The organism is Kribbella sp. NBC_00382 (assembly GCF_036067295.1).
In the GTDB taxonomy this organism is placed as follows: Bacteria; Actinomycetota; Actinomycetes; order Propionibacteriales; family Kribbellaceae; genus Kribbella.
The window spans coordinates 3268805-3326475 of the sequence record NZ_CP107954.1; the positions used below are offsets into that span (position 1 = coordinate 3268805).

The following is a 57671-nucleotide window of genomic DNA, read 5'->3' on the forward strand; positions in this document are numbered from 1 at the left end:
ATCCCGAAGTCACTCAACGCCGGCTGACCGCTGGACCGCTCAAGCACGTTGGCCGGCGTCACCCCACCATGAACCAGCCCGGCATTGTGCGCATCGGCCAGCACAGAAGCGAGTATCTGTCCCAGAACCACGACATCACCGATCGGCAGCGGCCTGCCGGCGACCAACTCCACCAACGACTGCGGACAGAACTCCATCCGCAACCCGGTCCGCCCGTCAGGCAACTCCTCCAGCGCGTCCACCCGCAGAATCGACGCCACCGACCGAAGGCCGGCAAGCTTCGCCTGCTCCACCTCGACCCCGTTGTAGGTCCGCCGATCCAACGGCTGCGGATAGACCTTCAGCACCGCCGTCCGCCCACCAGCCACCGGGGCCACCAGGAAAACCGACGCAACCGGTCCCTCGGCCCGCAGAACCAACCCACTCACAGGTATCTCCGCCATCACACTCATCTTCGCACCCGACCGGCCCAGGTCATCGCGGATCCGCTACATCGACATAGGCGCAGCCGTGCGCGACCAGATACCGGAGATCGCCGAGCACGCTGGTCAGAGCATCGGCAGGCTCTGCGTCACCGGCGATCGAGGCGCGCACCTGACACATGTGCCACAACGTCGGCGCCACCGAACCCCACTGCCACAGCTCGTAGCTACTGGGATCGAGCATCGCCGCGGCGCCGAGTCCGGGCAGGCCGACGGCGTACTGATCCGGATTCTCCGGGCTGTTGCCGAGTCCGACGAACTGCACATCGAGCCGGTAGGCCTTCGCGAACGCCTCCGATGCCGACGCCAGTAGGCCGTCAGTCGCTAGTGCTTCGGCGTGTCTGGCCGGCTCGCTGATCCCGGCATCGAGGGCGGCGGCGACCAGATCGTCGGCGGACCACGAGCCTTTACCGAGCTGTGGGGTGCCGTGGCTCAGCACCCAGGTTCCGAAGGCGTCCTCGGACAGCCGGTGCTGCTGCCAGCCGATCCGGATCGCGTGCAGGGGAAGACCGTCGTCGTCAGGTCGCAGGCCGGCATAGTGGCCAACAGGAAAGAGGGTTGAGGCGGCCATCAGTTGGACCGCCGATCGAGGTACGCGGCCCGGCTGGAGAGCAAACCGTGGACCTCGCGGAGGATGCCGGCCAGCACCGCCCGCGGTTGGGTCTCCTCGACCGACTCGATCCCGGCATTGCGGGCCACTTCCGCCGCATCGTGGCAGCCGGCCCACAGTTGCGGGGCGAGGTGCGCCCAGGACCAGACGTCGTAGACGGCCGTCGACACCTGGACGAGCGGCTGGTTGAGCAGGCCGATGTTTTGCAGCCAGGGCTGGTCCGGGTCGGGTCCGAGCCCGATCAGGAGCGGAACGAGCTGGTGCCGCTGGGCGAACTCGATCGCCGCGTCGCCGTCCGGATCGAGGGCGGCCAGTAGCCGGTCGGTCAGCAGTTGGTCGACGATCTTGCCGGCCACGTCCGGATCCAGCCCGAACCGTTCAGCGGTCCGTACCACCGAGGCGCGAGTGGGCCGGTCCTGGTCATCGATGCCGTGGGCAAGCAACCAGACGGTGAACTCGGTCCTGGTCAGCTCCGCGACCTCGATCCCGGCCCGCACCTGCTGATGGTGGCCGGCACCGCCGTCGGCGTACCGGGCTCCGAGATCATGACCGATCGGCAGCAGCAGTGGCTCCGCAGTCATCACGTGCACCTCCTCCGTCCTCGGGCCCGAGCGTAGGCGCGGTCAACGCGTCCGCAGGGCCGGCGGCAGGAAAAGGCCAGCCCGCCCCGGAGGCGCGGCGGACAACGGACAGTGGGGGTGCCTCAGTGGGCCGAAGAAGCAAGAAAAGAAGGGCGCCATGAACATCACCGGTCTTCTCCGCGTCACCATCGCCACCCCCCAACGCCGGCTGGACCTGGCCTTGCCTGAGCACTCGTCGGTCGCCGAGGTGCTGCCCGGCGTACTGACCAAAGCCGGGGAGCATCTCGCCGACGAAGGCGCTCCCGGCGGCGGGTGGGTGTTGCGCAGAGCCGACGGGGCTGAGCTCGTCCTCGGCCGGAGCCTCAGCTCGCACCGGATCCGCGACGGGGAGATCCTGCACCTCGTCCCGCGCCGGCTGGAATGGCCCGAGCTCGAGTACGACGACCTGGTCGACGCGGTCGCCTCCGGCTCCGGCCGGCTCGGCGCTGCCTGGTCGCCCTGGCACACCAGGATGTCCGGTCTGATCTCCGCGGCGATCGCCCTGCTGGTCGTCATCGTCACGATCCTGCGCCTGGGCACGCCCTGGCAGACCCCTGCGGGCTGGCTGCTGCTCACGTCGTTGCTGCTGGTAGCAGGCGCGGTCACCTTGGCCAGAGTGGTCGGCGACTCCGGAGCCGGTGTGATGGTCGGAGGGATCGGCCTGCCGTGCGCAGGGCTCGGAGGCGGCCTCCTGCTGGCCGGTGCGGCGAGCTGGCCCGCGGTTGGCGCGCCACAGGTCCTCGCCGCGAGCGCCGCTCTGATGCTGGCCGGCGCGGCCTGCTACCTCGGTGTCGTGGACGGCGCGGTCCTGTTCATCGGTGCGATCAGCGTCGGGGTCCTGGGCGTGGCCGGCGGCTGGATCGGTACTTCGGAGGCTCTCGACGGTGCTGACGTCGCTGCGATCCTCGGCGCTGCCCTGCTGGGGTTCTCGCCGTTGTTCGCCTCCCTCGCGCTCCGATTGGGACGGCTGCCGATGCCGATCCTGCCCCGGACGACCGCCGACCTGGTCCGGGACGATCCATTGCCGCCACGCAAACAAGTGTACGGCGCTGTGGTCCGCGCCGACGGTCTGCTGACGGGGATGCTGGTCGGGCTGATGGTCGTACTGTCGACCTGCCAGGTCCTGCTGGTGCTGGCCGAGACGCGGTCGGCGACGATCCTGGTCTGCCTGCTGAGCGCCGGAGCATTCCTCCGCACCCGGCTGTACCCGATCGTGAAGCAACGGTTGCTGCTGCTGATTCCTGCCCTCGTCGGCGGAGCCGGTCTTGTCCTCGGTCCGCTGAGCCGGCAGCTCGCCGATCCGGTCGCGGTGATCGCCCCGGCCGTGCTGGTACTGGCCGCGCTCGCGGTCTTCTTCGGCCTGCGGTACAGCATCCGCCGGCCGAGCCCGTACCTGAGCAGGTACGCCGAGATCGTGGAGATCATGGTGACGCTCGCGGTGATCCCGGTGGCGGCAGCGGTGCTCGGCCTGTACGGCGCTGTGCGGGGCTGGGGAGGCTGAGATGGCGACCAGGAAGGACCAGCTCCAGGCGCACCAGTTCTCCATCCAGCGGATGACGTCTGCGCTGGTGACCCGGGAGACCGACCCGGAGCAGCCACCGTTCAAGCGACCGCTGGCCGCCGCCTTCTGGAGCGCGGCGATCCTCGTCCTCGCACTGGTGGTGGCCGGTGTCTACGGCCTGGTCGTCCCGGGCGGGAGCAAGGCCTGGAGCGGCGGCGACGTGGTCGTGGTCGAGAAGGAGACCGGGACCCGGTTCGTCTACGTCGACGGCCATCTGCACCCGGTCACCAACTACACTTCCGCATTGCTTGCCCTAGGCAAATATGGCGCAGTCCGGCGGGTGTCGCGGCGGTCGCTGGCGGACGTACCGCGGGGATCACTGATCGGCATCAAGGACGCCCCCGACGCGCTGCCGGACCGCAAGCGGCTGCTCACCGGTGGCTGGACCTTGTGTTCCGAGCCGGCCCTCGACGCCAGCGGGGCGGCCACCAGCGAGTCCGTCCTGATGGTTGGTTCGCAGCCCACCCAGGACCAGTCGATGCTGGACGCCGCGATGCTGGTGGAGGTGATGGAGACCGGCGACCAGTACCTGATCTGGAAGGGCTACCGGCACCGGATCCAGAAGTCCGACACCACCACGGTCGGCCTGGCGCTTGGTTCGGAACCCTGGGCCCGGGTCGGCTCGGCCTTCGTCGCCTCGCTGCCGGACGGGGACCCGATCGCGCCGATCGCCACGGCCGGCGTGGGCAAGCCGTCGTCCGCGATCCCGGACCGGTCCGGCACCCGGATCGGACAGCTGTTCGTCGTGGCCACCTCGAGCGGCGCCCAGCAGTACTACCTCGCGCTCAAGGACAAGCTCCGGCCGATCACCGCGTTGCAGTACGACATCCAGCGCGCGTACCGCCCGATCACCGCGGCGTACGGCGGCAAGGCGCCGGTCGCGCTCCCGCTCGGCCTGCTGTCGTTGGGTCGCGCCGAACCACCGTCGACCCGGGCTGACGAGGGCCAGACGCCGCGGACCCGGCCCAAATTCGTTGCCCCACGCAACGGCCAGGGGACGGTCTGCGCGACCTACCAGCCCGATGACCGGGTCCCCACGGTCACCATCGACGCCACGATGCCGCCGCGCGACCAGGCGACCATGACCGTCAAACGAGGAAAACTCGGTACCGCGCTGGCCGACCGCATCCTGGTAGAACCGGGCGCCGCCGCGATCGTCGAGGCGATGCCGTCGGACCAGGCGCAGGCAGGCACCGTCTCCATCATCACCGACCTGGGCCGCGCCTACTCGCTGTCCGATCCGGCTCTGCTCGAAACCCTGGGCTACGACGGCGTCGAACCAGTCCGAATCCCCGCCCAGCTAGTAGCCCGGATCCCCCAAGGCACCGGCCTGGACCCCTCAGCCGCCATCCAACCCGTCGCCTGACCCCGCGTCCCCATCCAACCCGTCGCCTGCCCGCGTCCCCATCTCGCTGGTTAACCCCCGAGTTTGTGGGTTGCCACCCCGGAACCCGAGGTGACAACCCACAAACTGAGGGGTTAACCCCTCAGATGAGAACAGGCCCTGGCTGGGTAGCCGGGGATGAGAACGCGCCCTGGCTGGGTAGCCGGGGATGAGAACGGGCCCCTGGCTGGGGAGCCGGGGATGGGGACGGGCCCCTGGCTGGTAGCCAGGGGCCCGTTGGTGGTGGGGGGCGGTCAGGTGGCTAGGCGGCCGGTTCGCTTCTTGGTTTCGGCGGCTTCGGCCTCCTCGACCTTCCACAGCTCCTCGTCGAGAAGCTGGATGGTGTCGGCCTTCTCCCGCTCGTCCTTCCGGCGCCGGCTCGCCGCCGGAACCATCGGGAACCCACCGGGTAACGACTTACCGGCCTTGCCCCGCAGCCCGATCGGAACGCCCGGCGTCTCGTCGTCCTGCGACTTGCGCTTGCGGTTCACCGGCCGGATCGCACCGGCACCCGGCTTGCCACCACGCCCGCCACCGCCGGCAGCGCCCGCACCCGGCGGCATCATCGGCGGAGGCATGCCACCCGAGCCCGCGGGCGACGTACCCGAAGGCGATCCGGCAAGCCCGGTCGGTGCCGCTGGAGCCTGTCCGGTCGACGGCTGAGTGGGTGCCGAGACCTGCTGCACAGCCCGCGCGATCTGCTGGTCCCCACGGAGTGCGGGATCCCCGATCTTGGACAGGTCGGGCAGACCCCGGCCCTTGCCGAGTCCGCCACCACCGAGGCTGCCGAGACCGCCACCGCCCTTGCCGCCCCCGCCGAGGGACGGCAGGTTGCCCTTCGATCCAGGACCGATGCCCAGCGGCCCGGTCGGCGGGATCAGCGGCGGCGGACCACCGACCGGTGCGGTCGGGTACGGACCTGGGTGGGTCTGCAACGGCGGCAGGTTCAGGCTGGGATTCGGCGGCGCCGTCAACGGCGGCAGGCCAGCCAGCCCGGTACCCGGACCATTGGGGTCCCCGGGCAGCGGCGGCAAGCCTCCCTGCCCCAGATCACCCTGCCCCAGATCGCCGGCTGCCCCGGGATCACCCGCTCCGGCGCCGGTGTCACCCGCACCAGCCTGATCCCCACCGGCGCCGGCCTGATCCCCACCGGCACCAGCCTCGTCGCCCGCTCCTGCCTCGGCTCCACCTGGATCACCACCCGGCTGAGCACCACCTGGCTGAGCACCACCCGGTTGAGCGCCACCGGGAGCAGCGCCACCGGGATTGGCACCACCGGGCGAGGGAGCGTTGTTGCCCGGCCCGACCCATCTCAGCTGCTGCGCCTGGGCAGTGATCTCAGGGCCGTACTGTTCGTACATCGTGCCGAGCAGGTGGAGCGCGTTGCCCATCGGCAACACGAACGGAATGATCTGCGGGACGTACTGGTTCGCGATCTCGTCGGCGCTCATGTTGGCGCCCTCCATGTTGGCGGTGTTCGACCCGTACTGCCGGGCGAAGGCGATCTGGCGGAGCGCCTCCGTCTTGGCCTTGGCCACCTGCACACCGGTCCCCGCGACGTAGTCGCTGAGCCCTTTCAGTTTGTTCGTCACGCCGGATGCTCCGGCCATCTGATCGCTGCCGTCGGTCAGGGACTTCGCCGAGCCCTCGGTCTTGGTGGTGAACACCGAGGCGTCGGACATCTGCTTGTTCCACGACTGTGTCAGGTCGGTCGCGTTCCGGCGCAGGTCCTGGGCCGCGCCGGTCACCGCGGTACTCGCGTCCGTCCAGACCTTCTGGACCGATTCGAGCACTCCGATCATGGCCTTTTCCTGCTCGGCGACAGCGCCGAGAAGGTTGACCGCGGTCTCCAGTTGGTCGAGCGTCGTCGCGCTACTGACACTGAACTTGGCGTTGTAGTCGGTGGCCATCAGTGTCCTCCTGCCGGCGGTACGTCCCACAACGTGAAGACCGGGTTGGTGGGGACCGCGTGGTCGCTGGGCTTCAGCAAGGCGTTCATCCTGGCCGTGGTCACCGCGAGCAGGTGACCGTACTTGTCGCTGATCGATGCGACGGCGGTCTGGTATCCGTGGAAACCCTGCGACGTCTGGGTCAGGTACTGCGCCAAGGTGTCGCGCGCCTGCCGCTCCTGGGTCATGAACACCTTGCTTTCGTCCGTGCCACCCTGCGGGGCGGCCGCGGGCGCCGTGCTCGCAACCCGTCCCATCGCGCCGTCGAACCCCTCGACGAGCGATTTCATCGAATCGTCGAAATGGTTGAACGCTTCGGTGGCCTTGATGTCGACTAGTCCGTCCATCGATCCCTCCTTGTCCGTGGTGCGGGCGGTCCCGCACCTGTTCTTGGTGTTCAGTCGGCCGGCGGGTGGGTCAGCTGGATCAGCTGGGTGCTGCCCTGCCGGTTGATCAGGAAGCCTCGGCCCGGCGGCAGCGGCTGGGCCCGCAGCCCACCGAGCAGCAGGCCCTCGTCCCGGCTGCCGGACAGCAGCAGGCCGGGCGAACCGACATCGCGGATCTTCGCCAGTACCGGCTCGAACAGCCCGCGCATCGCACCACCGGTCCGCCGGGCCGCGTAGACCCGCAGGCCGATGTCCGCTGCCTGCGGGATGTACGGCAGCAGCGGCATCAACGGGTGGCCTTCGCCGGAGGCGACCATGTCGTAGTCGTCGATCAGGACGAAGATGTCCGGGCCCTGCCACCACGAGCGGTCCCGCAGTTGCTGCGGGGTGACGTCCGGTCCAGGAATGCGCTGATCGAGGATCTGGACCAGCCGGTTGATCAGGTCCGCGGAGACCTGGTGCCCGGTGCCGTAGCCGAGCAGGTGTTCGCCTTCGACCGAGCCGAGCAGACTGCGCCGGTGATCGATGACCAGCACACAGGCTTGTTCGGGTGTGTACGTCTCGACGATCCGCCGGTGCAGCGTGCGCAGGAAGCTGGTCTTCCCGGAGACCGCGTCACCGAGCAGGATGAAGGTCGGGTTGGCCACCGGATCGAGCAGAACCGGCTCGAGGCTGCGCTCGGCAACACCCACGGCCAGCCCGGCTTCCGCGGAGCTCGCGCCGTTGCAGGCTTCGTACGGTACGTCGGACGGCAGCAAGCGGACCTCGGGTGCGGCGACATCGGGCCAGGCGGCGACGACCTTCTGGACCAGGTCGGCGAGCCCGACGGTGACTCGCTCCTCGCCGGCCGGCTCGGACAGCCGGGGAGCAGCGATCAGGAAGTGATGCCGGCCGGCGGAGATACCGCGTCCCGGAGCCCGCTCCGGAACCAGCGCGGCCGCCCGCCGGTCGACCATCGAGTCGATCGGGTCGCCGATCCGCAGTTCGAGTTTGGTCGCGCACAGGTCGCGGATGTTGGTCCGCAGATCGAACCAGCGAGCCACGCTGATCATCAGGTGCACGCCGTAGGCCAGGCCCCGGGTCGCGATGTCGGCGAGCAGTTGCTCGAGGTCGTCGAAGTCGTTGCGGATCGTGGCCCAGCCGTCGATGACCAGGAACACGTCGCCGTACGGCAGGTCGGCGAGCTCACCGCTGCGCCGGCGTTCGCGATACGTCTCCATGCTGTCGATCCGGAGCTTGGCGAACGTCTTCTCCCGCTCGGCGATGATGCCCAGTACTTCGATGACGCTGCGACGGACCGCGTTGACGTCCTGCCGTCCGGCCACCCCACCGACGTGCGGCAGGTCCTGGACGCCGCTCAGCACGCCGCCACCGAAGTCGAGGCAGTAGAACTGCACGTCGCGGGGCGAGTGCGTCAGGGCGAGCCCGGCGATGATCGAGACCAGTGCTGTGCTCTTACCGCTCTGCACCGCGCCGGCGACCGCGACGTGTCCACCGCCCGCGGAGAGGTCGAGCAGCAACGGATCGCGACGCTGTTCGAGCGGCCGGTCCACGATGCCGGCCACCGTCATCAGCCGGCCGGGCCGGAAGCCGGGCACCAGTGGGCTGTTCGGAGTACCGGGGAGCACGGAACCGAGGGCCGGAGCCTTGTCCAGCGGGGGCAACCAGATCTGGTGCGCGGCGGTTCCCTTGCCCTCGAACCGGTCGACCAGGACGTCCATCAGGCTCTCGCCGATCGCCTCGTCGAACACGCCATCGGGGTCGGCCGGTGACTCGTCGACCTCGTCCTCGACCGCTGCGGCGACGTAGGCGCTGGAGTAGTCGAGCAGCTCCAGCGTCTGCTCATCGGTCAGCGGCAGCATGCCGGGGACCGGCCGGCGATGAACCCCGGAGACATACGCCGAACGGAAGCGATCCATCTGCTCGGTACCGACCCGCAGGAACCCGTGACCAGGGGCCCGCGGCAGGTGGAACGCGTCGTTGACCCCGAGCACGGTCCGGCTGTCGATGTCGGAGAACGTCCGCAGCCCGATGCGGTACGACAGGTGGGTCTCCAGGCCGCGCAACCGGCCTTCCTCCAGCCGCTGGCTGGCCAGCAGCAGGTGGACGCCGAGCGACCGTCCCACCCGGCCGATCTGGACGAACATGTCGATGAAGTCCGGCCGGGCGGTCAGCAGTTCGCTGAACTCGTCACAGATCACCAGCAGCGTCGGTACTTCCTCCAGCGGCGCCCCGGCCGCCCTGGCCTTCTCGTAGTCGCGCAGGGAAGAGAAGTTGCCTGCGGCCCGTAAAAGCTCCTGCCGGCGGAGCAGCTCGCCGTTGATCGCGTCGGCCATCCGGTCGACCAGGTGCAGTTCCTCGGCCAGGTTGGTGATCACCGCGCTGGTGTGCGGGAGCTTGTCCAGCCGGGTGAAGGTCGCGCCACCCTTGAAGTCGACCAGCGCGAAGTTCAGCGACCGCGGCGGATGCGTGATCGCCAGCGCCAGTACGAGGGTCCGCAGCAACTCGCTCTTGCCGGAGCCGGTGGCGCCGATCAGCAGGCCGTGCGGGCCCATCCCTTCCTGCGCGGACTCCTTCAGGTCGAGCTCGATCGGCTGTCCGTCGGCCCGCAGACCGAACTTGACCCGGAGCCGGTCGCGACTCGGCCGTGGCAACCAGGTGTCCTCGGGATCGAAGTCGAAGGGATCACCGAGATCGAGCAGCTCGGCCAGCCCAAGGTCGGCGCTCAGCGGCTGCTCGCCGTGGGCTCCGGCCGTCAACCGGAGCGGGGCGAGCTGGCGAGCCAGGCCCTCGGCGGAGACCAGGTCCAGGGTGTCCGCTTCGCCGATGGTCTCGGTGCCGTCCATCGTCTCGGCATCCATGCCGCCGTCGGCTCCGACGTACAGGCTGATCGCGCTCGGGTCGAGCGCACGGGGTGGCGGGAAGGTCAGGTCCAGGATCGTCACGCCCTCCAGCCCGGCGCCGGCCAGCAGGTGATCGGATCCGTCGACGTCACCGCCGTCGAGGACGACCACCAGGTGTGGCCCGCGGACCGCGCTCGCGGTGTCGGGATCGAAGCGCGGGCGGTTGGCGATCAGGTCGTCGAGCATCGCCTCGATCGCGGTGATCGAGGGCGCGATCAGGCGCAGTGGTCCGAGCGCGTCGGTCCGTTCGGGGTGCAGGGCGTGCGGGAGCCATTTCACCCAGTCCCAGTCGGCGCGGCGATCCGGTCCGGCGCAGACGGCGATCCGCAAGTTGTCCGGCGCGTGCAGCGCCGCCAGTTGAGCGATCATTGCCCGCGTCAACGACTGCGAACGGCCCTCGTCGCCGGGCAGGTAGATCCGGGCGAACCCGGTGACGGCGATCGCCAACGGGAGGTTGGACACCGCGGCGTACGTCGAGACGAAACGGCGCAACGCCAACGCGGAAAGGGGTTCCAGCCGTTCCAGCGGTTGTGTGTCCGGCGGTACGACCGCCGTCATCGGGCCTTGCCGGCCGATCCCGATCCGGGTGACGCCGAAGTCGGGGTCGTCGCCGCGGCGCTCCCAGAGCCGGTAGCTGCCCGCCAGTGCCCACAGCGAGGTGGGATCGGGATGCAGGTAGTGCAGAGTCTCCCGCTGCTGGTCGATCGCGCGGCCGAGCCGCAGGCGTTGCTGCGCGAGGTGCCGCAGGTAGGTACGCCGGGCCTGTCCCATCTCGACCTTGCCGGCGCCGTTGCCGCGGTTGAACATCGCCATCACGATCATCCCGATCATGGCCAGCCCGAACAGACCGAAGATCACGTACCGCAGGCTGCTGGCGATGCTGCCCGAGAACATCAGCATCATCGCGCCCATCATCGCCACCATCGGCAGCACCATCAGCATCTGCGCCCACTGCCGGCCGCCGGCCTCCGGTACCTCGGGCGGCGCCTCCAGCAACAGCTCACCGCCGGGCAGTTCGGGCGCGGGCCGCCGGGTCGGGCGCCGGACCACCACTGTTGCCATCGTCAACCTCCACAGGAGAGTTCGCTCCTGTGGATCATCACGCGCCTTCCGCGCCGCCGACCGGGGGTGGCAGGAAGGTGTCGCCGGGTCCGGCAAGGCGACCGGGCTCCCTACCTTGGCGAACAGGTATCACCAGCGAGAAGGGAGTAGGGGATGAGCGACTTCATCCAGGGTTTCACCGAGAACATCGCGCACCACGCCAACGTGACCGCGATGTACGGCCAGGACCTGACGTCCAACGCCAGCCGGACGGCGGCGGAGATCGGCAGCCTGAACGGCTCGTGGCGCGGCCCTGGCTACAACGCGGCCTCGGCGGTCGGTGACAACTGGCAGAGCGGGGTGCGCCCGCACCACGAGCGGGTCCATAACCGGTCGACCAGCGTCGGCCAGATCGGCAGCCACTACGAGGGGCACATCGCCAACGACGTCCAGATGATGAACGGCCTCAGCGGGCCGCTCACCGCCTGACTCGACCTCAGAAAGGAGCAAGGCCCATGCCAGAGCTTTTCCAGCAGATCAGCGGTATGGCGGACTCCGCGTCCGTCATGGCCAACATCTCCAACGAGCGGCAGCTGGCCGCGCAGGACCACCTGCGGGCCAGCCAGGTGTTGCACAACGACGCCTGGATGGACAACGTCGGCGCGGATGCCGTCTCGCAGATCCACCAAGAGGTCACCGGCACCCTCGGTGCGGCTGACCATCAGCACCGGCAGTCGAACGCGTGGAACCAGTGCGGCGCTGACGCCAGCAGCACGCTCGCGACCTGCCAGGGCATCGCCAACGGGATGTGAACTCCGGCTGACGAACCCAACAGGTGACAGAACCCCGGATCGGCCAACCGGTCCGGGGTTCGGTTCGTGTGGTCAGTCCACCTGGGCGAACAGACGTTCCGGGGGCAACTCCGCCGGACTCGCCTCGTGATGCCGGTGGATCAGCGACCTGCCGGCCTGCCAGCGGCGCCGGTGGCCGCCAACCAGCAGCGTCGTGAACAAGATGATGAGTGCTGTACCGCCGACAGCCAGGCCGGTCATCCAGCGCGCGTCGAGCCCTGCCGCGCGCCACCAGGCGCCGTGGTCGAGCAACTGCTGATCGACAGGCGCGGCCTGCATCGCGGGCAGTTTTCTGGCCGCGGCCCCGATCATTCCTTCGGTGACGGCACGGTAGGGGTCGACGATTCCCGCCCCGTACTCCGCGCTGCCGGCGCCGCCCCGGGCCGGTGTCGCCGTGGCCTGCAGTCGCTGGATCACTTGTGCAGCAGTCATTTTCGGGTATGCCGCCCGTACCAGCGCAGCGCTGCCGGCCACGAAGGGTGCGGCGAAACTGGTGCCATCGGAGTAGGCGTGCCCGGTCCGCCGGGTGGTGGTGAGGACGCCTGCGCCGGGAGCGACCAGATCGACGTACGGGCCGAGCTGTGAAGCGCCGAGCCGTTTGCCGGCGATGTCGATCGCGCCGACGCCGAGGACTCCGGGGTACTGGGCGGGGTACGACGGCAGGATGCCGCTGGTGTTGGTCTGCTGGTTGCCGGCGGCAGCGACGACCACCACGTCCTTGGCGACCGCGTAGGCGATCGCGGCTCGTACCGGCGCCTGGTCCTGGTTGCCGGACATCGACAGATTGATCACCCGGGCACCCGAGTCCACGGCGAAACGGATGCCTTTGGCAAGGATCTGCGGAGGGATGACCTCGGTCTGCCCGTTGTCGCTGGTCTCTCGCTCGCTCACCCGAACCGGCAGGATCCGGGCTCCCGGCGCGATGCCCTGGAAGCCGATGCCGGTCGCGCGGTCGGCCGCGATGATTCCGGCCACGCCGGTACCGTGCGAGACGCAGTCGTAGTTGCCCGGCAGGGTGCCGACCAGGTAGAAGTCGCGGCCGCGCAGGACCTTGCCCGGTCGTCGCAGCTGCGGCTGGTCGGCGTCGACCCCGGAGTCGACCACGGCGACGGTGACCCCGGCGCCGGTGCTGAACGGCCAGGCCCGCTGGGGTTTCAGGAGTTCCTGGGCCCAGGGCAACGATCGCTCGACCGGCCGGCCGGGGTCCGGATTCGTACAGGCTCCCTTCGGCGGTGCGGCCGAGGCGGTGGTCGCCGACGGTCCCAGGGCGAGCGCGACGGCCGACATCAACAGGGCCGGGGTACGCCATCTCGACAGGTCTCTCACGCTTTCGAGCGTCGTCGATCCTGACCGTCCTCCGAGGGGTATGGCCGGAAGCGGTCAGCGTGGTCCGGGGGCTGTGCCCCGCGGGGATAGTGGCGACAGTTCAGCGATCGAGGAGGCGACCATGGACCCCCGCAACGTTCGGCCCGGTACGGCGTACTCGCTGGAGGGGCAGCTCGAGCAGGCCGACCGCGAGGTACGCCGGTTCCGTTCGCTGAGCGAGGACACGACCGGCTCGGCGCAGTCGCCGGACGGGCTGATCGAGGCGACCGTCGGGATGTACGGCGACGTCCGCGAGCTCGTCATCGATCCCCGGGTCTATCGCAACCCGGACGCCGAGGCGCTCGCCGGCCAGATCCGCGACGTGATCAACGAGGCCGGCCAGGACGCGCAGCAGACCGCGGCCGGCCAGCTCCCGGCGTTGTTCCCCGGTGGTACGGACGATCCGGGCGGGCTCGCCTTCGAGCCGTTCCTGGCCGCAATCACCGAGGCACGGAAGGCGGGCCGGTCATGAACCACGGACCGATCAACTTCGGCGGCGTCGGCGACATCGACATGTTCCCGGACGAAACCGGCGCGCAGATGCGCCGGCTGTTCGACGCGGGCAAGATCTTCGGGGACGCCCTGCCCGCTGGGAACGCGGCGATCGACAAGGGGGAGCAGGAGGCCAATACCGGCTTCGACACCTTGTCGGTCGACTTCCGGGCCAACTACAAGGCCTATGAGACCGAGCTCGACAAGCTGTCGCCGACCATCCAGCCGATGGTGGAGCACCTGGGTTCCTCGGGCGCCACGATCGTCGGGGAGTACATCCAGCACGCCGAGGCCGACGCCGCGCGGATGCGATCGCTGGAGTGAGCATTCCGGAGCCGGACACGCCGTTGTGGCTGGCGTTCCGGCAGTACTGGGACGAGAACATCTGGAACCCGGTCGACTCGGCCGTCGTCTGGCAGATGGGCGTGGGGTGGCAGAACCTCGGCAAGGAGCTGGGCCGGGCACTCGACCAGGCGGAGAACGCGAACCAGTCGCTGCCGGCGGTCTGGCGGGACACGACCGGCGCGGTCTTCAACCGGAACACCGCGCAGACCCTCGCCGATCTCCGCACCGCGATCAAGGTCTACGAGGAGATGGCCGAGCTGTGCTTCACGTTCTCCCGGGAGACGGCGAACGTGCGGAACGCGATCATCTCGGAGCTGATCCTCAACGCGGCCTTCTTCGCCGCGACGTTGCTGATGCCGGCCGCCGTGGCGGCCTTCTGGCAGATCCGGATCTTCGCGGGGATGGCGACCAGGCTGTCTGGGGTGATCCGGGCCGCCGCTGCGGCGGTGTCCCGGCCGGTGGTGGCGACCGTTCCGCAGGGCCTGCTGCGGGCGGCGGGGTTCGTCGGCAAACAGGTCGGTGAGGTGCTCAAGGAGGCGGCCGACGAGGTCGCGGCCGGCCTGATCCAGGACGGGCTCAACAACCTCCAGGGATACCAGAGCGGAATCGACATCGACCAGATGAAGGTCAACGCCATTGCCGGTGGCGGTGGATACGGCGTGGGCCGCATCCTCAGCCCGGTCGGCCGGCTCGGATCGGCGCCCGCGAACCGGCTGGCGGACGCGCTGCGGCTGGGCGAGCGCAGCCGGGGCAGGCAGTTCCTCAACGAGTTCGGGCACGGGTACGTCGTGAACGGACTCAGTTCGCCGATCGTCGGTACGGTCGCGGACGACATCGTGCACGGCAAGGAGCTGACCTGGGGCCAGCTCGGCAGCGCCATCGTCAACCAAGCGCCGATGGCCGGCGCGTTGGCGGGCGGACGGATCGCGGCGGTTCATGGCGGAGGTGCTCTCGGGCACGCCGCCTCCGTCAAGATCCAGAGCTGGGGCGGTAACCCACTGCCGTCGTCGACGCCTGCTGCTGCCGTCGGTCCCGGAAACCCACCGCCACCGTCGACAGCGAGCCCGGACACCGGCCAGAACGCCCACCCGCCGACGAGCCAGCCCGGCAACCAACCAGACTCCGGCGGCCAGGCGGCGCAGAACAACCAGGGCACTCAGCAAGGCGCGACCCCGCACGACTCACCGGCGCAGGACGTCACCGGTAATGATCAACAAAGTCTGGCCGGCGCGGAAGGACTGGGCCGACCGCCGGTCGGAACCGCTGGTGCTCCCTCGGGCCACCAACAAGTCCAGGCGGGCGAGGCCACGCACCCGAACCAGTCCGGCAACCAGACCGACACCGCGACCCCGACCACCACGACAACTCCGGCCGCCACACCTAGTACCAGCGCCCCCGCCCCGACATCGAGCACACCAGCCCCGGCTGCGACGACTACCAGCACAGCTGCCCCGACCACGACCAGCAGCACCCCCGCCACCACGGGTAGTCCCACCGCTGCCAACACGACGAGTACTGCTGCGGCCAACACGACGGGTACCGCCGCGGCCAACACGACAACTGCGGCCGCTGCCAACACGACCAGCGCCCCCTCCTCCAACACGACTAGCACTGCCGCTGCGAACACGAGCAGCACCGCCGCTGCCAACACGTCGACCACCGGCGGCAGTACGCAGACGGCCAACAGTTCGACGACCTCCAGCCAGCAGCCGACGTCGCGAAGCTCCGCTCACACCGATCAGACGGCGTCAGTCGAGGACCCCACCGACACTGCCGAGCAGCCGACCGAACCGGCACCTCCGGCCGACACCGCCGAGCCCGATTCGTCAACAAAAACAGGCGAAGCCACCGACCCTACCGCAGCCGAACCAGCCGCAGCCCTGGCGGCACCAGCTGCCACAGCAGCAGCGGCACCCGATCCCACCGACACCACACCCGCGCCACGCACACCAACTCCCCAACACACCCGCACCAGCTCTGGTACCCGATCCAACAACAGCTCGACTACCGGTACCAGCACAGGCTCCGGCACCGACAGCACCGACAGCACCGACAGCACCGACAGCACCGACAGCACCGAGCGGGCCGACGAGGCTCCGCCGGCGGAGCAGGCTGGGACGGATGGACCGCAGGGGCCGGTGGAGCCGCCGGCGGTGGAAGGTTCTGAGCCGGGGGCGGAAGGGAACCCGTGGTTCGACTCGTCCGTTGAGTTCGGGCCGGCCGAGACGGATGCGCCCGGGACCTTCGACGCGTCTCTGGTTCTGGAGCACGGTCCCAACAGGGGCGTTCTGGCGGTCGGCACGGATGGGCGCGTTCGCCGGATCACAGCCCGTCTCCGGGCGGACTTCAAGAAGGGCCGCAACAACGCCGGCCGACGCAATCGCAAGGCCACCACCACGGCGTACGGCATCGAGGGTGACAGCGCCGGGCACTATCTCGCCAAGCGGTTCTTCGACAACGACGATCTCCGCAACCTGTTCGCGCAGGAGGAGACGTTCAACAATGTCGCGTACGAGAATCTGGAGGAGGAGTGGGGGCGGTGGATCGCCCAGGGCTATGAGGTGGAGGTCGAGATCCTCCCCGGTCCCGGCAAGTTGCGCCCCGACTGGATCACCGTCAACTTCAGAGTGATTGACACCAGCGTCACCGGCGAGGAGCGGGTCGTCCTGGCGAACGCCCGGACCTTCGACAACGCTGCCGGGCAGTCGTACCACGGAGCTCACGTGGCCGGGACGCTCCATGCCCTGGAGGAGGCCGGCACCACCCGCATCGGCAACAACGAGGTCACCCGGGTGGTCGGTGACGACGGTGTCGTGGACGTGGTCATCACCACCTTGCGCCAGGACGGCCCGCGGATCAACGGTGAGATGGCCGCCGTCGGCCGCGCCTGGGCAAAACGCAACGGCGCCCCAGTGGATGCCGACGGCAACGTTTTCGGCCACCGCCTACTCGGCCCAGGTGGCGTCGCCCTGATGGTGCCACCCGATGTAATCGTCGACCCCGCCGGCTTCGCCCGCCTCGAACAGGAGTGGCTCGCCCAACTCAAAGCCGGCAACGAGGTAACCATCACCGCCCGCCGCGTACCCACCCCCGGCCAAACCCTCGACACCCTCCACCTCTCCATCACCACCACCCCCCACTCCGACCCCAGCGCCCCCGCCCCCAACACCCCCCACCCCCAAGACCCCACCCCCCAACCTCCAACCCCCACACCCCGCCCGAACCCCTCCTCGTCGACCCACCAGAACCCCACGTCGCCGACCGAACCGGCTCCATCGCCCGCGGCAGACCAGGAGCCGACTCCGCCGACCGAACCGGCTCCATCGCCCACGACCGACCAGGAGCCGGCGGCGGAGTATGGGTGGTTTGACGGTGGGGGGCCGGTGGTTCGGGAGGGGGGTTACGTCGGTGGGGAGGAGCTGGCGTGGACGCAGTGGTACTCCAGTGGTGATCCGGCCAGCGACGATCCGGCGATGCGGCCGGGACAGAACCCGGATCTGCAGCTCGGGCCGAACTGGGTTCGGTGGGTTTATGAGAATCTGACCGGCCTGCCGCGGGGCGCCGAGGCGATTCTGCATGCCGACTTCGGTGAGGGCGCGAGGAACCACGACGACGTACAAGCCCGACGGACGGCACGCGAGCGAGGCGACACCGGCGACCACGGGGGTCATGCGATCGCCTGGCGGTTCTTCCAGCGCGTGATCGGGATGATGAATCACTTCCCGCAGGCCGGATCGTTCAACACCGGCGCGTTCTCCGGCCTGGAGAACGAGATCGGCGACTGGATCGACGCCGGTTGGCGGGTCGACCTGCGGATCATCTTCCCGCCGTACACCGATGCCGCCCACCCAGAACGTCCGGCCTCGGTCACCGTCGTCTACACCGTCAGCGACCCCTCCAACACCGACATCGTCGTATGGGCCGCCGGCCGCACCTGGCAGAACATCGCCGAACCGCACGCCGCCGAGCTCCCCGGCCCCGGCCTGCCCAAGAACCCGCTGCCACCCGGCCGCCCCAGCGGATCCCAGAAGCGGACCAGTTCGCAGTACCAGCGATTCCCGCTGCAGCGGATCCAGGACTTCGCCCCCGACCGCTCGAACCTCTTCGAACCACCCACCGACGACACCCCACCCACCGACGACACCCCACCCACCGACCACACCCCACCCACCGACCACACCCCGCCCACCGACGACACCCCGCCGACCGACGACACCCCGCCCACCGACCCACCCAGTCCTCCGGCCCTGACTCCCCATCCGGGTCCGCGGCCGACCAGCCCGGTACTTCCGCCAGCCGGCCGAACGGTCGACGACAGCGACGGTTCGCAAAACCCTGCCCCGGACCGGGTGGAGATCGACGGCGGTACTGACGGGCGCATCGTCCGACGCTGGGGTGGGAATCAGGTCGAGGTGCGGCCGGACGGTACGACAGTCGCCGAGCTCACCGAAGTACACCGTGCACCGGATGGCTCGCACTTGGGGAAGCTCGCGCAGAGCCTCCGGCGGATCCTGATGCCCGACGGTTCATTGCCCGGATGGGCCTTATTCGCTGATGCGTCGACGGCAGCGATCTTTCCTGCAGGCGTACCTGTCCCATGGCTCGCAGTCGGGCAGCTGGAGGCGCGGCTGGTCGACCTGATCCAGAGCGGCCACCAGATCCGGATCACCTTCGCGGGCAACCCGGCCACAACGTTGCTTGAGGCAAGCATCGAGGTCGCCGACAGCGTCACCGGTGAGTCCGCGACCTACCGCCAGGCACCGATCTCCGAGCTGGCGGACCGAGTCCGCCCGCACGTCGCCCGGACCGCCGAGGTCCAGCGCCCGAGCCGCCCGGCCACCGGCAATCGAGTGACCCGACCGGCGGGACCACCCGAGGTAGGGCCGTCGACAGCGGCGGACCTGACCCCCGAGGACGCCTCCGCCGACCCGACCGCACCGCAGGACCCGACCGACCCCGACGGCCCGACCGATCCGACTGACCCGATCGACCCGACTGACCCGACTGACCCGACTGACCCGACCGGCTCGACCGGCGCGACCGAGCTGCCCCGCCCGACCGGCCCGACTGATCCGACCGGCTCGACCGGCTCGACTGATCCGACCGCCTCGACCGCCTCGACCGCCTCGACCGGCTCGACTGATCCGACCGCCTCGACCGGCTCGACTGATCCGACCGGCTCGACCGGTCCGACTGATCCGACCGGCGCGACCGAGCTGCCCCGCCCGACCGGCCCGACCGAGCCGCCCGGCCCGACCGAGGCGCCCAGGCCTTCAGGGCTGGTTGGGCGGCGGGAGGGGTTTCTGCCGGGGTGGGTTCTGGTCAGTGAGCTGTCTGGTCGGGTGTTGCCCACGCTGGTCGGGGACGTCACCGGGGCTCGTCGGATCGTTGATCGAGGCAACGGTGTGTACGAGGTCGAGACTGTCGACGGCGACACCTTCCGGTTGGTCAAGCGGGTTGGGGTGCTCGCTCCCGGCGTGCAGCTGGAGTACACGATCTTGCTCGGTGACGACTCCGTCGTCGAGGTCACCTTGTCGGATCGGTTGCTGCTGGACGAAGTTGGCCCGCTGCTGGCCCGCGTACTGGCCGAGACCCGCGCCGAGATCCACTTCGGCGAGATCGCGGGCGAGAAGGTGTTCCGTCCCGATGGGGATCCGGCGCATGACGCAGTACTGCGCTCCGAGGACCGGGGTGATCGAGCCGAGCTGTACTACCGCGCCGACGCGCACGATCAGGCGCCCTGGACGGAGCCCGGTCGCCGTGCCGCGGTCCGGGCCGAGCTGGCGAAGCTGATCAGCGCGATGGGCGTGAGCGACTCCCAGCCGAACACCGACCTCCTCCGCGCCCTACTCGCCGACACCGACACCGACACCAGCACCAGCGCCGGCACCACCGACACCAGCGCCGGCACCACCGACACCAGCGCCGGCACCACCGACACCAGCACCCGCACCACCGACACCGGCACCGACGTCAGTACCGGCATCGACGTCAGTACCGGCACCGGCACCGGGATCAGCACTGGCGCGGGCACCGGTACCGGAGTGGCTGTCGTCGAGCGCTTTCAGGATCGGGTGCCGCTGAACGACGACCGGGTTGGGCGGCGGGTTTACCTGGTTAAGGCGATCAAGTCGTCGGCGTGGTCGGCGGTTGTGCTCGGTGCTACCGCGACGGTGGTGACCGGCAATCCGCTGGTCGGCGCAGGCATCGCCGTACCGACGATCGTGAACTCGCTGGTCGGTGCGTTGACCGAGCGGTACCTCGACGCGCAGAAGGAGGCCGCCAAGAAGCCCGCGTACGACGCCGATCGTGCGCTCCGCGACCGGGACTACCCCGGATTCAAGGTGTTCCTGGACGGCGAACAGATCCCGCCGGTACTCCGGGGGAAGCCGCCGCGTGCCACTCGGCAACTCGACTACCTGACCCGCCACGCGATCCCGACGCTGGCGACTGCCGCCGTCGCCGGGGCGCTCACGCTGTTCGGCGTACCGGCGATGTCGACCGCTCTCGTGGTGGCCAGCTCCGCACTGGCGAAGGTGCTCGCCGAACGGATCGTGGACAAGAAGAAGTTCGACTTCCGGCTTGCCCGGGTGGATGCGAGTGTGCGGAGCAAGCTCGCCGATCCGGCGGCGTTCCAGAACCAGTTGATCGATGAGCTGATGGCGCTCAGGTCGCGGGTGGACCGGGCGTTGTCCCGGCTGGTCGGGTTCGAGACGGGCCGACCGGGAGCCGGCGTCATGCCGTTCGACGTGAGCCACACGCCGGGGACTCCACCGCTGACGATGCATCTGCTCGCTCAATCGATCGACGGGGTGTCGGCGGCCGCTCGCCGGATCGCCTTCGGCAACACCAGCGGGACCGATGTCGATCCGACGGAGTTGGCCAGACACGTCAGCCTCGAGATCGAGTCACTGCTCTACGCGATCGGTCCCGGCCTGTTCACCGTCTTCGGCGGAGCGTTCGGCGACCGGTTCGCGATGAATCGCGAGGAGGCCGCGAGCGACGCGCAGAAGAACTGGGATCACGCGGAGCGCGAGGCGATGCAGGCGACGGCGGTCGCCGATGCACTGAGGGAGCGCTTCGGTGAGATCGAACGGCTCGTGCGGGAGATAGAGCAAGCGGCGGGCGTACCGGTGCAGGACGCCCGGCAGGCGGACCGTGCCGGGCTCGGAGGGGCGATCGACGAGGACGGCAACCCGGCGCGGCTCCCGGTGCCGACGGCTCTCCCCGCCGCCCCGCGGCCGCCTGGTCAGTCGCCGCGGTCCGTCTATGTGGGCCAGATCGCGGCGTCTGCGATCGCCGGCGCGCTCGGCGTGGTCACCCTCGACCTCGTCTTCGCCCTGCCCGAGCTCGGCGTCAAGCTCACGTTGGCCGGGGTGTTCGCCGGACTGACCGGTACGCCGTTCGCGCGCTACGCGTTCCGGCGGGCCGAGCTGGATCGCAAGGACGACCTCGCCGACGTACTGGCCAAGCAGGCAGCCGATCGTCGTCAACTGGTCGAGCAGGTGGCGGTCGCGAAGTACGCGCTCGAACAGGTGCGGATCCGGGCCCGCCGGCTCCTGGAACTCAGCTCGCCGGCGGCGCCCGTCCAGCGGGTCGTGACCGAGGCGACGTTCACCGATCATGTCCGGGCGGCGGTTCGGCAAGCCCAGCTGGAGAACCTGCCGAACCCAACGCTGTCAGAGAACGATCTCGACGTACTCCGTGAGCGCACCCGCGCGCTGGAGCGGATCGATCGGCTGGCGGCTGACCTGGATCGCTCGGAGGCGATCGGCGCTTCCGAGGACGTGCTCACGACGGACCGGTCCCGGTTGCAGCACGCGATCGAGCTCAACAACCGGATCGCTGAGCATGCCGGTCAGGGAATGCCGGCCCTCGACTCGGTGGATCCGGGCCTTGGGCAACGGGTTGTCGGCGGACGTACCGACCAGCTCCGGGCGGCGGTCGACGATGCTCTTCGGCTGCTGCTCGCAGAGCCGGTTGGGAAGAAGCTCCTGCTGGAGAGACTCGTCGCGCTGGAGCTGCTGAGCCGGGCGGCGGACGCCGTCGATCACCACGTCCTGCACGGTACGACCGCCTCGCAGTCGCTGGTCATCGAAACGCTCGAGGATCAGCTGGAGTCGGTACACGACCTCTGGCGGCAGGCGGGTGCTCCTGATGGGCTCGTACTTCCGGCTCTCAGCACACCACCTGGTCTTAGTCGGGTAGGTGGCCAAGCCGTCGTCCAGTTCACGACACCGGGCTCGCTGTCCTCGAATCATTTGCCTGGTGCAACATTGTTCCCGGCCGCGGTCGTTCCCGACCAGGCGGCGCTGAGCCGGCTCGAGGAGATCTGGTCCGATCTGACCGCGCGCGGCTACGACGTCACGGTGACAATTCACCGAGTCGCCCGCCCCGGACCGGCGACAGATCCCTATCGCTTCGCCGTCGACATCACCGACCCGATGATCCCCTCGGACACCGACCACTACGGCCCAGCCTCCGCACCAGACCTGCTGCCAAACCTAGAGCCCCTCGCGACAACCGGCCGCCACCACGCCCCACCCCAGCCCCCAACCCTCAACCCCACTGAGTCCCCGACGCCGACCCCGACCCCGACGACGCCGACGCCAACCGCGACGACGCCGTCCCCGACCTTGCCGTCCCCGACCGCGCCGACCTCCACCGCGGCGACCTCCAGCGCGCCGGCGACGCCGACGGTGCCGCCATCGGCGGTCGGGTCAGCCCCGGTCGGGGCGGCGGCTGTGGGGGAGGCGCTGGGCGCTGCTGCGATCGAGGTGATTCCAGGGGCGCTGCCGTTGCAGGACGGCGGATTCCGGGTCAGCTTGCCCGGCGGGCGCCAGGTTGTTATCCCCGGCGCGGTGATGGAGGACTTGGCCGAGCGGCTCGCTGCGGTGGATCCGGCGGTACTGCGCGCAGAGGCGACCCGCCAACTCGCCGAAGAACTCGTCAAGCTCACCAGCCCCACCACCCAGTCCCCAGCAACTCCCGAAGCCGTACTCCGCGCTACCGCCCGTCGCCTGGCCGCTGAAGAGCTGGCTCGCCAGGCCAAGCAGCTGGACACCACCTCACCAACCCCACCCACCCCGACCCACAACTCCAGCACGCGCCCCGCCACCGACACTGACTCCAGGACGCGTCCTGCTACCGACGCTGACTCGAGCAGGCGTCCGGCTAGCGACACTGACTCCAGGACGCGTCCTGCTACCGACGCTGACTCGAGCAGGCGTCCGGCTAACGACGCTGACTCCAGCTCGCGTCCGGCTACCGACGCTGACTCCAGCACGCTTCCCGCTACCGGCATTGACTCCGGTACACCGCCGAGCGCAGACGGAGGTGGGACGGTGCATGCGCCGGAGGTGCGGGGGACCCGGTTTGTCGTGGGTGGGCGGGTGGAAGGGGAGAGCGGGCTGTCTGCCGCGCAGCTGACCGGCGCGGTTCTTGAGACTCGTGGTGAGGACTTTGGTGGCGGGGTTTCGGTGCGGGTGGTCGGCGGGCTTGTGGTGGTCGAGACGGATGGGTTGGAGGCGCAACACTTCCGGGTTGGTCGCGGGCGGGTGCGGGCGAGACGAGTGGCCGCGACGACGCTCGGGCGAGGTACGGCTGCGGAGCCGCATGTGGTTCGGTTCGCGCCCGGGCTGGCGACGGATCAGTTGCCGCGAGCGTGGGTACACGAGATCAGCCATACCCTGCAGGACTTGAAGGCGACGCCGTCCGGGGGCGTGCGGCGGTTCCTGAATCAGCTCACCGGACGGAGTGAGAACGCCTGTGTGGCGGCGCAGTTCAACGAGTTCCGCCTGCTCAGCCGGCTCTGGATCGCGGCCGTCGAACAGGTTGCGCAGAGCAACGATCAAGCCGCCATCGCGTACGAGCGGGTGCTCCGTCAGGACATCGATGGATTGCTCGCAGCGATCGAGAAGCGTGGGCACACCCCGCCTACGGCTCCTTGGTACGCAGGCACGGTGCCGACGGCTGCCGGTACGCCGCTCGCCCACTTCACCGCAGGTGTCGCCGATCAGGTCCGCGCACTGACCGACGCCGTGTCGGCGTTGCAGGCCCGTATCGACGCGAGGCTCGCGAGCGCCGCCGAGGCCGACACAGCAGCACGACAAGCTGAGCAAGATCAAGCGACTGCGACCGCCGCCAAGGATGCGGGCCGCCATGCCAGGCTCCGCGAGGCGCAGAACGAGGCGATCAAACAGGCCGATCTCGCCAGCTGGCACCGCGAACTGGCCAAGAACTACCAAGCAGCTCTCGACCAGGCCGACCGCGCCCGACTCGGCTATGAACAACTGCTGACCGCAGCAACCACCGCGCCGAGCACACAGACGGAGAGCCGGACTCCCGCATTTGGGGTGAGGGCGGAGACGTTGGCGCGTGAGCTGGCGGCGTACGAGCAGAGTATGGCGGCGCTCGCCCCCACTTCCCTTGCGGCGACCGGGCTGATGCCGACTGGACGGCTGCCACATCTCGCGGCGCTGGCCGGGCGCATCAATGACGTACTAGTTGCCCAGGGCATCGATGAGCGCGTGACAGCCGGTCGGTTGCAGCATCGGCTCAGCGCGGAGTTCGGACGGCTCGTCACCGATGAAGGCGCGGTACTGCGCTTCGGCCGGTCGCGACCGGGTGACGTCCGGATCCGACTGACCGCCTCCGAACTGGTCGAGGTGCTGAATCCGCCGGTACGAGCCTCCGAAACGATGGTCGGGTTGTTGCCGCAAGGAGGCCGGCGTCTGGCCACGGCACAGCACGGAAGGCTCAGCACCACCGGCGGGATGTCCCTCAACACCCTGACCAGGATCTTCGGCGACTCCTCCTGGGCGCATGCGGTCGGCGAACTCGTCAACCTGGGCGTCGAGGTCGAGACCGGCCGGAGCCGCGGGCTGACCGCGAACGCCGCCGAGTTCGCCCAGGACGGCGCAGTCGAGGACATCAGGGGCGAGTCCGTACTGTTCACCGGCAAGGCGAGTTGGCAGCTGGAAGTACGGCGTACCGGCGTGGATACCTGGACCGCCGTCGGGCAAGTTGCCGACAGCAACGAGGAGCTGCGCGGCTGGATCTCGCACGCCTACACCGTTCCGGCGCCGGAGACTCTGATCCAGCGAGCTGACCTCGCGACCGACCCACCTGGAGTGTTGCCCGCGCACGTCCCGGTGTCGATCAGCGGACTGCGAAACCTCAGCGATCGCGTCGTCGCCACCTTCTCCGACGAGCTCAGCCAACTGGGCAAGGGCGCCGCGCGCCGGGTCCGGGATCAGATCCAGGCAGCGTTGCTGGAGGGCCTGCCAGGACACCTCGCGGAGCCGAACGCGTACCTCAGCCCGCTCGTCGCGGGCGGCAAACCCATCGGCCACCTGGAGGTACGGACGAAGGTCCGCTACGAGGAGGCCGAACTGGTCGGCGGACCGAGCCGCACGCATTGGCAGGAGCGGGTGCGGGTCGGGTTCAGCACGGTCAGCGGGCAGCAGTCGTTCGGGGCCAGCGCCAAAGTCACCGGCACCGCCGGACTCAACGGCAAGCAATCGGCCGACCTCGATGGGGTCGGCCTCGGACCCAATGCAGGGGCGGGACGCAGTGTGTCCCGCGCAGAGGCGATGTCGGGCGGCGGTACGGCGATCCAGGTCGGCGTCCAGCGCTTCACCGGTCCCACCCAGGGATACCGGATGGTGCTGGAACACGAGGTGACGCTGGTACTGGGAAGCCAGCGGGTCGGCTCGGTACCTGGCCAGAGCGAGGCGCTACTCCGCCTGCACGCCAACGATGCGTACCGGTACGGGCTACCAGTCGATGCGAGCACGCTGGTGCTCGACGATCAGGGCCGTCCGATCATCGAGAACGGCCAACCGGTCCTGGAAGGTGACGTACGAACTGGCATCACCGTGCCCGGTCGCCTGCTCGAACTGCCGGATTGGGCGGGCATCGGCGCCGGCCAGATCCGCGGTTCAGGGCCGTGGATGGTGCAAGGCGTCACGGGCGGTGCGCAAGCGTTCGACGCGATCGTCGCCCACCTGTCCGATCGCGGGTTCCTTCCGGTACTGGACGCCGCCGGCAATCCGGACCCCGCGCAGTTGCCGGAGGATCCCCTCGAACGTCACTCCCAACTACTCAACCTCGCCGAGTTGCGCGCCCAACTGTCGACCTCGAGGCTCGAGGCCGGCTATGACATAGCAGCCCAGACAGGCATCGTCGTCACCCTGAACCAGACGCGGACCGGTCAGCCGGCCGAGCTGGTCACGCTGCGGATCGCCGTCGAGCAAGGAGCTGTCACCCCGGTCGGCATCAGCACCGACGAGGCAATGGTCACCTTGAACATCGGCTCCGACACCGCCGGTCGCTCGGGAGGCCGGAGCAAGACTCTGCCTTGGCGGTTCGACCCGCTTGGTCTCAACAGTGCGGTGGGCGGGTTGGTCTCCAAGGCCGGACTCGGCTACGGGCGCCAGTCACTCGGCCGGGCGATGGGCTGGTTCGCCGGCGGCACGATCAACCAGGTCACCCTGGTTGAGAGCACCTCCCCGGTCGCCGTCTTCGACATCGCGCACCGCCTGGTGGTGACGGAGTTGACCGACGACGGTCCGCAACCTGTCCACCAGGGTTCGCCCGGTACTTCGGCGCGCGTGGTGATGGACAGCGACCTGCTCCCGTACTCCGAACCGCTGCCGGCCACAGTCGCACCCGGCCCGGTCGCCGACCAGGTGCTCGACCGGGCCACGATCCTCGCGCTGGACACTCACGACCTGCTCAACTGGTTGCCCACGGCCCTCGCTTCGGAGCCGACCGTACGACAGCAACTGGCGGCCTTCCTCAACCCACGCAACCTGATCGCCCACCCCGAGTGGGCCCAGACCGCCTATCGGACTGCCGCCGTGTTGCGAGGCTGGGGAGCCGCGTCGCGGCGCAGTACCGTCTCGCTACAAGGGCAGATCCGCGATGCCGTCCTGGTTGCTGTCACGGACGGCGTGAGCGGCGACATCAACCTTGCCCTCGGCAATCATGGGATCTACTCGGAGACCTCCACCGGGCACACGACCAGCCTGTCGGCCACTGCGTCGCAGGACGGCCAGGGTGGCGGCGTCAACGGGAACATCGGCCGGAGCCGGGCGAACTCCAGGACCGATCAGGCGATCTGGGGTGTCGAGCGGCTCGCGATCGAGGTCGGCCGGCACTACGTGTTCACGGCCGCCGTCGACTTCAACCTTGCCGTCGGCAACCACACACCAACTCGGAGCGAGTCGGCGACCGTCTTCCAGCTCGCCGAACGGGATGCGCTGCGGTTCTTCGGCCGGGGTGAACTCGGACTGCCACTGCACCAGGTGGCTGACGCGGTCGAGCGGTACTTGAACGGAAGCCTGGAGCTGGGCCGTGGAACGGCCGCCGCGCTCATCCGCCGGTACCGCGCGGAGGTTGCGGCCGGAGGTACCGAGCTACCCGGGCTGACCGCCGGCCACACGGCCGAGGTGCTGGCCGCGAAGCTGCGCGTCCCGAGTCCACGGCCGCTCTCGCAGGATCCCGAAGCCCGGTTGGAGGAGGTGCTCATCCAGGTCGAGAAGCTTGCCGCGACGCGCAACATCAGCCTGCCACCGCAGTACCGCGAACACCTCGGCAGCAGCCTGATCGAGTCGGTCGCGCTGACCGGCTCGGACGGAGCGACGCGCCTGCTGGACCAGGTGAAGGCGCTGCTCGCCGACCTCGGAGTGCCTGCCGACTCGGATCCGGTGCTCGCGGAGAGCCTCTTCGTCGACCTGGCCGGCAAACGGTGGTGGGGTCGCCTGGATGACATGCTCGCGCCGGAAGGATTCAGCCGGAGCTATCCGTTCGGCCCACCCGGTGGGCTTGCGGCGCAACGGGTGTCGGTCCGGGTCCGGGCGGTCTTCGCGGACGAGAACGAGTCGCTGGGGCTCAGCAAGGACACGATCAGCATCGTCCAGCGATACTTGTACGGCGAGCAGGGGCGGACGGCGAGCAACGGGCGCAGCGATGGCGTCGGACTCGATGGGTCGGTGGACGCCGGCCATGGGGGAAGCCTCGGCACGGATCGATCTGGTGGAGTCGCGACGACCGAGACCGAGCAGCTCACGCGGTTGGAGCGGATGGCGACCTTCGACGGGCTGAACCGGGTACGCCGCGAGCTGCGGTTCGTCGTCGAGGTGGTACATGAGCCGGTGGTCGGTGGTCCGACCCGTGGCCGGCTGACCCGGTCCGCGCGATCCGCCGTTGGTGGGGACGTCGCAGTACGGGCGGGCTCTGAGCTGCGCGGCTCGATGGTCCAGCTGATCCCTGGACGGTTGGCCGAGACGTTGCCATCAGCAACCAATTCGGCGACCGGTTCGGAGACTGTCGCGGTGGAGCTTCCGGCGGCGTACTTCGTGGAGTCGGCCGCCGTCGGCGAGTCCCAGTTGCTGAGCGGCGTACGGCAGGAACTCGCTCGTCGCGACATGCTGAACCCCGCCGGGGTGAAGCAGCACGAGGCGGTGCTGGAGGCGGTGTTCTCGGCGGCTGCGCGCGACGCCTCCTTCAGCCGGATGGCGGCCGAGGGTGGCCATCGGGTGGTCAGGTTGGAGGTACCTGGGCATGCGAGTCAGTTCGTCGAGGTGACCGTGGCGGCGAACGTCTCGGATATCGAATTGATCAGCGGGCCGATCAAGGGCGAGATCGGCGAGGTGAACCGGGCGCAGCACACCTCGGCGGTCAGCACGACGACCGGCCGGATGCTGCCTGTCACCAGCGGCGGCAAACTCGCGGACGGCGAGCTCGGTACCAGCGTCGGCCAGTCGACGGGCGACCAGTTGTCCGATGGCGTCACCGACGTCCGGGGTGCGCGGCGGGAACGCAGTCGCTTCGAGAAGGGCGAGGTGGTCACGGTCAGGGTCAAGGTCGAGTACGACCTCGATCTGGTGCGGATCCGGGCGACCCGCTCCGGCGGAGAACGCGAGCTGACTCGCGTGCACCTGCCGGCGGCCAGTACCGGGGAGGCCTACCTCAGCATTTTCGCCCACGAGTACGAAGCCATCCTCGCCGGCCTAGCCCCGCAGCCGGCCGGCACCGACCCTGGCTCGCTCGCAGCATCAACCGCTGCGGCCGCAACCGTTCCCGCGACCGCGACCGTTCCCGCGACCGCATCGGCCCCGGCTGCGCCACCGGCGACCGCGCCCGTACCGGCTGCGCGGGTGTCGGGCGGAGCGGGTGCTGCGTACCTGGCGGCGTTGCGGCGGGCCCGCGAGGCCGCGGAGGAGATGAAGGAGAACGCCGAGCGGAGGCGTTGAGGACTCGTCAGCCGCCCAGGAAGGCCGACCGAGTGAGGAAGGCCAGTTGGGTGGTTTTCGGGGTGCCGTCGTGCTGGGTGTACGTGGTGATGGGGCCGAGAGCGAAGCCGGTACGGGTGATCCGGGCGATAGCTGCGGTGTTGGCGGCGTCGGGATCGGCGACGACGCGGGGGTAGCCGTGGTGGGCGAAGATGAAGGTGCCTAGGGCAATGAAGAGGTTGCCGGTGAAGTCGGGGCGGGCGTCGCCCTCGGCGATCAGGAAGTGCATGCCGAGGTCGCCGGGCTCGACCTCGTACGCCGTTCCGACTGGGTCGGCCTGCGGGTCGTAGGTGTGGAAGAGGGCGGCCGGGGTGCCGTCCAGCTCGGCGATGTAGGCGTGGTGGGTGGGGACGGAGTCGAGGAACTCGTAGGTGGCGAGGACCTGCTCCCGGGACTGGCCAGTCATGCCCCAGAAGGAGGCACGGTCGGCGGTGACCCAGGTGTGGATCAGGTCGAGGTCTTCCGCGGGCACCACCGGGCGGATCCGTACCAGCCCGAAGCCTTCGATGTGGTGCTCGAAGGACTGGTCCTCTGGGGTGAGTCCGCCGTTGACCGGGGCGAGGTCAGCGCGCAGCCAGAGGGGGAGTTGGTCGTGGTGGTGGGGGTCGCCCAGTACGCCGGAAGCGCCGAGCGGGACGATCCAGGCGCTGTTGTTGCGGTCGGCAATATCCCAGGCGTAGCGGGCGGCGGAAGCGCGGATGCAGACGTCGGTCAGGCCGGGCAGGCTTGAGGTGGACAGCACGCAGTGGTGGTCGCCGGAGAGCGCGAACTCGTAGTGTTCGTCGCCGGGCGCGAAGACGGGTCCGCGCAGGGCGTGCAGCGGGGCCAGCTGATGGGTCTCGCCCCATGGGCCGCGAGGCTTCTTGTGGGCGACCTCTTCCAGGGCCTCTCTGGCCAGCCAGCTGACGTTGATGTCGGGCAGCTTGGCGGCGATCAAGCTTTCCAGGGCGAAGTAGGTGTGGGCGACCGTGTCGAGGTAGGGGACGAAGAGGTCGGGGACGTCCACGCCTTGATCAAGTACGGCGAGAGTCGGGTGCTCGGCGAGGCGGCGGACGAGGGCCTTGCGGAGGGCGGCGTAGCTGGAGGCATCGGTGCTGGAGGCATCCATTCGCTTGTCCCAGGCAAGGAGTCGCTCGCGCAGAGTTGTTGCCTCGGGCGTCAGGTTCTCGTGGTCAACGAGGAGGCTGAGCAACGAATTCGCTGAGCCCAGGAAGGTGTCCCGGTGGATCAGGGGCATCTCTTCGACTGTCCAGTCGGACCGCTCGTGGAGGAGATGCGTGATTCGGCGGTAGCGGTGCGGGCCGGCGTAGTCGACTCCGAGCGGCTCGGCCAGGTGACGGGTGTTGGCCATCGCGATCGCGTCATCGACCGTTGCCCGCGGCATCGACTCGTGCCAGCCCTGCCATTGGTGCTCAGCCTTCCACGCCGGTACTACGCGCAGGCGGTTGTCCTCGTGCCGGGTCGGGACGAGACCGGCCGTCCGGTGCAGCAGTCCGCCTGCGGTGTCGGCGGCCATCAGGACGTTGACCGGCTCGACCCAGCGGTCGACGGCTGCGTCGATGTCCGCGACCGTGGTTGCTTTGAGCAACTTGGGAAGGACCTCGAAGCCGATTCGGTGGGTGACGCGGGGTGGGTAGCGCAAGCTGATCGCCTGCGACTCGCCCGATCCGCCGATGATGACCGGACCGCGGGCAGTCTCGATCACCTCGATCTCGACGGGCTCGGCGCCAGCGACCTCGACCAACTCGGTGTGCCGGGTCGCCGGTTGCCACCCGTCGGGCCCGAGCGCCTCCACGCCGCTATCGGTGCGGCGGAGCTGTTCGGAGTACAGGTCCTGGTAGTCGGCCATGGCGTTGGTGATTGCCCAGGCGACGTGGCCGGTGTGGCCGAAGTGGGCTAGGCCGGGGATGCCGGGGACTGCGAGGCCGATGACGTCGTACTCGGGGCAGGCGAGGTGGATCTGCTGGTAGACCCCGGGGCTCTCGATGTAGCGATGCGGGTCGCCGGCGATGATCGGCGTACCGGCTGCTGTGCGGTGGCCGGGGATGAGCCAGCCGTTGCTGCCAGCGGTGTCTGGGCCTTCGGCGTTGAAGAGGTCGAGGTAGTCGTCGCCCAGATGGCGGGCGACGTGCTCGCGCCAGAGCTTGGTGGGGAAGCCGGCGAACAGGATGTGGATCGCCATCCAGATCGCGAGCGGCGCCCAGGGCTCCCACTTCTGCGGGGTGAGTCCGGTCTCGGCGAACTCGGGCGCTCGCAGGGCAGCGCCCGGCAGGCTGTGGTTGACGCCGTCCACGTACGCCGAGACCCATTCGCGGGTGTCAGCGTCGAGGTTCTCCCAGCAGCGCCGGGCGGTGTCGGCGAGGCGGGCCTGGCGGGCGAAGACGTCCCAGCTGAGCGCTTCGGCCCCGAGGAAGGCTGCGCTGGTACCGAGTGCGCGGCGGTGTTCGAGCTCGATCTGCCAGGCCCGGTCGGTCGCGGCGTTGCGGCCCTGGAGATAGGCGAGTGCGAGCGGGTCGCCGGCTCTCAAGTGCGGCACACCCCAGGTGTCCCGGTCGACCTTGGCGTTCACTCGTCATCCTCGCTTCAGTTAGGTTAGGCTGCGCTAACTTACAAGTCAGGAACTTGGGCTGCAACTGCCTATTCTCGTCGGGCTGGAAGGGACGTGCGTCGTGGGGCATGGCTGGGAGGGTGTCGTCCTCAAGCTGTTCCGAGGCAAGGACTTCGTGTTCACCGTGACGGGTGCCGAACAGGTCACCGAGCGCTATCGCCGCGTGCACTTCACGGATGGTGGGCTGCTCGGGATGGTTGGCGTGCACCCGACGATGTGGGTGCGGCTGTGGTTCCAGCACGCGGGCAAGCCGCATCAGCGGGCGTACACGCTGGTCGATCCTGACGCGGAGGCCGGCACCTTCAGCATGGAGTTCGCGCTGCACGAGGGGATCGCGAGCGACTGGTCGCTGTCCGCGAAGGCAGGCGACACGATCGAGGCGACGCTGCAGGGCACCGACTTCGCCGTACCGGATCCGCTGCCGCCGAGGCTGCTCGTCATCGGCGACCCGGCCTCGCTGCCGGCCATCAACTCGCTGCTGGCGGTGGCACCGAAGCTGCCGGCAACGATCTTCTTCGAGACAACCCACGACTCCGATGCGGACCTGCCGCTGCGACTCGACCCCGACCACCACGAACTGCGCATGGTCTCCCGCAAGGGTGACCAGTTGGTGGCGGAGGTGAAGGCAAGCCTGCCGAGCCGGATCGACGACCCGTCGACCACCTTCGTCTGGCTAGCCTGCGACACGAAAACAACCCGCACCCTGACGTCGTACCTCCTAAAGGACCTCTCCCTCCCCAAGGATCGAGTCAAAGCACTCGGCTACTGGCGCCCAGCCTGACGTAATTGACGGGCGGGGGCGGTGCTGCGCGGATAGCGTGGCGGGGTGATTCGTGTCTTGGACCTGGCGGATGTGGCTACTGCTGAGCGGGTGCTGGTGGTGCAGCGGTTGGCGTATGCGGTGGAGGCTGCGCTGATCGGGTTCGACGGGATTCCTCCGCTGCACGAAGACCTTGCTGGCTTGATGGCGTCGGAGGAGCACTGGCTCGGGCGGTACTCGGGCGACGGTGAGCTGGTCGCAGCGGTCGCCTATGAGTTGCCGGATCCGGAGACGGTCGAGATCAGCCGGCTAGTAGTCGATCCGGCGCACGCTCGGCGCGGTCATGGTCGGGCATTGCTGGATCAGCTCGATGTGATGGAGCCGCGGCGGGTCAGCCTTGTGTCGACTGGCACGGCCAATGCGCCGGCGACCAGCCTTTACCTTTCCCGCGGTTACAGCGCCTCGGGAGTAGTGGAGATCGCTCCTGGCATCACCATCACTCAGTTCTGCCGGGTGCGGAGTTGTTCGAAGCCGTAGTACACGGCGAGCAGGAAGAGGACGAGCAACGTCAGCGGCGCCGAGAGGAACGACAGGCCGATCGCGGCTGCGTACAGCAGCGTGCCGACGGAGTAGCGCAGGACGGAGTTGCGTTGCTCGGTGGGAGTCATGTCGTGGTCGACGAGGTGGTTGCGCAGGGAATGCCACCAGATCGCGCTGAAGAAGATCGCGGCGAGCGTGAGGTTCGTGCTGTAGACGGCGGCCGCGACATGCGCGTTGCTCCCCTCGTCCTCCAGGAACTCGGCGAAGAGGTTGGTCGGGAACGGCAGCAGCGCGGTCCACAGCAGCAGCCCGAGGTTGAGGAACATCAGCCCGCGGTCGGCGCGCTGGATCTGCCGGAACATCGAGTGGTGGTTGACCCACATGATGCCGAGGATCGCGAAACTGGTCAGATAGGCGCCGAACTGCGGCCACTCGTCGAGCAGCGCGGGCCAGAGCCGCTCGCCCGGCTCCAGCTCGGGGATGTGCAGTTCGAGGACGAGCAAGGTGATGGCGATGGCGAAGATTCCGTCGCTGAAGGCCTCGATCCGGGAGGTCTCCGCGAGGTCCGGCTGTGCGTTCACGCGGTGAGTCTGACACCTGGAGGCCGGTGGTACTAAGACATTTGTCCGGCTGCCGGATCCGTGGTGCCCCGCATACGATCCCAGGATGGTCAATGAACGCGAGCCGGTGTCCACGGTCGGCTTGCTGGTTCGGTTCACGGCGGCCGGGCTGATCGTCTTGCTGTCATTGGCCGCGCTGATCGCGTACGTCGCCCGCCAGGCCGGTACCGAGCAAGCGAGCGAGTCGGCCCGCGAGGTGACCTTCGTGACCGCCCGTGGGGTGGTGGAGCCGCGGCTGGATGCCAATGTGATCGCCGGGCAACAGGCGGCGCTCCAGGCGTTCGACACAGCCATGCGCCGGTACGTCCTGCAGGGCTCACTGGTCCGGGTGAAGCTGTGGAACGCCCACGGAAAGATCGTGTACTCCGACGAGCGGCGACTGGTCGGCCAGACCTTCCCACTGGACCCGGACGAGACCGAGGCGCTCCGCATCCAGGGCAGCAGCGAGTCCGAGGTCAGCGACCTCACCCGGCCGGAGAACCGGTACGAGATCCCGTACAAGAAGCTGCTCGAGGTGTACGTCGGGGTGCGCGGCCCGGGTGGCGAACCGATGCTCTTCGAGGCGTACTTCCAGTACCAGGCGGTGACTCAAGCCGGTCAGGCTGCGTGGAAGCGGTTCGCCCCGCCCTCGCTGGGTGCACTGCTCCTGCTGGAGCTGGTGCAGATCCCCTTCGCCTGGTCGCTCGCGCGCCGGGTGCAGCGGCAACAGCGCGACAGGGAGCGACTGCTGCGGCATGCGGTGGACGCCTCCGACGCTGAGCGACGGCGGATCGCCGGAGAGCTCCATGACGGCGTAGTGCAAGAGCTGACCGGTCTGAACTACGCACTGGACGCCATGAGGCTGGGCAAGCCGACCGAAGGCCAGCGAGCGGACCTGATCGCCGACGGCGCTAACAGGCTCCGGGGCAGTATCGGCTCGCTGCGCACCCTGCTCGTGGACATCTACCCGCCCAACCTGGCTGAGGAGGGGCTCGCCTCTGCTCTGGCGGAGCTTGCTGCGGGGCTGGAGCGTACGGGTGTCGAGGTACGGCTTGAGACTGAAGGTGCTGAGGACCTGCCGCCGGCAGTGGCGGCACTCCTGTTCCGGGCGGCGCAGGAGATCGTACGGAACGTTGCTGCGCACAGTGGCGCTCAGGAGGTGCTCATCCAGGCTGGGCGCCTCAGCGGGAAGGCGACGCTCGTGGTGGACGACAACGGGCGTGGGTTCGATGAGACCAGGCTGGATGAGCGGAGTAGCGACGGACACCTCGGGTTGCGGTCCATCGGCGACCTCTTGGCGGAGTCAGGTGGCATGCTGACGGTACGGGCCGCGCCAGGCCAGGGGACACGAGTGGAAGTCGAGGTACCGGTCAGATGATCCGGGTACTCATCGTCGACGATCACGCGATCGTACGGACCGGGTTGGCGCAGTTACTCGACACCACGGACGACCTGGAGTTGGCGGGGGCTACCGGCGACGGTGACGAGGCGGTGGCGCTGGCGGCGGAGTTGAAGCCGGACGTAGTACTGATGGATCTGTCGATGCCTGGTACGGACGGGGTCACCGCTACTGCGCGGATCGTGGCGCAGGACCCGTCGGCGCACGTGCTGGTGCTGACCTCCTTCAGCGATCAGGCGCGGATCCTGGATGCGCTGCAGGCCGGTGCTGAGGGGTATCTGCTGAAGCACAGCGAGCCGGAGGTGATCCTGGCGGGCATCCGGGAGGTGGTTGCGGGTGGTTCGCCGCTGGATCCGAAGGCTGCGCGCGTGCTGCTGACCAACCGGCGCAGTCCTGGGCCGGAGATGAAGCTGACCGGGCGGGAGCAGGAGGTGCTCGACATGATCGCCGACGGCCTGCCGAACAAGCTGATCGCTCGCCGGATGGGGATCAGCGAGCGCACGGTCAAGGCGCACCTCACCAACGTCTACCAGCGGCTGGGTGTCACTGACCGTACCCAGGCGGCTCTCTGGGCGCAGCGGCAGCGGCGGCCGGAGCAGTAGGTACTAGTACCAAGGTCCGATGGTCTGGACCCGGCTGCTTGGCGCACTATCGACGTATGGACCCAGACGACCGCCCGGTGGTGCTGCAGACCCAGCGGCCTGATGTGGAGTCCGCACGGTCGACCCGCTACCTCGCCTGGGCTGGTACTGGCTTGCTCGGCCTCGTCGCAGCAGCCGGCCTGGTCGCCGGTACTACGGCAGTCTGGTCAGCCTTCGACCCCGGTACGCCGGGGCAGTCGCCTGCGCCCCTCTGGTTCCCGCCACCCGCCACCGTCCACCCCAAGCCGGCAGCCGTAACCACCACCCCAGACGACGACCGCGGCGGCCGCCCGACAACCACCCCCAGCTCCACCAGTCGTACTTCTGAGCCAGGCGACGACAAGGGCGGCGGCAAAGGCAAGTCCTCCGACGACAGCTCAGGCCACGGCAAAGGCCACAACTGACCAGGTGCTCAGTCCTTGGCTGGGTCGTCGTGGGCGGGGTCGTCCACCGGTTCGGTTGCTTCGGGGGTGTGGGGTGGGCGGCGGGGTGGGTTTGGTTGGGGGCCGGACGAGACTTCGCCCGGGTGGTCGAGGCCGTCCAGATCGCCGTCGGGGGTTAGTTCTATGCCCTCGGCTTGGAGGTCTTCGGTGATTTGGGGTTCGTCGGACTTGTGGCCGGGGTGGGGTAGGCCTGGTCGGTCGAAGCTCATCGGTCCTCCTGGGGCGGGGTTGCTGGAACGGACGGTACCCAGTTGCCAATCAGTAGGACTGTAGTTCCAGAAGGTTGCCTTCGGGGTCGCGGAGGTGAGCAGTGCGGAGATTTGGTCCCCACTGAGGGCGATCCTGGGGCTCGGTGAGCAGGGTTGCGCCGTGGTGGGTGAAGACCTTTGCCGCTGCGTCGACGTCGTCGACCTTGAAGACGAGCATGGAGCGGTCCTGGGCCGGTACATCGGCAGGTAGATCGCCCGTACCAACCGTGCCGGCGATCATCGTGCGGCCGAAGAGGACCAGGCCGGTCTGACCGTCGAGGTCCCAGTTCGCGTAGGTCGCCTCGGGGATCACCTTGACCGGCTCCACACCGAACACCGAGGCCAGTACACCGCGGTAGAACTCCACGGTGGCAGGGAAGTCGCGGACCAGCAGCCGCGGGTAGAGCGCGTTCATCATCAACTCCGAGGTTATTAGTGGGTATCTACCAACTATTGGTTCGAGCCTACAATACGACCATGGAGACGCTGCTGGGAACGACCACCTTCGTGCTGCACAAGGTGGCGGTGGCGAGCCGCCGGGCGATCGCGGACCGGCTGGGCGAGAAGCCCGGGCTCACGCTGTGGCAGTTCGCCGCGCTCGCGGAGCTCGACGAGCGCGGGCCGGTCGCGCAGAACACGCTGGCGACGGCGCTGGGGATGGATCCGAGCGACATGGTCCGGTTGATGGACGAGCTGATCCACAGCCGCCGGGTCAAACGCGATCGCGATCCGGCGGATCGGAGGCGCTACCAGGTGACGCTGACTGCCAGTGGACGCAAGGCGCTCGCGGCGGGGCGGAGCGTAGTACGGGAGGTTGAGAAGGCTTCGCTGGCGCCGTTGACGGCGGCCGAGCGGGCAACCTTGCGCGACCTCGCGGTGAAGATCCACCAGCGGAACGGCTGACCTCTGTCAATATCTAACCAAAATCTGTACCCTCTGGGCCAGAAAGTTTCGTCTTCGGGCTTCAACCCTGGAGGATCCGATGCAGCCGCCCCGCTCAGCAACGAAACCGAACCCTCGCCGCCTGTTGCTCTTCGCAACCTTGCTCGCGGCCCTCATCGCAGGCTTGACCGCCATCGCTCCAGCTCAGGCAGCAGAACTGGCCGGGCCGACCGCCCAGCAGCTGAAGGACAAGACGGCGGGCTGTGAGACCCAGCTGTCGAACGGCAAGTACGCGCACGACTCCGGCGGATCGAGGACCGTCGCGGTCTGCAAGACCGGTGGAGCCGTGCACTGGACGGCTGACTTCGACGTCGACTGCGACGGCCAGCGCACCACCCAGTGCAACGAGAACACCGATCCGTCGTTCCAGCCGGCCACCTCGTGGAACCAGTCGAACGGTCAGCCGTTGAACTCGGCCGGCCTGCCGTTCATCGTCGTCCCGCTGTCGAGCTCGATCTGGAACTACTCGACGGCCGGTATCGCCGGCGGGACCGTCGCCGCGGTCGTCTACCAGGACAAGGTCGCGTACGCCGTCGTCGGCGACCAGGGCCCGACCGGGATCATCGGTGAAGGCTCGTACAAGCTCGCGCAGCAGCTCGGCATCAACCCGAATCCCTCGACTGGCGGAGTGTCGGGCGCGGTCGTGACGTACATCCTGTTCCCGGGCGTGAAGTCGGTACCGATCGAGAGCCAGGCCGATGCCTTGAGCAAGGGTGAGGCGGCGGCTACGTCGTTCATCAACGGGATGCAGACGTGTGGCGCCACCAACCTCGACTTCACCAGCTACCCGACGGTGCAGGAGGGATCGACGGGTGCGGCGGTCAAGGCGGCGCAGTGCTTGGCCGGTGGTACCAACGAGCCCAGCGGGACCTTTGACACCGCTACAACCGATGCAGTGAAGGGATTCCAGACGCGCGTCGGGCTGCCGTCGGACGGAGTTGTCGGGGCGAGCACCTGGACCGCATTGCTTGCCGCGGGCGACAAAACGACGGTCCGCAGTGGTTCAACCGGTACTGCGGTCAGCCGGCTGCAGCGGTCCTTGACTGCTGCTCTTGGACGCACGGTCGTCATCGACGGGCAGTTCGGGCCGGTCACCGATACCGCCGCCCGCGACTACCAGCGCACCCGCCAACTGGTAGTCGACGGCGTGGTCGGCCCAGTCACCTGGACCGCCCTCCAATCCGGCCACTAACCGTTTGAGGGGTTAACCCCGCAGATGGTGGGTTGCCTGGCCGGATTCTCGCTAGGCAACCCACACAGTGCGGGGTTAACCCCTCAAACGTCGGCGGGGTGGCGGGTGTCGGCGGGGTGGCGGGTGGGCGGGCGGGAGTTAGGCGGCGGAGCGGTCGGGGGTGGGGCGGCGGCGGAGGGTGGGGGTGGTCAGGGCGGGGGACTGCCAGAGGCCGTCGGATTGGTAGTGGTGGAGGTCGGTACCGGGCGGGACGATCTCGTCGATCCGGTCCAGGGTGGCGTCGTCCAGGGTGAGGTCGGCGCCCTTCAGCAGGCCGGTCAGCTGTTCCATCGTGCGCGGGCCGATGATCACCGACGTCACCGCCGGGTGCGACGTGACGAACGCCAGCGCGAGCTCGGGCAGCGTCCGCCCGAGATCCTCGGCGAGCTCGGCCAGCTGCTCGACCGCCTCGAACTTCGACGCGTTGGCCGGCAGTGCAGGGTCGAAGCGATGCGGAGTGATCGCCGCTCGTCCGGCCGTCAGGTCCACCGGCTGGTTCTTCCGGACCTTGCCGGACAGGAAGCCCGACGCCAGCGGGCTCCACGTCAGCACGCCCATGTTCAATCGCTGCGTGGTCGGCAGTACCGACCGTTCGATGCCGCGGGTGACCATCGAGTACGGCGGTTGCTCGGTACGGAACTTGCCGTACCCGCGTCGCTCGGACACGTGGTACGCGTCGACGAGATCCTCGGCCGGGAAGGTCGAGCAACCGAACGCGCGGATCTTGCCGGCGCTGACCAGGTCGGTCAGTACCGACAACGTCTCCTCGATGTCCGTCGCCGGATCCGGCCGGTGCACCTGGTACAGATCGATCCAGTCGGTGCCGAGCCGGCGCAGGCTCTGCTCGACCTCATGGGTGATCCAGCGCCGCGAGTTGCCGCCGCGGTTGGGTCCCTCACCCATCGGGAAGTGCACCTTGGTCGCCAGTACGACGTCCTCGCGGCGCCCCTTGAGCGCCTTGCCGACGATCTCCTCGGACTCGCCGCTGGAGTACATGTCGGCGGTGTCGACGAAGTTGATGCCCTGGTCGAGGGCAGTGTGCAGGATCCGGGTGCAGTCGGCGTGGTCGGGGTTGCCGACCGAGCCGAACATCATCGTGCCGAGGCAGTGCACGCTCACCTCGATACCGGTCCCGCCGAGTGTGCGGTAGCGCATGACTAGCTCCTAGCTTCTGTGGTCTAGCGCAGAACTTAGGAGCTAGAGCCCTCTCTAGGTCAAGCCCGTTGAACCGGTTTGCCAACGAGGACGTATAGACCGCAGACGAGCCAGTTGGAGGGGACATGAGTACGGACGTGAGTGCGCCGCCGGACAAGAGGCTGATCGGGCGGGGAACCGTTGCATTGTTGGGGTTTGCCGTCGTCGGTGCGTTGGTCGCTGTATCCCTGGGGTTCTACGGGAAGGCCCATACGCCGACCGGCCGGCCGCTGGCGTTGATCGTGGGGTTCACGAGTCTCACGCCGATGAAGGCATGGCTGGCCACGGCGGCCGTAGTACTGGCTGTCTTCCAAATGGTGTCCGCGCTGTGGATGTACGGACGCCTGCCGGTGAAGCGCAAGCCGCCGGCGGTGCTGTCGCAGCTGCACAGGTGGAGTGGGGCGGTGGCGTTCGTTGCGACGTTGCCGGTCGCGTACCACTGCTTGTGGAGTCTCGGGTTCAGCACGTTCGACACCAGAACGGCACTGCATTCGCTGTTCGGATGCGCCTTCTACGGCGCGTTCACGACCAAGATGCTCGCGTTGCGGGCCAACAAGATGCCGAGCTGGGCATTGCCGATCTCGGGCGGGCTGCTGTTCGCCTTGCTGATCGGGGCCTGGGCTACTGCGGCGGTCTGGTACTTCACTCAATCCGGCGTCCCACTGCGTTGACAGGAGACAAGAAGATGATTGAACGCAGAACGGTACTGATCGCAGGAGGCGCTGCGACCACCGCAGTACTGACTGGTTGCGTAGTGCAACAAGCTCCACCTCAGACAGCGGGTCAGCCTTCGACCGCAGGGAAGCCTTCTACTGCAGGGAAGCCGGCCGCCTCGGCGCCAGTCTCACAGGGGACGACTGGCGCGGCGCCTGCTCCTGCTGCGTTGGCCAAGGTGGCCGACATCCCGGCCGGTGGTGGCGTGATCCTCAAGGAGCAGAGCCTCGTACTGACCAAGGACGCGAGCGGCAAGGTCTGCGCGTTCTCGGCGATCTGCACGCATCAGGGTTGCGTGGTGACGGATGTCGGCGACGGCACGATCAACTGCCCGTGCCATGGCAGCAAGTTCGACGCCAGTACGGGCGAACGGGTCGCCGGACCGGCCAAGTCCCCGCTGCCGGCGGTTGCCGTCCAGCAGCGCGACGGCGCGATCTTCAAGGCGTAGGGGTTCATCATGTTCAAGAGTCTGCCGACGATGGTGTGGGTGATCGGCGCGACCATCGCGGTGGCCGCCCTCAGCCCCGCCGTCGGCAACGTCGCGACCACAGCTCCCGCCGTCGCCCCGCCAGCAGCACCGGCGCCAGCCGCCGCGGCACCAACCAAGGCGCCGCCTTCAAAGGCCAAACCATCCACGCCTGTCGAAGAACCAGTAGTGATCAAAGCCGGTACTACGAAACTCGGCCAGGTCGCCGTAGACGCTGAGGGCTTCACGCTCTACATGTCAGTCCTGGACAGCAGGAACCCACCGAAGTCGGTCTGCAGGAGCAAGGCCTGCCTGACCGCCTGGAAGCCCGTCTACGTCAAGAAGGTCGGCATCATCGCCGGAGCCGGCGTCAGTCAGGCCAAGGTCGGCACTCTGATCCGCCCCGACAAAGGCGTCCAGGCGACTCTCAACGGCTGGCCGCTCTACCGCTTCGCCAAGGACCAGAAGCCCGGCGATGTCCTCGGCGAAGGCCTGAAAGGCACCTGGCATGTCCTCAGCCCAGCAGGGACCCGGCTCAACCCTCCTCGCTGACTGAGATCACAGGCTGAGACTCCCAGCGTGTGTGCACACTAGGGCTGGCACTCACAGTACGAGTCAGGGGAGAGCATCGGATGAGTTCGGAATTCGCAGGCCTGTGGGATCCGCAGCCGGGGTGGCTGAACACTGCGTCGTACGGGCTGCCGCCACGGCCCGCGTGGGAGGCGCTGCAGGCGGTACTGCGGGATTGGCAGGTCGGGGCGACCAGCTGGGAGCCGTGGGACGGGTCGACCACTCGCGCTCGGGAGTCGTTCGCGCGGCTGGTCGGGGCCGAGGTGGCTGATGTATTCGTGGGGAGCACGGTGTCGGCGGCGGTGGCGCCGATCGCGGCTGCGTTGCCGGACGGAGCGCGGGTGCTGGTCGACGACATCGAGTTCACCTCGAACGTCTACCCGTGGATGGTGCACGCTGACCGGGGCGTCGAGGTGACAGCGGCCAGTGCGGACAAGTTCGTCGACGCGATCCGGCCGGGGATCGATCTGGTTGCGGTGAGCGCGGTCCAGTCCGCCACCGGGACGGTACTCGACCTTGCCCAAGTAGTTGCCGCATGCAAGGAGATCGACGCGCTGCTGGTGGTCGACGCCAGCCAGGCGGTGGGCTGGTTGCCTTTGACCGTGGATGGTCTGGACGCGCTGATCACCCATACCTACAAGTGGTTGATGTCTCCGCGTGGGGCGACCCTTGGCTATCTGTCGCCGCGGCTGCAGGAGCGCTGCCGCCCGCTCCAGGCCGGCTGGTATGCCGGTCGCAACGTCAGCGGCTCGTACTACGGAACGCAGATGGAGCTCGCCACGGATGCGCGCCGGTTCGACCAGTCGCCGGCTTGGTTCAGCTTCGTCGGGGCTGCCCCGGCGCTCGAGTTGATCGAGCAGATCGGCGTCGAGACCATCCACGAGCACAACCTCGCGCTGGCCAACGAGTTCCGCGCCGGGATCGGGCTGCCGCCGGGTGATTCAGCGATCGTCAGCGCGTCGATCCCTGGGGCGGAGGAGGCGTTCGCGGCAGCCGGAGTACGGGCTGCTGTCCGGGGTGGCAACCTGCGCGCGTCTTTCCACATCTACTCGACACAGGCCGACGTCCAGCTCGCACTTGAAGCCCTCGACGGGCTCGAGGGGCTGGCTAAATAGCTAGAGCTGACTCTAGGTGCGAGCTAGGGTGACGAGCATGACGGACGGATTGAGCATCGGGCAGGTCTCCGAGCGGACCGGGTTGAGCGTGCACGCGCTGCGGTTCTACGAGCGGGAGGGCATCCTCGCCGAGCCGGTACGCCGGGAAGGCAACGGCCGGCGGGTGTACTCCGAGGACGACGTCGACTGGCTGGACATGTGCATCAAGTTCCGCTCGTCGGGGATGCCGCTGGACACCATCCGCCGGTACACCGACCTGGTCCGGCAGGGCGCCGGCAACGAGGCGGACCGGCTCGCGCTGCTCAAGAGCCACCAGGAGGCCGTCGCCGCCCAGATCGAGGAGCTCACCGAGTGCCTGCGGGTGATCACCTACAAGGTCGACATCTACACCGAGCACCTCGACCACGGCACCGCCGACAGCCTGTGGGTCTCGCCGTCCCACCAACCGCAGGACCAGGCAGACCAGGCAGTCTGACCCCGGGGTGCGGTCAGCGCCGATCTTCTGGGTGACTTGCTCTGGTACAACGACGGGAACCGGGTGACCTCGTCACCGCGCAGCCTGAGATCAAGGTGCTCGACGGCCTGGCTGAGCTCGGGTACGCGGCCGCGCCGGCATCGCGGACCGCCACGCATCCACAACTCTCGCGAAACACCCCAAATCGCCTGGGTAACCGCTTGCCGTCCGAGTTCGGTATGCGCAGGCGTCCGCCCGTTGCTGTTAGCAACCAATTTCGGCTCGGAGGACTCGGTGCCGGGCCCGTCGAGATGTCGAGACTTGGGATGCCGGTTCGACGTCGCTGGTATGGATGACTACGGAGTGACCGGGGCGACGGTTGAGGTTCAGGTGCTGGTCGGGGTGCCGGTGGCGGAGGTTTGGCGGGCGATCACCGATGTGGCGGGGTACGGGCGGTGGAGTCCCGAGTGCGTGTACGGCGCCTGGGTGGATGGGGCTGACGGGCCGGCGGTGGGGGCTTGGTTCGAGGCGCGGAACGAGTTCGCGGATGGGTTCAAGACCGAGGTGCAGTGCCGGGTGACGGTTGCGGAGGAGCCGGTTCGGTTCGGGTGGGACGTGTTCGGCGGGGAGGCTGAGCATTTCGCGCATTGGGAGTACGAGTTGGTGGCGCGCGGCGAGGAGACGTTGGTCCGGCAGTGGTTCACCCATGGACCGGGGGACAGCGGGATGCGGAAAGGGGTGCTGGCTGACCCTGCTCGGGCGGCGGAGACGAAGCAGGGGCGGCTCGACGAGCTCGGGCGCAACATGGAGCGGACGATCGCGGCGATGGTGCAGAGCTTGCGGGTTTAGACGCCCCACGGGCGGATGCCCGGATCCATCGGCAGCAGCCGAGCGGCAATAGCCTCCGATGGCCCTGGACCGACCACAGCAAACGCACGTGGTCTCCCCGAAGCCGATCCCGGTACGCCGTTTCGCATGCGCCGCAGGCTCCTCCGCACCGAGGGACCGGCACGCCTCGGCCTGGCAGGTCCGCAGCGTCATCCGGCCCGCCGGTTCGCGCCGGAAGTCACGGTAGAAGGTGACCACGCCATGGACCTCGGCGACGGAGAAGTTGAGCACGTCCGCGATCACGGGTACATCGAGCTGATCGACGTACCCGAGCTCTTCCTGGACCGCATGCAGGATCGGTATCAGCGCACCCCGCAGACCGCGCAGCTCGGTGGCGATCTCGGGCACACGATCGGCGCGCCCGGGGATCGGGAGGGGAGGCGGGGACGTGACTTCGGCAGTCATATGTCGACTGTCCCCGGCGGCTACTCCACGGTCAAAGCAAACCTACCTATGACGCGATAGGCGTCAACTATCAACTGCCCTTATTGCTAAGCACATCATTGAGAGGAGGGCGGCGGGCCGGCCAAGGGCGTGCCACAGGCCGTTGCCTATGTAACGCTTCCACTCCCGGAGGAACTAACCATTTCAACTCCTGTCAGTTCGAAATCGATCCAGGGATTTGCTGCATCGACTCGATAATTCTGATTGCGGCGATACTCCGCGAGGTATGGCAGAAGAACGGAGCTATAGCTCTCCTGGCGTCGGTTGATCACGATCGATGCGAAAATGCCCACCGCGGTAATTCCTGTGGCAGTTCCAATTGAAATTGACCATCGAGTTAGGTCCGCGACAAAGAAGATCAAGGAAAGAGCGTCAATCAGAAGAAAAATGAGTACCAGGACAGGCACGAACAAGCTCTGATCGAACCACTTCATTGACTTGTGCAAACGAGAGGCCGGCCGCTTACCCATCAATCGAGAATCCGCCAGACCAAAGACAGCGGAGCCAATGGCCAAGGTAGTAAGACTGCCAAAACACATCACATCAACGATTTTCGGTCCTGTGTTTGGATAATCTCCCCAGAGAGACAGGGCCCTATACAGCATTAGCAGTGTGCCGACGACGAATAGCGAGACCAAACAGGCTATCAAGATACCTTCCCCGCCATCTGAACGTTCACCACGTAGTGTAGTTGTGGTCCAGTGCTTTTTGGTCAATTTTCGGCGTGTTCCCTTGTCTAGAAGGGCGTCGCCGATCATTGCATATTGGATAGGTGCCGAGGAGTGTTGGAACACGGATTTTTGCTGGCCGGATAGGTCGGATTCGCCGAGGAAGAGATCAATGATCCGCTTCACTATTGCCGGCTTCTCGATGGAAGCAAATTCTAGCAAGCCCGGTAGGGGCAGCCTAGCGCGGTGAGGTTGAATCTCCGGATCCCTCCGCAGGCCTTCGACTGCGGCACGCGTTAACTCAAGGGCATCGGCGGACATGACGGGTGTGCTTCGATCCGATTCATGATTTAGGGAAACGATAGCGATAGCAATACGCTGATCGATGATCACCGATTTCGGAGCGTGGTCTCCAGTGTCATTGCTGACAAGCCATACTACTCGCCCAATTGTGGTAGTAGCCGGCTCGACTTTGGAGGCGAAAGGGGCCCAGACCCAATCCGTCGTCGGAGGAATTTCGATATCGGCTGGCGTTGTATCAGCAAGCCTATCTACCACTTCGGCGTGACGTACAAGACTTGCGACCCACCATGCCGCACGAAATGCGACATCTGAATCGTCCCAGATTAGTGTCACCAGGGCATTTGCTGCAGCGGCTGTTGCGATTTCACCGAGGTCGTCGACCGAGCGAGTGTCCCCTTTGGCTGCTGCTGCTCTCAGTGCCGGTATGGCCTGCTCGCCCATCGTGCGGAGAGCGGATCTGGCTGACTCATGTTCCTGGATCTTCCGTCCAAGAATCGCTGCAGCTTCGGTTCGGCGTGTTGCCGCCAGTACGCGAGCCGCAGGCGCGATAGATTCGCCTTCTGCTCGGAACAATTCAATAACTTGATTAAGAACAGCGGCGCCTCTCGGGCGTTCGTCAGACGCCACAGCGCCGAGCGCCAACTCTGCGGCACGGTTAGAAGAATTGGTCTTAAGTCCGTTGATGAAGTGGCTGATGACATCGTCCGCCATCTCTGTTGCAATATTCTTAGCCTCGGCGACACATTGGAGAGCAAGAATTTTTTCCTCCTCGCTTCCATTGAATAGCTCGTGCACGACCGCTGTGCAGTCCAGGCTAGTCACTCCACACCAAAGCCTTACTGTTTCGCGCCAGCCGGCGCGGTCTGCTCGATATCCTCGCAGAAGCTCGTTTGGATCATTACGGAGCTCGTTTGCTGCTAAGTATTCTTGTAGAGTGAGGTGGCGAAAGGCATAACGCGCCGAATTGCCTCCGAGATCTACTAGGAGCTGACTCCGCTCAACAATCTCGTTGATTAATGGCCAGATGTCAGAGTCTCGGAGGTTTAGACGTTTTCCCAATTCTTTCATGAGGTCGAGTAACTGCATCCGATCGATCGTCTTTCGATCGGGCTGATCAGGAGCATTGAATTGGAGCGCAAGGGCGACTGTTTGAAGGGCTGCCCGTTTGTCGGCAGCATCATAAATCGACAGAGCATCGTGCCTCGCGAGGTCACGGTCCCTCCTGAGCAGATGGTCTACTGCGTCGTCGTAGAAAGCTGAACGCGAGGTAGGTAGGGTTCGTCCCGAGCGCGTGAAGACTTCGATCTGCAGATGGATCATCATGGTCAGTAGAAGGGGACTGCCAGCCAGCCTCATCAGTTGTGGGTTCTCAGCGAGTGTACGAAAGAACCGATCGGCTTCTTCTGAGGTGAGACCAGGCCATTTCGCAAGAAGGCGTCGAATCCCGGCATCATCGAAATCTGTTATCGTTACCGTCTGTGCGAAGTCGGGAGACAACTGCCCGGTGTATACGGCGGCTCTGCAGGTCACAATGATCTTGGTTTGATGCCACTCGCTCGAAAAGTCTTTGATAAGGTTTATAACCTGCGTCTGACTATTGCGAGCGACTTCGTCGAGGCCGTCAAATAGAATCAATAGACGGCCTTCTCTTAGAGCTGCCTCAACGGCGCCCTCTCGACTCTCTATCCCTCTGCGTTTGAATTCTTGCGCGATCAGTTCCGTCAAGGAGTCTTCGTCGGAATTGCATCTGTGCAGCTCGACTAGGACGGGTACTATTGTAGCGAATGGCCACTTCGCCCAGCTGGTGAGAAGGTGCTTCATAAGAAGAGATTTTCCCGCGCCGGGCTCGCCCAGGGCGACTATTCGATGAGGCGATAAAATAAGTCTGTCAACGCTTTTCCGGTGGCCGTCGTCTAGGTACTGCAATGAGACATAGATTTCGCTAACATTGACTGCGCCGTCTCTCCTGAATCCAAGTGCGTGTCGGCTATACTGCTCCTGAATGGCTCGACGGTAGCGCCTAACTGCTCGCCGGTTGAGGAGGCTACGCCTGAACAGTTTGAGGAAGAATGGCGCAGATCTTGCGCCGAGTTCCTGGAAGAACCTTCCAAAATATTGTTTTGTGATCCAAATTAGAACCACAAGGAGCAGTATCCATCCGGTATATGGGACTATCGTGGATAGTTTTGCGACCATAGGCTGCGTAGACAAGGCTCTAATCCCCCCACCTCAGCGAACCGTCCGCGTACAGCGGAAGCGACTCGACATGTCACTGAGGTCGCTTAGCCTGCCGCTACGAGAGGTTGTCGTCAACAGCCTAGTGGCAACGAATCCATCCCTTTCTCGGTGTTCTATGCCGCAGGGCAAGGAGTATCACTCCTAAGAGATTGCCGATTCCGAGATCGGTGGAAACGCGAGTGGCGTTGGCCTCCTGTTTTAGCGCGGCCGCACGTCGGTCTTACCCCAGTAGCCTCGTCGTGAGGCGGGTGAGATTCTGCGGATATGAGTCGAGCGCACGCGGTCGCTCGGTGCTAGCAGTGAGGATTGATAGGCTCTGAGGCCTTCGCGGGGCCGTAGATGGCGTGGTCGCGTTCTTCGACGAAGGCCCAGTAGCGGTCGCCGTAGGACCAGTGCCACCACTCGGTCGGGTAGTTCACCAGGCCTGCCGAGGTGAGCACATCGGCCAGCAGCGTGCGGTTGGTGCGCGCCTCGCGGCTGATGTTGGTGGCGGCGAAGAAGCAGGCGCCGTCGCTCTGCTCGGGCGTCGCGTCGATCGGCGTACCGAGATCGAACGGGCCGTGCTCGCCGATCAGGGTGAGGTCGACGGCCGCGCCGGCGACATGCGGTGCGACCTCGACCGGCGACACGAACCGGCTCGCGAGGACATGCGCCTCGTCGTCCGAGATCCCCGGGTTGAGGACCTTCAGCTCGGCCTTGTAGCCCTCGTAGATCTCCCGCTGGCTCTCGATCGCGCGCAGCCCCTCGACCACGTGCAGCCGAATGCCGGTCGGCAGGAAGTTGTCCGCGACCGCGAGCTTGTCGGCCACACTCTCCCGGACGAACTGACGGCCCTCGGCGGAAATACCGCGACTGAAAAGATCGACCAGCGGCTCACCACTGTCGATCGCGGGGATCCTGGTGATCCGCTCGTCGCTCAGCAGCACGGTCATGGGGCCTCCCGGTCTGGACTGAGGAGCGAAGCGACGAGGGAAGACCGGGAGTTTAGCCCCATGACCCGCCGAGCCGGAGGCGAGGCCAAAAGCACTGTCATGCGGTGGGCTTTACCGCAGCTGTGCGGATCAGGTTGTCGACGACCTGGGCGTACGTCAGCCCGGCCGCCGCCCACATCCGCGGGAACTGCGACATCGCGGTGAAGCCGGGGAAGGTGTTGATCTCGTTGACCAGCGGCTTGCCGTCGGCCGGGACGAAGAAGTCCACCCGGGCCAGTCCCTGGCAACCGAGCGCGTCGAAGACCTCGAGCGCCGTACGCCGGAGCTGCTCGGTCAACTCAGGATCGGTCGGCGCCGGTACGACGAACTTGGTGGCCCCACTGTCGTACTTGGCGGCCGCGTTGAAGAACGGCTGATCGGGGTCGGCGTGGATCTCCAGCGCCGGCGCGACATCTACGCGACCGTCGGGGAACTCCATCACGGAGAGGTCGATCTCGCGGCCGTTGATCTCCTGCTCGACCAGGACATGCGGGTCCAACTCGGCCGCCACGGCCAGCGCTGCCTCGAGCGTCTGCAGGTCGGTGGCCCGGGTGACCCCGAAGCTCGAACCGCCGCTGCCCGGCTTGACGAAGACGGGGAACTCGATGTCGGCGGCCTTCAACCGCTGGATGACCGCCTCGGCGTCCTTGAGGTCCGCGCCGCGAACGGTGATCCCCGGCGTCACCGGGATGCCCTGCGCGCGCAGGATGCCCTTGGTCAGGTGCTTGTCGAGCCCGACGGCGCTCGCGGCCACACCGCTACCGACGTACGGGACGTGCAGTTGATCCAGGAAGCCCTGGATGACGCCGTCCTCGCCGCCCTCGCCGTGCAGCGCGGGGATCACCACGTCGCAGTCCTGCAGCAGCGCGATCGCCTCGGCCTGGCCGCCTTGCCAGTAGCCCTCGGGGTCGAGGACCAGCCGGACGACCTCGTGTCCGGACTCCTCCGCCGCCTCGGCGATGCCGCGCCCGCTCGCGAGTGACACCTCGTGTTCCGGGCTGGCACCGCCACTGATCACGACGACCTTCACCGCTGGGTCCCTTCGACGTAACGACGCGGGACGCGATTGCCGAGCCCGCAGTAGATTTCATGGGGAATGGTTCCGGCCCACCGGGCCCAGTCGTCGGCCGTCGGCTCGCCGGAATCACCGGTGCCGAAGACGATCACCGGCGTACCGGCCTCGAGCGGCATATCACCCGCGTCGATGACGAACTGGTCCATCGTGACCCGGCCGATGATCGGCATCCGGACGCCCCGGACGAGCACGCTGGCCCGGCCACCGGTGTTGCGCGGGATGCCGTCGGCGTACCCGATCGGGACCAGCGCGACCGTGGTGTCCCGCTCGGCGATGAAGTCATGGCCGTACGAGACGCCCTCGCCGGCCCGGATCCGGCGGACCTGGACGACCTTGCTGACGAACTGCATCGGCTGGCGCAGCCCGGCGTCGACTTCGTCGATGCCGAACACGCCGGCGCCGATCCGGACCATGTTGCAGTCCGGTGCGTCGAGGGTGAGCGCGCCGGAGGAGTTCGCCAGGTGCACGTACTCGGGGTCCAGACCCGCTCGGCGGGCCAGCGTGACGCCGGTGCGCAGGAGTTCTAGCTGCTTCTTGCTGTGCGACCCGTCCAGCTCGTCGCCGTGGGACAGGTGCGACCAGATGCCGCGGACCTTGAGCACGCCGAGCGACTCGTAGTGGGCAGCTGCGCGAGTCAGCTCGATCCACTGGTCGGGGGCGCTGCCGCCGCGGTGCATACCGGTATCGAGCTTGAGGTGCACGTTGTGCACGTTCGGCGCCGAGGCGATCTGCTGCAGCTCGGCGACGGTGGAGACGCTCACATCGATGTCCGTGAGCAGCAGCAGTTCGGAGGCGTCGTACAGCCAGATCATGATCGGCTCGGTGATACCGGCGGCGCGCAACTGGAGGGCCTCGTCGGCGCGAGCGACACCGAGCCAGGTGGCGCCGGCCTCGATCGCCGCGGTGGCGACCTGGACCGCGCCGTGGTTGAAGGCGTCGGCCTTGACGATGGCCATCACCTCGGTGCCCGGCCGGATCCGCTTGGCCAGGGTCTTCACGTTGTCCCGGACGACCGACAGGTCGATGACCGTCTCGGCCAGGCCCACGAAGGGGCGGACCGGGGCTGGTGCCAGGTTCATATCCGTCATTGTTGTGTCCGGCAACGAGCCGACGCATCGGATCGGGGGTGGATGTTCAGCGTGGCGAGCATACGACCGTGGTACGACACGACCATGGTTCGGCTCGTCCTTTCGCTCGGAGTTTTACCTACTCTTGTCCGACGCCGCCGCGATCCTTCCGGTTCGCACCCGGACAGAGTCTTAACGTTTCGTAGGCTGACCGGGTGGACGCAACCGATCATCTGAGGGACTCGCTCGCTGCGGCGGTCGCTCTGGGTAACCAATTCGGCGCACAGTGGAGCCGTGGGCGGCCGCAGAGTGCTGGTGACATCGAATCAGTAGAAGCCGTACTACGGCTCTCCTCCAAATTGTCTCAACTCGTGGATGACGACGCGCTGGCCGAATTCCAGGCCGGCGGGGCTCGTTTGTACGCCGCCCTGGCGCTGCTGGCCGATGGTTTCGTGGACGCCAGCGCCGGCCGGCTCAATGAGCTGCTGGAGGCTACTCGGGCCGCTCCACGGCTCACTCGCCCCTCCCCGCCCACCGACCTGAGTCAGGTTGGGGAGGCGCCCTGGCATCTGCACTTCGCCGCGTCCGGGGTCTCGCTGGCGAACGGCTGGCTGGCCGAGTTCGCCACCGCCGCCGCGATGCTGCTGGGCAGCTCGGAGTACGAGCTGTTGAAGCGCTGCGGAGCGGAGCGGTGTGACCTGCTCTTTCTGGATGCCACCCGCAACCACACCCAGCGGTTCTGCTCCACCCCGTGCCAGAACCGGACGAAGGTCGCGGCGTTCCGCGCTCGCGAGAGCTAGCTCACATTCAGCGAGGTCACAGTCCGCAGGGCTGTCGTGTCGTACAGGTGTAACCCGAAAACACGATGAAGGAGCCCCCCATGGACGCCCGTCTGAGCATCTTCGGCAACTCGACCGCGGACAAGCTCGTGAAGCACCTGGTCGGTGCCGGCATGGCGATCGCGCCGGCCCTGCCGTACACGACCCTGGAACTGGTCAACCTCCGCTGCAGCCAGATCAACGGCTGCGGCTTCTGCACCGACATGCACATCAAGGACGCTATCCACGCCGGGGAGTCGCAGCAGCGGCTCAACATGGTCAGCGTGTGGCGGGAGGCGACCTGCTTCACCGAGGCGGAGCGCGCCGCTCTGGAGCTGGCCGAGGAAGGTACCCGGATCGCGGATGCCGCCGGCGGCGTGAGCGACGAGGTCTGGGCGAACGCGGCCAAGCACTACGACGAGCAGCAACTGTTCGCTCTCACGGCCCAGATCGCGCTGATCAACACCTTCAACCGGCTCAACGTGATCACCCGGCAGCCTGCCGGCGACTACGTGGCCGGCCAGTTCAGCCACTGACGGCAGTGATCATCGTCGCCTCGGTCGACCAGCCGAGGTTCGTGTAGAGGTAACCGCCATCGGTCGTGGCCATCAGCAGACCGGTGGCGGCGCCGCGGTCCGTCGCTCGCCGGCTGAGCATGCTCATCACCACACTGCCCAGCCCGCGACGGCGATGGGCCGGGTCGGTGTGGATGTCGTGCAGGACGGCATCCTGGCCGACGATGGCAGCCATTCCGCGGGCCGCGACGTTGCCTTGGGTGTCGATGACCTTCGCGTACTCCAGTGGCCCGTCGCTCGAGGTCTCCAGCCTGTACTCCGGGGGCGCGGCCTTGTCGGGGTGCTCTGTGAGGTCGATGGTCATCAGGAGGCAGGGCTCGTCGAGGAGCTTGAGGCCGGCCTGCTCCAGTACTGCGGCTGTTGCCTGGGGCTGGTTGGTCGTCACGGTCAGCCAGACAACCTCCCCCTCCCTCGTTCCTTCCCCTGGGTTTTCACCTTTTGCGGTGGTGATCGCCAGGTCGTTCACGGTCTCGGCGTTGTCGGTCAGCGTGAACACCTCGCGGTCGCGGCCGGGGAGTCCGAGCGTCACCTCCAGCGCGGCGGGTCGGTCCAGCGGCGCGGCCAGTCCCCGGCAGAGGGTCCAGCCGTGCGCCCAGCGGCGTACGAGCTCGTCCATGCCTCTGATGGTAACTGCTTACTGGGTTTTAGTCAGTTACTTATCTGCCGAGGACGAAGGTCTGGATGGCGATCACGGCGGCGCCGCGGGCCCATTGCGTGAATGACGGGTCCTGCAGGATGAGCGGCGGTGGGATGGCGGCCGGGTGGCGGTCCTGCCGAAGGCCAGCCTGGAGCTCGTCCTGGGCGACGATCGCGAGCTGGACGCCCTCGCCGCCGAGCATCACCGCCTCGGGCATGGTGAAGTTGCTCGCCGCCGCGATCAGGCGGCCCAGGGCGTGGCCCGCGGCGCCGACCACCCGGCGGGCCTCGGGGTCGTCGTTCTTGGCCAGGTCGAGGCATTCGTCGTACTGGACCCGGCGGCCGAGCGCGGCGCTGATCTGGCTGGTGATCGCGTCCGTGGTGAGCAACGCGCTGGCGCAGCCGTGGTGGCCGCGGTCGCAGAGCGGGCCGTCCGGGTCGAGCGGGTAGTGGCCGATCAGGCCGAGGCCGGCTTCGGTGGTATCGACCAGTTTGTCGTGCACGACCAGGCCGTACCCGATCCCGGCGCCGATGGTGAGCAGGCAGAACCGGCTGATCCCGCGCCCGGCGCCGAACCAGTGGATCGCCTCGGTGACCGCGATGACATCGTTCGAGACGACCACCTGGACGTCGGTGCGATCGGCGAGGAGCTGCTGGAAGCTCACGTCCTCCCAGTCCAGGAAGTCACCGTGGATCACGTCCCCCGAGCCGCCGACGTGGCCGCCGACACTGACCCCGATACCGGTGATCCCCGGCCGGCCCGCGCTCAGCGACCGCGCGAGCTCGACCACGAGCTCGGCGACTTCCTCGGGGTCGTGGCTGGGCAGCGGCCGCTCCTCGGTCGCGATCACCTCGGCTCTGAGGGTGGTCAGCACCCCGAGCGCCGCATCCGCGGTCAACTTCACGCCGACGAAGTGATGCGAGGTCGGCACGATGTCCAGCGGCTGTGAAGGCCTGCCGACCCTGGGGTCCGCAGGTCCGCCCGGTACTTCGACCAGCAGCCCGGACTCCAGCATCGGCTTCGTCAACCGGGTCAGGCTCCCGGCGGACAACTCCAGCCGCCGCGTCAGCTCGGCCCGCGACAACGGGCCATCCAGCAGAATCTCCAGCGCAAGCCGATGCGACGGCCCGCTCAACGGCCGCCAGCTGCCCGCTCCCGCCGAATTCCCTCCCACTCCACCAGACCTTACCGTCGCAGCACGCCGGCGCACGGCAGCTCGGCGGTCGGGTCAGTGCGGGAGTTTGCGGGTGTCGATGAGTTGCTGGGCGACGTCGCGGAGTTTGGTGTTGGTGTCTTGGGAGTAGCGCTTGAGGATGGCGAAGGCGCGGTCGCCGTCGACGTCGAAGCGTTCCATCAGGATGCCCATGGCCTGGCCGACGAGTTTGCGGGCGTCGACGGCTTGGCTCATGGTTTCTTCGTGGCGTGCTGAGGCGACGGCTACTGAGGCGTGGCGGGCGAGGATGTGGGCGATGGCTTCGTCGTCCTCGCTGAAGGCGTCGGGCTCCGCGGAGTACAGGCCGAGTACGCCGACCGTCGCGCGGCCGGTCTCGCCCGTGGTCAACGGGACGTCCAGCACGCTCCGGACGCCGAGTCCTGCCACCTTCGCCGCCCACTCGGGCCAGCGCCCGTCGGTGCTGGTGTCGCGGATCAGTACCGGGATGCGATCGCGCAGTGCGGTGATGAGCGGGCCGGTGTCCGAGTTGATCTGCAGGTCGTACACGTCGGAGACGACCGGATCGGTGACCGCCGCGACCTCAGGCTTCTGTCCGCGGGTGGAGAGGGTGACTCCGGCGTACATGCAGTTCAGTGCTTGCAGGGCGAACTGGACGACCGCATCCACCGTCTCCTCGACGCCAGGCGCGTCGTGCAACTCGATGGCGAGCTGCGCGAAGGCGTCCGCAGACGTCGGCGCGGCAACCTCGAAATCAGCCATCCAGGGGCTCCAGACATGAGTGAACGTCAGGGGGCACCCCGTGGCTGGAGTGTTCCTCAGCGCACATCATGCAGGCTGGTTCGCCGGAAGTGTTAGCCGGATCCCAGGATTCTTCGACGACGTTTTCAGCGGTGCTCGACCTGGCAGTGCGGAAGGCCGGTCGAGGCGGGTGTGCAGACGACGTACGTGTTGTCGCCGGCCGAGGTGTCGCTGACCCAGGGCATCACCGATTCGCCTGCCAGCAAGGAATCCAGGGTCTGCAGTTCGGGGTCGCGCGGCTCCGGATGGTGACGATATCCGGCGGCGCCCAGGGCCAGCGCGACGGACATCGCGAGCAGGTTCGTCGCGGTCGGTTCGTCCGGTCGGCCGGAGTCGTCGGCCGGCTCGAGCCGGATCCCGTGATCAGGCACGTCCACGATCCGCGCAACATAGCTGTGAGTAGTCATGTGGCTGACAGTAGACCTCGTATTTTCTGGGATGCAAATCCCAGAAAGTCGGGTAGGGTGTCCGCATGACCGGTACGGCGAAGCTGACGCGGAAGGGTCGCGCGACCAAGGAGCGCATCGTCTCCGCGGCCGCCGACCTGATCTATGAGCACGGGGTCGCGGGCACGAGCATCGAGGATGTTCGGGCCGCCGCCGGTGTCAGCGGTTCGCAGATGACGCACTACTTCCAGGACAAACGCAGCCTGGTCGCCGACGTGGTCGACCATCAGGCGAAGGTCGTGATCGAGTTCCAGGCCGGGCCTGAGGTGGGTGTGCTCGACAGCTTCGCGGCATTGCGCGACTGGGCCGCGGACAACTTGCAACGTCAAGTGGACAAGGGCTGTGAGGGTGGCTGTCGGCTCGGTTCTCTCGCCGGCGAGGTGGTCGAGACCGACCTGTACGCGCGGGCCCGGCTTGCGATCGGCTTCGCGGAGTGGGAGCGGATGCTGCGGGAGGGCCTGCAGTTGATGTACGACCGCGGTGACCTACAGCCCCATGCCGACCCGGACAAGCTGGCGATGGCTCTGCTCGCCGCGCTGCAAGGTGGCACGTTGCTCACCCAGACCAAGCGGGATGCGGCTCCCCTGGCAGCGGCGCTCGATGCGATGCTGACCTACGTCGAGTCGTTCGCGACCGATCCGGCGGCGGTTGGACGGGGAGGACGGGATGGCTGACTTCTCGGGAGTGCTGAGCGGGCGGACGAACTGGACCAAGGAGTTCGCAGCGCCGATCAGGGACTTCCTGCGCACTGAATCGGGCAGTTCGGGTGTGCTCGCCGTCGCGATCCTGCTCGCCCTCGCCTGGGCCAACCTCGCGCCCGGCTCGTACGCGGACTTCTGGCACACCGACTTCTCCTTGGCGCTCGGTGGGCGTGAGCTTCAGATGACGTTGCAGGAGTGGGTGAACAGCGGGCTGATGACGCTGTTCTTCCTCGTGGTCGGATTGGAGGCGCGACGCGAGTTCGACCTCGGCGACCTGCGCGATCGAAGCCGCTTCGTCCTTCCGGTGGTGGCCGGGGTGGCGGGGATGGTGGCGCCGGTGCTGATCTACCTGGCGTTCAACCACGGCGGTGAGGGCGCGCAAGGTTGGGGTGTCGCGATGTCGACCGACACCGCGCTCGCACTAGGCCTGCTCGCGCTGGTCGGGCGAGGAGTGCCGGATCGCGTCCGGGTGTTCCTGCTGACCGTGTTCGTCGTCGACGATCTCATCGCGCTGCTGGTGATCGCGATCGTCTACAGCGAGAACATCTCACTGATGCCGTTGCTGATCGCGATCGTTGCCTTCGGCGTGCTCTTGGCCGCCAGCTTGCTCCACGTCCGCCAGGTCGGTGTTTACGTGGCGCTCGGCGTGGTCACGTGGGCTGCCTTGCTGACCAGCGGTGTCGACCCGGTGGTCGCGGGGCTGGCGATCGGGCTGACCGCATCGGCGTACTCGCCGGGGCGTGACGACCTGGAGCAGGCGAGCGGGCTGTTCCGGTTGTTCCGTGAGCAGCCGACGCCGGAGCTGGCGCGCAACGCGACGCTCGGGCTGACTTCGACACTCTCGCCGAACGCGCGACTCCAGCACTTCTACCACCCGTGGACGAGCTACCTGATCGTCCCGATCTTCGGCCTCGCCAACGCGGGCATCACGATCGACGGCGGTTTCCTCGCGCAGGCGTACCGGTCACCGATCACGCTTGGCATCCTGCTCGGCTACGTGATCGGCAAGCCGGTCGCGGTGATGGCCGCGTCCTGGGCGCTGACCCGCTTCACCGGCGGCCGATTGCGGCCGCAGGTCGGCTGGGCGGCGGTGGCGGGCAGCGGAACGATCGCCGGCATGGGGTTCACTGTCTCGTTGCTGATAGCAACGTTGGCGTTCGATGGCCGGGCGCTGACGGAGGCGAAGCTCGGGCTGCTGTCCGCGGTGGTCGTCGCCTCGGCCTTGACTTGGCTGATCTTCCAGGCTGCACGTCTCCTGTCGCCGGCGCGCAAGGCAGTCGCGATGCTCGGTGACGTGGACGAGTTGGTCGACCTGATGGAACCGGTCGATCCCGAGCGCGACCACATCCGCGGCCCGGAGTCGGCTTCGGTGACCTTGGTCGAGTACGGCGACTTCGAATGCCCGTACTGCGGGTTGGCGGAATCCGTCGTCCGCGACCTGCTGAAGGACGACGACCTCCGCTACGTCTGGCGTCACCTCCCGTTGACCGATGTGCACCCGCGTGCCCAGATCGCCGCCGAGGTCTCCGAGGCGGCCGCGGCCCAAGGCGCCTTCTGGGAGATGCACGACCTCCTGCTGGCCAACCAGGAGAACCTCAAGCCCGCCGACCTGATGTCCTACGCCGTGCAACTCGGCCTGGACAACGACCGCATCCA

General features: G+C 67.6%; 44 protein-coding genes and 1 pseudogene (2 of these 45 running past the window's edge). 24 read left to right on the plus strand and 21 right to left on the minus strand.

Annotated features, from left to right (window positions below; translation table 11 throughout):
* The 3 genes in view from OHA70_RS15985 to OHA70_RS15995 are tightly spaced (at most 31 nt apart) and all read right to left on the minus strand, a layout consistent with a single transcriptional unit that may run on beyond the window.
* Positions 1-443: the beginning of a serine/threonine protein kinase gene (locus OHA70_RS15985; protein WP_328333219.1), read on the minus strand. 886 nt of this gene lie to the left of the window's left edge; only the first 443 of its 1329 coding nucleotides appear in the window; its start codon is at positions 441-443; the stop codon falls past the left edge of the window.
* A 31-nt stretch (positions 444-474) separates the two neighbouring features.
* Positions 475-1053, minus strand: a complete 579-nt coding sequence (locus OHA70_RS15990) for a hypothetical protein (protein WP_328333221.1) — start codon at positions 1051-1053, stop codon at positions 475-477.
* Positions 1053-1673, minus strand: coding sequence for a hypothetical protein (locus tag OHA70_RS15995; protein WP_328333223.1), 621 nt, complete (start codon positions 1671-1673; stop codon positions 1053-1055). The genes OHA70_RS15990 and OHA70_RS15995 overlap by 1 nt, the downstream gene beginning before the upstream one ends.
* A gap of 157 nt (positions 1674-1830) precedes the next feature.
* Here OHA70_RS15995 and eccD point away from each other — a divergent pair, with 157 nt between their 5' ends.
* Both eccD and eccB read left to right on the plus strand, forming a co-directional pair.
* Positions 1831-3213, plus strand: coding sequence for a type VII secretion integral membrane protein EccD (gene eccD / locus OHA70_RS16000; RefSeq protein WP_328333225.1), 1383 nt, complete (start codon positions 1831-1833; stop codon positions 3211-3213).
* A 1-nt stretch (position 3214) separates the two neighbouring features.
* Entirely contained in the window at positions 3215-4639 is a 1425-nt protein-coding gene (gene eccB, locus OHA70_RS16005; RefSeq protein ID WP_328333227.1) for a type VII secretion protein EccB, read from the plus strand.
* 272 nt (positions 4640-4911) lie between these two features.
* Here the strand turns inward: eccB and OHA70_RS16010 are convergent, their stop codons facing one another.
* The 3 genes from OHA70_RS16010 to eccCa are packed head-to-tail and all read right to left on the minus strand — an operon-like array spanning position 4912 to position 10957.
* Positions 4912-6567 (minus strand): hypothetical protein, encoded by a 1656-nt coding sequence (locus tag OHA70_RS16010; protein ID WP_328333229.1) that lies wholly within the window; start codon positions 6565-6567, stop codon positions 4912-4914.
* Positions 6567-6953: a hypothetical protein gene (locus OHA70_RS16015; protein WP_328333232.1), complete on the minus strand. Its 387-nt coding sequence runs from the start codon at positions 6951-6953 to the stop codon at positions 6567-6569. Before OHA70_RS16015 ends, OHA70_RS16010 begins: the two co-directional genes overlap by 1 nt.
* A gap of 50 nt (positions 6954-7003) precedes the next feature.
* Positions 7004-10957 (minus strand): type VII secretion protein EccCa, encoded by a 3954-nt coding sequence (eccCa, locus tag OHA70_RS16020; protein ID WP_328333234.1) that lies wholly within the window; start codon positions 10955-10957, stop codon positions 7004-7006.
* Between the two features lie 153 nt (positions 10958-11110).
* Between eccCa and OHA70_RS16025 the strand changes: the two genes are divergently transcribed.
* Both OHA70_RS16025 and OHA70_RS16030 read left to right on the plus strand, forming a co-directional pair.
* Positions 11111-11425 carry a hypothetical protein gene (locus tag OHA70_RS16025; protein WP_328333236.1) on the plus strand — a complete coding sequence of 105 codons (315 nt, stop codon included), beginning with the start codon at positions 11111-11113 and terminating at the stop codon, positions 11423-11425.
* A 26-nt stretch (positions 11426-11451) separates the two neighbouring features.
* Positions 11452-11748, plus strand: a complete 297-nt coding sequence (locus OHA70_RS16030; protein WP_328333238.1) for a hypothetical protein — start codon at positions 11452-11454, stop codon at positions 11746-11748.
* A gap of 72 nt (positions 11749-11820) precedes the next feature.
* On the opposite strand, the gene mycP is transcribed toward OHA70_RS16030, so the two are convergent.
* A complete protein-coding gene (gene mycP, locus OHA70_RS16035; protein ID WP_328333240.1) occupies positions 11821-13113 on the minus strand; it encodes a type VII secretion-associated serine protease mycosin in 1293 nt (430 codons plus the stop codon).
* 121 nt (positions 13114-13234) lie between these two features.
* On the opposite strand from mycP, the gene OHA70_RS16040 reads away from it, so the two are divergent.
* From OHA70_RS16040 to OHA70_RS16050, 3 genes are read left to right on the plus strand one after another with little or no spacing between them, the layout of a single operon-like run.
* The gene (locus OHA70_RS16040; RefSeq protein WP_328333242.1) at positions 13235-13624 is read left to right on the plus strand and encodes a YbaB/EbfC family nucleoid-associated protein; all 390 of its coding nucleotides are present in this window, start codon (positions 13235-13237) and stop codon (positions 13622-13624) included.
* Positions 13621-13968 carry a hypothetical protein gene (locus OHA70_RS16045; RefSeq protein ID WP_328333244.1) on the plus strand — a complete coding sequence of 116 codons (348 nt, stop codon included), beginning with the start codon at positions 13621-13623 and terminating at the stop codon, positions 13966-13968. The genes OHA70_RS16040 and OHA70_RS16045 overlap by 4 nt, the downstream gene beginning before the upstream one ends.
* The gene (locus OHA70_RS16050) at positions 13965-29249 is read left to right on the plus strand and encodes a WXG100-like domain-containing protein (RefSeq protein ID WP_328333246.1); all 15285 of its coding nucleotides are present in this window, start codon (positions 13965-13967) and stop codon (positions 29247-29249) included. The genes OHA70_RS16045 and OHA70_RS16050 overlap by 4 nt, the downstream gene beginning before the upstream one ends.
* Before the next feature lie 7 nt (positions 29250-29256).
* On the opposite strand, the gene OHA70_RS16055 is transcribed toward OHA70_RS16050, so the two are convergent.
* Positions 29257-31857: a GNAT family N-acetyltransferase gene (locus tag OHA70_RS16055; protein WP_328333248.1), complete on the minus strand. Its 2601-nt coding sequence runs from the start codon at positions 31855-31857 to the stop codon at positions 29257-29259.
* A gap of 100 nt (positions 31858-31957) precedes the next feature.
* Between OHA70_RS16055 and OHA70_RS16060 the strand changes: the two genes are divergently transcribed.
* Together OHA70_RS16060 and OHA70_RS16065 are read left to right on the plus strand one after the other, a co-directional pair.
* On the plus strand, positions 31958-32677 hold the full coding sequence (locus tag OHA70_RS16060; RefSeq protein WP_328333250.1) for a siderophore-interacting protein: 720 nt from the start codon (positions 31958-31960) through the stop codon (positions 32675-32677).
* Positions 32678-32722: 45 nt separating this feature from the next.
* Positions 32723-33193 (plus strand): GNAT family N-acetyltransferase, encoded by a 471-nt coding sequence (locus OHA70_RS16065; RefSeq protein ID WP_328333252.1) that lies wholly within the window; start codon positions 32723-32725, stop codon positions 33191-33193.
* On the opposite strand, the gene OHA70_RS16070 is transcribed toward OHA70_RS16065, so the two are convergent.
* Positions 33157-33777 (minus strand): TMEM175 family protein, encoded by a 621-nt coding sequence (locus tag OHA70_RS16070; protein WP_328333254.1) that lies wholly within the window; start codon positions 33775-33777, stop codon positions 33157-33159. The two genes, OHA70_RS16065 and OHA70_RS16070, sit on opposite strands and share 37 nt — an antisense overlap.
* An 85-nt stretch (positions 33778-33862) precedes the next feature.
* Here OHA70_RS16070 and OHA70_RS16075 point away from each other — a divergent pair, with 85 nt between their 5' ends.
* From OHA70_RS16075 to OHA70_RS16085, 3 genes are read left to right on the plus strand one after another with little or no spacing between them, the layout of a single operon-like run.
* Positions 33863-35173 carry a sensor histidine kinase gene (locus OHA70_RS16075; RefSeq protein WP_328333256.1) on the plus strand — a complete coding sequence of 437 codons (1311 nt, stop codon included), beginning with the start codon at positions 33863-33865 and terminating at the stop codon, positions 35171-35173.
* On the plus strand, positions 35170-35796 hold the full coding sequence (locus OHA70_RS16080; RefSeq protein ID WP_328333258.1) for a response regulator transcription factor: 627 nt from the start codon (positions 35170-35172) through the stop codon (positions 35794-35796). The genes OHA70_RS16075 and OHA70_RS16080 overlap by 4 nt, the downstream gene beginning before the upstream one ends.
* A 56-nt stretch (positions 35797-35852) precedes the next feature.
* Positions 35853-36239 carry a hypothetical protein gene (locus tag OHA70_RS16085; protein WP_328333260.1) on the plus strand — a complete coding sequence of 129 codons (387 nt, stop codon included), beginning with the start codon at positions 35853-35855 and terminating at the stop codon, positions 36237-36239.
* Positions 36240-36247: 8 nt separating this feature from the next.
* Here OHA70_RS16085 and OHA70_RS16090 read toward each other — a convergent pair whose 3' ends face one another.
* Both OHA70_RS16090 and OHA70_RS16095 read right to left on the minus strand, forming a co-directional pair.
* On the minus strand, positions 36248-36487 hold the full coding sequence (locus OHA70_RS16090; RefSeq protein ID WP_328333262.1) for a hypothetical protein: 240 nt from the start codon (positions 36485-36487) through the stop codon (positions 36248-36250).
* 49 nt (positions 36488-36536) lie between these two features.
* Positions 36537-36944, minus strand: a complete 408-nt coding sequence (locus tag OHA70_RS16095; RefSeq protein WP_328333264.1) for a VOC family protein — start codon at positions 36942-36944, stop codon at positions 36537-36539.
* 59 nt (positions 36945-37003) lie between these two features.
* On the opposite strand from OHA70_RS16095, the gene OHA70_RS16100 reads away from it, so the two are divergent.
* Together OHA70_RS16100 and OHA70_RS16105 are read left to right on the plus strand one after the other, a co-directional pair.
* Positions 37004-37429, plus strand: coding sequence for a MarR family winged helix-turn-helix transcriptional regulator (locus OHA70_RS16100; protein WP_328333266.1), 426 nt, complete (start codon positions 37004-37006; stop codon positions 37427-37429).
* 79 nt (positions 37430-37508) lie between these two features.
* The gene (locus tag OHA70_RS16105) at positions 37509-38660 is read left to right on the plus strand and encodes a peptidoglycan-binding protein (protein WP_328333268.1); all 1152 of its coding nucleotides are present in this window, start codon (positions 37509-37511) and stop codon (positions 38658-38660) included.
* A gap of 138 nt (positions 38661-38798) precedes the next feature.
* Here the strand turns inward: OHA70_RS16105 and OHA70_RS16110 are convergent, their stop codons facing one another.
* A complete protein-coding gene (locus OHA70_RS16110; protein WP_328333270.1) occupies positions 38799-39854 on the minus strand; it encodes an aldo/keto reductase in 1056 nt (351 codons plus the stop codon).
* 125 nt (positions 39855-39979) lie between these two features.
* On the opposite strand from OHA70_RS16110, the gene OHA70_RS16115 reads away from it, so the two are divergent.
* The 6 genes from OHA70_RS16115 (at position 39980) to OHA70_RS16140 (ending at position 44061) form a co-directional block, all read left to right on the plus strand.
* Positions 39980-40564: a DUF6529 family protein gene (locus OHA70_RS16115; protein ID WP_328333272.1), complete on the plus strand. Its 585-nt coding sequence runs from the start codon at positions 39980-39982 to the stop codon at positions 40562-40564.
* 14 nt (positions 40565-40578) lie between these two features.
* The gene (locus OHA70_RS16120; RefSeq protein WP_328333274.1) at positions 40579-41055 is read left to right on the plus strand and encodes a Rieske (2Fe-2S) protein; all 477 of its coding nucleotides are present in this window, start codon (positions 40579-40581) and stop codon (positions 41053-41055) included.
* A 9-nt stretch (positions 41056-41064) separates the two neighbouring features.
* Positions 41065-41625: a COG4315 family predicted lipoprotein gene (locus OHA70_RS16125; RefSeq protein ID WP_328333275.1), complete on the plus strand. Its 561-nt coding sequence runs from the start codon at positions 41065-41067 to the stop codon at positions 41623-41625.
* Positions 41626-41705: 80 nt separating this feature from the next.
* The gene (locus OHA70_RS16130) at positions 41706-42758 is read left to right on the plus strand and encodes an aminotransferase class V-fold PLP-dependent enzyme (RefSeq protein ID WP_328333277.1); all 1053 of its coding nucleotides are present in this window, start codon (positions 41706-41708) and stop codon (positions 42756-42758) included.
* Positions 42759-42795: 37 nt separating this feature from the next.
* Positions 42796-43233, plus strand: coding sequence for a MerR family transcriptional regulator (locus OHA70_RS16135; RefSeq protein WP_328333279.1), 438 nt, complete (start codon positions 42796-42798; stop codon positions 43231-43233).
* A 327-nt stretch (positions 43234-43560) separates the two neighbouring features.
* Positions 43561-44061 (plus strand): SRPBCC family protein, encoded by a 501-nt coding sequence (locus OHA70_RS16140; RefSeq protein WP_328333281.1) that lies wholly within the window; start codon positions 43561-43563, stop codon positions 44059-44061.
* Positions 44062-44208: 147 nt separating this feature from the next.
* Here the strand turns inward: OHA70_RS16140 and OHA70_RS16145 are convergent.
* From OHA70_RS16145 to alr, 5 genes and pseudogenes are all read right to left on the minus strand, one after another.
* A pseudogene (locus tag OHA70_RS16145) lies at positions 44209-44505 on the minus strand (NAD(P)H-dependent oxidoreductase subunit E); the annotation flags it as partial.
* A gap of 146 nt (positions 44506-44651) precedes the next feature.
* On the minus strand, positions 44652-47711 hold the full coding sequence (locus OHA70_RS16150) for an NACHT domain-containing protein (protein WP_328335138.1): 3060 nt from the start codon (positions 47709-47711) through the stop codon (positions 44652-44654).
* 335 nt (positions 47712-48046) lie between these two features.
* The gene (locus OHA70_RS16155; protein WP_328333283.1) at positions 48047-48685 is read right to left on the minus strand and encodes a M15 family metallopeptidase; all 639 of its coding nucleotides are present in this window, start codon (positions 48683-48685) and stop codon (positions 48047-48049) included.
* Positions 48686-48782: 97 nt separating this feature from the next.
* A complete protein-coding gene (locus tag OHA70_RS16160; protein WP_328333285.1) occupies positions 48783-49754 on the minus strand; it encodes a D-alanine--D-alanine ligase family protein in 972 nt (323 codons plus the stop codon).
* Positions 49751-50878, minus strand: coding sequence for an alanine racemase (alr, locus tag OHA70_RS16165; protein WP_328333287.1), 1128 nt, complete (start codon positions 50876-50878; stop codon positions 49751-49753). Before alr ends, OHA70_RS16160 begins: the two co-directional genes overlap by 4 nt.
* Positions 50879-51081: 203 nt before the next feature.
* On the opposite strand from alr, the gene OHA70_RS16170 reads away from it, so the two are divergent.
* A complete protein-coding gene (locus OHA70_RS16170; protein ID WP_328333289.1) occupies positions 51082-51666 on the plus strand; it encodes a CGNR zinc finger domain-containing protein in 585 nt (194 codons plus the stop codon).
* A gap of 80 nt (positions 51667-51746) precedes the next feature.
* Positions 51747-52220, plus strand: a complete 474-nt coding sequence (locus OHA70_RS16175; RefSeq protein WP_328333291.1) for a carboxymuconolactone decarboxylase family protein — start codon at positions 51747-51749, stop codon at positions 52218-52220.
* On the opposite strand, the gene OHA70_RS16180 is transcribed toward OHA70_RS16175, so the two are convergent.
* The 4 genes from OHA70_RS16180 to OHA70_RS16195 form a co-directional block, all read right to left on the minus strand.
* A complete protein-coding gene (locus OHA70_RS16180; RefSeq protein WP_328333293.1) occupies positions 52210-52875 on the minus strand; it encodes a GNAT family N-acetyltransferase in 666 nt (221 codons plus the stop codon). The genes OHA70_RS16175 and OHA70_RS16180 overlap by 11 nt on opposite strands.
* Before the next feature lie 40 nt (positions 52876-52915).
* Positions 52916-54070, minus strand: coding sequence for an ROK family transcriptional regulator (locus tag OHA70_RS16185; protein ID WP_328333295.1), 1155 nt, complete (start codon positions 54068-54070; stop codon positions 52916-52918).
* A gap of 54 nt (positions 54071-54124) precedes the next feature.
* Positions 54125-54829 (minus strand): GAF and ANTAR domain-containing protein, encoded by a 705-nt coding sequence (locus OHA70_RS16190; RefSeq protein WP_328333297.1) that lies wholly within the window; start codon positions 54827-54829, stop codon positions 54125-54127.
* A gap of 125 nt (positions 54830-54954) precedes the next feature.
* The gene (locus OHA70_RS16195; protein WP_328333299.1) at positions 54955-55275 is read right to left on the minus strand and encodes a hypothetical protein; all 321 of its coding nucleotides are present in this window, start codon (positions 55273-55275) and stop codon (positions 54955-54957) included.
* Positions 55276-55340: 65 nt separating this feature from the next.
* On the opposite strand from OHA70_RS16195, the gene OHA70_RS16200 reads away from it, so the two are divergent.
* Together OHA70_RS16200 and nhaA are read left to right on the plus strand one after the other, a co-directional pair.
* Positions 55341-55988, plus strand: a complete 648-nt coding sequence (locus OHA70_RS16200; RefSeq protein WP_328333301.1) for a TetR/AcrR family transcriptional regulator — start codon at positions 55341-55343, stop codon at positions 55986-55988.
* Positions 55981-57671 carry the 5' portion of a Na+/H+ antiporter NhaA gene (gene nhaA / locus OHA70_RS16205; protein WP_328333303.1) on the plus strand. 232 nt of this gene lie beyond the right edge of the window, so the window shows 1691 of its 1923 coding nt (coding positions 1-1691); the start codon lies at positions 55981-55983; the stop codon falls past the right edge of the window. The genes OHA70_RS16200 and nhaA overlap by 8 nt, the downstream gene beginning before the upstream one ends.

What these genes read in the sequence shown, in the direction of transcription:
- OHA70_RS15995 (WP_328333223.1), bottom strand. Translation starts at nt 1,673, where the DNA reads ATGACTGCGGAGCCACTGCTGCTGCCGATCGGTCATGATCTCGGAGCC.
- eccCa (WP_328333234.1), bottom strand. Translation starts at nt 10,957, where the DNA reads ATGGCAACAGTGGTGGTCCGGCGCCCGACCCGGCGGCCCGCGCCCGAA.
- OHA70_RS16080 (WP_328333258.1), top strand. Translation starts at nt 35,170, where the DNA reads ATGATCCGGGTACTCATCGTCGACGATCACGCGATCGTACGGACCGGG.
- OHA70_RS16200 (WP_328333301.1), top strand. Translation starts at nt 55,341, where the DNA reads ATGACCGGTACGGCGAAGCTGACGCGGAAGGGTCGCGCGACCAAGGAG.
- OHA70_RS16125 (WP_328333275.1), top strand. Translation starts at nt 41,065, where the DNA reads ATGTTCAAGAGTCTGCCGACGATGGTGTGGGTGATCGGCGCGACCATC.
- OHA70_RS16095 (WP_328333264.1), bottom strand. Translation starts at nt 36,944, where the DNA reads ATGATGAACGCGCTCTACCCGCGGCTGCTGGTCCGCGACTTCCCTGCC.
- OHA70_RS16135 (WP_328333279.1), top strand. Translation starts at nt 42,796, where the DNA reads ATGACGGACGGATTGAGCATCGGGCAGGTCTCCGAGCGGACCGGGTTG.
- OHA70_RS16180 (WP_328333293.1), bottom strand. Translation starts at nt 52,875, where the DNA reads ATGGACGAGCTCGTACGCCGCTGGGCGCACGGCTGGACCCTCTGCCGG.
- OHA70_RS16010 (WP_328333229.1), bottom strand. Translation starts at nt 6,567, where the DNA reads ATGGCCACCGACTACAACGCCAAGTTCAGTGTCAGTAGCGCGACGACG.
- OHA70_RS16195 (WP_328333299.1), bottom strand. Translation starts at nt 55,275, where the DNA reads ATGACTACTCACAGCTATGTTGCGCGGATCGTGGACGTGCCTGATCAC.
- OHA70_RS16100 (WP_328333266.1), top strand. Translation starts at nt 37,004, where the DNA reads ATGGAGACGCTGCTGGGAACGACCACCTTCGTGCTGCACAAGGTGGCG.
- OHA70_RS16045 (WP_328333244.1), top strand. Translation starts at nt 13,621, where the DNA reads ATGAACCACGGACCGATCAACTTCGGCGGCGTCGGCGACATCGACATG.
- OHA70_RS16085 (WP_328333260.1), top strand. Translation starts at nt 35,853, where the DNA reads ATGGACCCAGACGACCGCCCGGTGGTGCTGCAGACCCAGCGGCCTGAT.
- OHA70_RS16090 (WP_328333262.1), bottom strand. Translation starts at nt 36,487, where the DNA reads ATGAGCTTCGACCGACCAGGCCTACCCCACCCCGGCCACAAGTCCGAC.
- eccD (WP_328333225.1), top strand. Translation starts at nt 1,831, where the DNA reads ATGAACATCACCGGTCTTCTCCGCGTCACCATCGCCACCCCCCAACGC.
- OHA70_RS16105 (WP_328333268.1), top strand. Translation starts at nt 37,509, where the DNA reads ATGCAGCCGCCCCGCTCAGCAACGAAACCGAACCCTCGCCGCCTGTTG.
- OHA70_RS15990 (WP_328333221.1), bottom strand. Translation starts at nt 1,053, where the DNA reads ATGGCCGCCTCAACCCTCTTTCCTGTTGGCCACTATGCCGGCCTGCGA.
- OHA70_RS16075 (WP_328333256.1), top strand. Translation starts at nt 33,863, where the DNA reads ATGGTCAATGAACGCGAGCCGGTGTCCACGGTCGGCTTGCTGGTTCGG.
- alr (WP_328333287.1), bottom strand. Translation starts at nt 50,878, where the DNA reads ATGAACCTGGCACCAGCCCCGGTCCGCCCCTTCGTGGGCCTGGCCGAG.
- OHA70_RS16155 (WP_328333283.1), bottom strand. Translation starts at nt 48,685, where the DNA reads ATGACCGTGCTGCTGAGCGACGAGCGGATCACCAGGATCCCCGCGATC.
- OHA70_RS16110 (WP_328333270.1), bottom strand. Translation starts at nt 39,854, where the DNA reads ATGCGCTACCGCACACTCGGCGGGACCGGTATCGAGGTGAGCGTGCAC.
- OHA70_RS16015 (WP_328333232.1), bottom strand. Translation starts at nt 6,953, where the DNA reads ATGGACGGACTAGTCGACATCAAGGCCACCGAAGCGTTCAACCATTTC.
- OHA70_RS16140 (WP_328333281.1), top strand. Translation starts at nt 43,561, where the DNA reads ATGGATGACTACGGAGTGACCGGGGCGACGGTTGAGGTTCAGGTGCTG.
- OHA70_RS16030 (WP_328333238.1), top strand. Translation starts at nt 11,452, where the DNA reads ATGCCAGAGCTTTTCCAGCAGATCAGCGGTATGGCGGACTCCGCGTCC.
- OHA70_RS16130 (WP_328333277.1), top strand. Translation starts at nt 41,706, where the DNA reads ATGAGTTCGGAATTCGCAGGCCTGTGGGATCCGCAGCCGGGGTGGCTG.
- OHA70_RS16175 (WP_328333291.1), top strand. Translation starts at nt 51,747, where the DNA reads ATGGACGCCCGTCTGAGCATCTTCGGCAACTCGACCGCGGACAAGCTC.
- OHA70_RS16025 (WP_328333236.1), top strand. Translation starts at nt 11,111, where the DNA reads ATGAGCGACTTCATCCAGGGTTTCACCGAGAACATCGCGCACCACGCC.
- OHA70_RS16115 (WP_328333272.1), top strand. Translation starts at nt 39,980, where the DNA reads ATGAGTACGGACGTGAGTGCGCCGCCGGACAAGAGGCTGATCGGGCGG.
- OHA70_RS16190 (WP_328333297.1), bottom strand. Translation starts at nt 54,829, where the DNA reads ATGGCTGATTTCGAGGTTGCCGCGCCGACGTCTGCGGACGCCTTCGCG.
- OHA70_RS16150 (WP_328335138.1), bottom strand. Translation starts at nt 47,711, where the DNA reads ATGGTCGCAAAACTATCCACGATAGTCCCATATACCGGATGGATACTG.
- OHA70_RS16120 (WP_328333274.1), top strand. Translation starts at nt 40,579, where the DNA reads ATGATTGAACGCAGAACGGTACTGATCGCAGGAGGCGCTGCGACCACC.
- OHA70_RS16040 (WP_328333242.1), top strand. Translation starts at nt 13,235, where the DNA reads ATGGACCCCCGCAACGTTCGGCCCGGTACGGCGTACTCGCTGGAGGGG.
- eccB (WP_328333227.1), top strand. Translation starts at nt 3,215, where the DNA reads ATGGCGACCAGGAAGGACCAGCTCCAGGCGCACCAGTTCTCCATCCAG.